The 56,036-nt window shown below is 52.8% G+C and carries 55 protein-coding genes and 3 tRNA genes (2 of these 58 only partly in view); 31 read left to right on the top strand and 27 right to left on the bottom strand.

Going from position 1 to position 56,036, the window contains the following annotated elements; all coding sequences use genetic code 11:
• Both ACFL9S_RS03465 and ACFL9S_RS03460 read left to right on the top strand, forming a co-directional pair.
• Positions 1–187, top strand: partial view of a DUF4224 domain-containing protein gene (locus ACFL9S_RS03465; RefSeq protein ID WP_259149061.1) — the 3' portion only. Its footprint begins 47 nt before the window's first position; the window shows 187 of its 234 coding nt (coding positions 48–234); the start codon falls outside the window, past its left edge; it ends in the stop codon at positions 185–187.
• A complete protein-coding gene (locus ACFL9S_RS03460) occupies positions 187–1,197 on the top strand; it encodes a tyrosine-type recombinase/integrase (RefSeq protein ID WP_405260288.1) in 1,011 nt (336 codons plus the stop codon). The genes ACFL9S_RS03465 and ACFL9S_RS03460 overlap by 1 nt, the downstream gene beginning before the upstream one ends.
• 127 nt (positions 1,198–1,324) lie before the next feature.
• Here the strand turns inward: ACFL9S_RS03460 and ACFL9S_RS03455 are convergent.
• The 6 genes from ACFL9S_RS03455 to uvrY all read right to left on the bottom strand — a co-directional run bounded on the left by ACFL9S_RS03455 (position 1,325) and on the right by uvrY (position 4,895).
• Positions 1,325–1,410 (bottom strand) — tRNA-Leu (locus ACFL9S_RS03455).
• 12 nt (positions 1,411–1,422) lie between these two features.
• A tRNA-Cys gene (locus ACFL9S_RS03450) sits at positions 1,423–1,496 on the bottom strand.
• 45 nt (positions 1,497–1,541) lie between these two features.
• Positions 1,542–1,617: transfer RNA gene (locus tag ACFL9S_RS03445), tRNA-Gly, on the bottom strand.
• 173 nt (positions 1,618–1,790) lie between these two features.
• Complete coding sequence (gene pgsA, locus ACFL9S_RS03440) at positions 1,791–2,339, bottom strand: CDP-diacylglycerol--glycerol-3-phosphate 3-phosphatidyltransferase (RefSeq protein WP_133840959.1); 549 nt, start codon at positions 2,337–2,339, stop codon at positions 1,791–1,793.
• Between the two features lie 71 nt (positions 2,340–2,410).
• The gene (uvrC, locus tag ACFL9S_RS03435) at positions 2,411–4,243 is read right to left on the bottom strand and encodes an excinuclease ABC subunit UvrC (protein ID WP_405260287.1); all 1,833 of its coding nucleotides are present in this window, start codon (positions 4,241–4,243) and stop codon (positions 2,411–2,413) included.
• Complete coding sequence (gene uvrY / locus ACFL9S_RS03430) at positions 4,236–4,895, bottom strand: UvrY/SirA/GacA family response regulator transcription factor (protein WP_159337109.1); 660 nt, start codon at positions 4,893–4,895, stop codon at positions 4,236–4,238. The genes uvrC and uvrY overlap by 8 nt, the downstream gene beginning before the upstream one ends.
• Positions 4,896–5,369: 474 nt before the next feature.
• Here uvrY and ACFL9S_RS03425 point away from each other — a divergent pair, with 474 nt between their 5' ends.
• Both ACFL9S_RS03425 and ACFL9S_RS03420 read left to right on the top strand, forming a co-directional pair.
• Entirely contained in the window at positions 5,370–5,594 is a 225-nt protein-coding gene (locus tag ACFL9S_RS03425; protein WP_133840962.1) for a DUF2594 family protein, read from the top strand.
• A gap of 88 nt (positions 5,595–5,682) precedes the next feature.
• Positions 5,683–6,018, top strand: coding sequence for a GlpM family protein (locus ACFL9S_RS03420; RefSeq protein WP_405260286.1), 336 nt, complete (start codon positions 5,683–5,685; stop codon positions 6,016–6,018).
• An 8-nt stretch (positions 6,019–6,026) separates the two neighbouring features.
• Here ACFL9S_RS03420 and ACFL9S_RS03415 read toward each other — a convergent pair whose 3' ends face one another.
• Both ACFL9S_RS03415 and sdiA read right to left on the bottom strand, forming a co-directional pair.
• Complete coding sequence (locus tag ACFL9S_RS03415; protein WP_405260285.1) at positions 6,027–6,653, bottom strand: autoinducer synthase; 627 nt, start codon at positions 6,651–6,653, stop codon at positions 6,027–6,029.
• 127 nt (positions 6,654–6,780) lie between these two features.
• Positions 6,781–7,503, bottom strand: coding sequence for a transcriptional regulator SdiA (gene sdiA / locus ACFL9S_RS03410; protein ID WP_405260284.1), 723 nt, complete (start codon positions 7,501–7,503; stop codon positions 6,781–6,783).
• Positions 7,504–8,464: 961 nt separating this feature from the next.
• Between sdiA and cycA the strand changes: the two genes are divergently transcribed.
• A complete protein-coding gene (cycA, locus tag ACFL9S_RS03405; protein WP_405260283.1) occupies positions 8,465–9,859 on the top strand; it encodes a D-serine/D-alanine/glycine transporter in 1,395 nt (464 codons plus the stop codon).
• Between the two features lie 34 nt (positions 9,860–9,893).
• On the opposite strand, the gene ACFL9S_RS03400 is transcribed toward cycA, so the two are convergent.
• Both ACFL9S_RS03400 and rutR read right to left on the bottom strand, forming a co-directional pair.
• A complete protein-coding gene (locus ACFL9S_RS03400; protein WP_405260366.1) occupies positions 9,894–10,874 on the bottom strand; it encodes a metal-dependent hydrolase in 981 nt (326 codons plus the stop codon).
• 25 nt (positions 10,875–10,899) lie between these two features.
• Positions 10,900–11,565, bottom strand: coding sequence for an HTH-type transcriptional regulator RutR (gene rutR, locus ACFL9S_RS03395; RefSeq protein ID WP_405260282.1), 666 nt, complete (start codon positions 11,563–11,565; stop codon positions 10,900–10,902).
• A gap of 299 nt (positions 11,566–11,864) precedes the next feature.
• On the opposite strand from rutR, the gene rutA reads away from it, so the two are divergent.
• Genes rutA through rutG form a run of 6 tightly spaced genes read left to right on the top strand, consistent with a single transcriptional unit; the run spans position 11,865 to position 16,852 of the window.
• Complete coding sequence (rutA, locus tag ACFL9S_RS03390) at positions 11,865–12,956, top strand: pyrimidine utilization protein A (RefSeq protein WP_405260281.1); 1,092 nt, start codon at positions 11,865–11,867, stop codon at positions 12,954–12,956.
• Entirely contained in the window at positions 12,956–13,702 is a 747-nt protein-coding gene (gene rutB, locus ACFL9S_RS03385; RefSeq protein WP_405260280.1) for a pyrimidine utilization protein B, read from the top strand. The genes rutA and rutB overlap by 1 nt, the downstream gene beginning before the upstream one ends.
• Before the next feature lie 29 nt (positions 13,703–13,731).
• On the top strand, positions 13,732–14,118 hold the full coding sequence (gene rutC, locus ACFL9S_RS03380) for a pyrimidine utilization protein C (RefSeq protein WP_133840972.1): 387 nt from the start codon (positions 13,732–13,734) through the stop codon (positions 14,116–14,118).
• A 10-nt stretch (positions 14,119–14,128) separates the two neighbouring features.
• Complete coding sequence (rutD, locus tag ACFL9S_RS03375; protein ID WP_405260279.1) at positions 14,129–14,953, top strand: pyrimidine utilization protein D; 825 nt, start codon at positions 14,129–14,131, stop codon at positions 14,951–14,953.
• Complete coding sequence (gene rutF / locus ACFL9S_RS03370; RefSeq protein ID WP_405260278.1) at positions 14,938–15,471, top strand: NADH-dependent FMN reductase RutF; 534 nt, start codon at positions 14,938–14,940, stop codon at positions 15,469–15,471. The genes rutD and rutF overlap by 16 nt, the downstream gene beginning before the upstream one ends.
• A gap of 52 nt (positions 15,472–15,523) precedes the next feature.
• Positions 15,524–16,852 (top strand): pyrimidine utilization transport protein G, encoded by a 1,329-nt coding sequence (gene rutG / locus ACFL9S_RS03365; protein WP_405260277.1) that lies wholly within the window; start codon positions 15,524–15,526, stop codon positions 16,850–16,852.
• Between the two features lie 25 nt (positions 16,853–16,877).
• Here the strand turns inward: rutG and ACFL9S_RS03360 are convergent, their stop codons facing one another.
• Positions 16,878–17,789 carry a DMT family transporter gene (locus ACFL9S_RS03360; protein WP_405260276.1) on the bottom strand — a complete coding sequence of 304 codons (912 nt, stop codon included), beginning with the start codon at positions 17,787–17,789 and terminating at the stop codon, positions 16,878–16,880.
• A gap of 118 nt (positions 17,790–17,907) precedes the next feature.
• Positions 17,908–18,096, bottom strand: a complete 189-nt coding sequence (locus tag ACFL9S_RS03355; RefSeq protein WP_405260275.1) for a general stress protein — start codon at positions 18,094–18,096, stop codon at positions 17,908–17,910.
• Between the two features lie 333 nt (positions 18,097–18,429).
• On the opposite strand from ACFL9S_RS03355, the gene ACFL9S_RS03350 reads away from it, so the two are divergent.
• Both ACFL9S_RS03350 and ACFL9S_RS03345 read left to right on the top strand, forming a co-directional pair.
• Positions 18,430–18,660 carry a YccJ family protein gene (locus ACFL9S_RS03350; protein WP_133840978.1) on the top strand — a complete coding sequence of 77 codons (231 nt, stop codon included), beginning with the start codon at positions 18,430–18,432 and terminating at the stop codon, positions 18,658–18,660.
• A gap of 170 nt (positions 18,661–18,830) precedes the next feature.
• Positions 18,831–20,204: an NAD-dependent succinate-semialdehyde dehydrogenase gene (locus tag ACFL9S_RS03345; RefSeq protein ID WP_405260274.1), complete on the top strand. Its 1,374-nt coding sequence runs from the start codon at positions 18,831–18,833 to the stop codon at positions 20,202–20,204.
• A 136-nt stretch (positions 20,205–20,340) separates the two neighbouring features.
• Here the strand turns inward: ACFL9S_RS03345 and agp are convergent, their stop codons facing one another.
• Positions 20,341–21,945: a bifunctional glucose-1-phosphatase/inositol phosphatase gene (gene agp / locus ACFL9S_RS03340; protein WP_405260273.1), complete on the bottom strand. Its 1,605-nt coding sequence runs from the start codon at positions 21,943–21,945 to the stop codon at positions 20,341–20,343.
• A 683-nt stretch (positions 21,946–22,628) separates the two neighbouring features.
• Between agp and yccA the strand changes: the two genes are divergently transcribed.
• Together yccA and tusE are read left to right on the top strand one after the other, a co-directional pair.
• A complete protein-coding gene (yccA, locus tag ACFL9S_RS03335; RefSeq protein WP_405260272.1) occupies positions 22,629–23,285 on the top strand; it encodes an FtsH protease modulator YccA in 657 nt (218 codons plus the stop codon).
• Between the two features lie 103 nt (positions 23,286–23,388).
• On the top strand, positions 23,389–23,715 hold the full coding sequence (gene tusE / locus ACFL9S_RS03330; RefSeq protein ID WP_200641071.1) for a sulfurtransferase TusE: 327 nt from the start codon (positions 23,389–23,391) through the stop codon (positions 23,713–23,715).
• A gap of 3 nt (positions 23,716–23,718) precedes the next feature.
• Here tusE and yccX read toward each other — a convergent pair whose 3' ends face one another.
• A complete protein-coding gene (gene yccX, locus ACFL9S_RS03325; protein WP_405260271.1) occupies positions 23,719–23,997 on the bottom strand; it encodes an acylphosphatase in 279 nt (92 codons plus the stop codon).
• A gap of 88 nt (positions 23,998–24,085) precedes the next feature.
• Here yccX and rlmI point away from each other — a divergent pair, with 88 nt between their 5' ends.
• Together rlmI and hspQ are read left to right on the top strand one after the other, a co-directional pair.
• Entirely contained in the window at positions 24,086–25,276 is a 1,191-nt protein-coding gene (gene rlmI, locus ACFL9S_RS03320; RefSeq protein WP_405260270.1) for a 23S rRNA (cytosine(1962)-C(5))-methyltransferase RlmI, read from the top strand.
• Between the two features lie 61 nt (positions 25,277–25,337).
• On the top strand, positions 25,338–25,655 hold the full coding sequence (gene hspQ / locus ACFL9S_RS03315) for a heat shock protein HspQ (protein WP_405260269.1): 318 nt from the start codon (positions 25,338–25,340) through the stop codon (positions 25,653–25,655).
• Positions 25,656–25,687: 32 nt separating this feature from the next.
• Here the strand turns inward: hspQ and ACFL9S_RS03310 are convergent, their stop codons facing one another.
• Positions 25,688–26,101, bottom strand: coding sequence for a CoA-binding protein (locus tag ACFL9S_RS03310; protein ID WP_405260268.1), 414 nt, complete (start codon positions 26,099–26,101; stop codon positions 25,688–25,690).
• A gap of 189 nt (positions 26,102–26,290) precedes the next feature.
• Here ACFL9S_RS03310 and ACFL9S_RS03305 point away from each other — a divergent pair, with 189 nt between their 5' ends.
• Together ACFL9S_RS03305 and ACFL9S_RS03300 are read left to right on the top strand one after the other, a co-directional pair.
• Positions 26,291–26,932 (top strand): DUF2057 family protein, encoded by a 642-nt coding sequence (locus ACFL9S_RS03305; RefSeq protein WP_405260267.1) that lies wholly within the window; start codon positions 26,291–26,293, stop codon positions 26,930–26,932.
• A gap of 75 nt (positions 26,933–27,007) precedes the next feature.
• Entirely contained in the window at positions 27,008–27,466 is a 459-nt protein-coding gene (locus ACFL9S_RS03300; protein WP_133840994.1) for a methylglyoxal synthase, read from the top strand.
• Between the two features lie 15 nt (positions 27,467–27,481).
• Here ACFL9S_RS03300 and helD read toward each other — a convergent pair whose 3' ends face one another.
• Positions 27,482–29,536: a DNA helicase IV gene (gene helD / locus ACFL9S_RS03295; RefSeq protein ID WP_405260266.1), complete on the bottom strand. Its 2,055-nt coding sequence runs from the start codon at positions 29,534–29,536 to the stop codon at positions 27,482–27,484.
• 136 nt (positions 29,537–29,672) lie between these two features.
• Between helD and ACFL9S_RS03290 the strand changes: the two genes are divergently transcribed.
• The gene (locus ACFL9S_RS03290; protein WP_405260265.1) at positions 29,673–30,119 is read left to right on the top strand and encodes a YccF domain-containing protein; all 447 of its coding nucleotides are present in this window, start codon (positions 29,673–29,675) and stop codon (positions 30,117–30,119) included.
• Positions 30,120–30,140: 21 nt separating this feature from the next.
• Positions 30,141–32,270, top strand: coding sequence for a YccS family putative transporter (gene yccS / locus ACFL9S_RS03285; RefSeq protein WP_405260264.1), 2,130 nt, complete (start codon positions 30,141–30,143; stop codon positions 32,268–32,270).
• On the opposite strand, the gene ACFL9S_RS03280 is transcribed toward yccS, so the two are convergent.
• The gene (locus ACFL9S_RS03280; RefSeq protein ID WP_405260263.1) at positions 32,267–32,896 is read right to left on the bottom strand and encodes a TfoX/Sxy family DNA transformation protein; all 630 of its coding nucleotides are present in this window, start codon (positions 32,894–32,896) and stop codon (positions 32,267–32,269) included. The genes yccS and ACFL9S_RS03280 overlap by 4 nt on opposite strands.
• Positions 32,897–33,947: 1,051 nt before the next feature.
• On the opposite strand from ACFL9S_RS03280, the gene sulA reads away from it, so the two are divergent.
• Together sulA and ompA are read left to right on the top strand one after the other, a co-directional pair.
• Positions 33,948–34,454 (top strand): SOS-induced cell division inhibitor SulA, encoded by a 507-nt coding sequence (sulA, locus tag ACFL9S_RS03275; RefSeq protein ID WP_405260262.1) that lies wholly within the window; start codon positions 33,948–33,950, stop codon positions 34,452–34,454.
• A 349-nt stretch (positions 34,455–34,803) separates the two neighbouring features.
• Entirely contained in the window at positions 34,804–35,874 is a 1,071-nt protein-coding gene (gene ompA, locus ACFL9S_RS03270; RefSeq protein WP_405260261.1) for a porin OmpA, read from the top strand.
• Between the two features lie 91 nt (positions 35,875–35,965).
• On the opposite strand, the gene matP is transcribed toward ompA, so the two are convergent.
• Positions 35,966–36,421: a macrodomain Ter protein MatP gene (gene matP / locus ACFL9S_RS03265; RefSeq protein ID WP_133841001.1), complete on the bottom strand. Its 456-nt coding sequence runs from the start codon at positions 36,419–36,421 to the stop codon at positions 35,966–35,968.
• Between the two features lie 185 nt (positions 36,422–36,606).
• Here matP and ACFL9S_RS03260 point away from each other — a divergent pair, with 185 nt between their 5' ends.
• Positions 36,607–38,367, top strand: a complete 1,761-nt coding sequence (locus ACFL9S_RS03260) for an AAA family ATPase (protein WP_405260260.1) — start codon at positions 36,607–36,609, stop codon at positions 38,365–38,367.
• 68 nt (positions 38,368–38,435) lie between these two features.
• Positions 38,436–38,954: a bifunctional 3-hydroxydecanoyl-ACP dehydratase/trans-2-decenoyl-ACP isomerase gene (fabA, locus tag ACFL9S_RS03255; RefSeq protein WP_133841003.1), complete on the top strand. Its 519-nt coding sequence runs from the start codon at positions 38,436–38,438 to the stop codon at positions 38,952–38,954.
• A gap of 208 nt (positions 38,955–39,162) precedes the next feature.
• On the opposite strand, the gene rmf is transcribed toward fabA, so the two are convergent.
• From rmf to rlmKL, 6 genes are all read right to left on the bottom strand, one after another.
• Positions 39,163–39,330: a ribosome modulation factor gene (rmf, locus tag ACFL9S_RS03250; RefSeq protein WP_072277417.1), complete on the bottom strand. Its 168-nt coding sequence runs from the start codon at positions 39,328–39,330 to the stop codon at positions 39,163–39,165.
• A gap of 277 nt (positions 39,331–39,607) precedes the next feature.
• Positions 39,608–40,165: a membrane integrity-associated transporter subunit PqiC gene (gene pqiC / locus ACFL9S_RS03245; protein WP_405260259.1), complete on the bottom strand. Its 558-nt coding sequence runs from the start codon at positions 40,163–40,165 to the stop codon at positions 39,608–39,610.
• A complete protein-coding gene (gene pqiB / locus ACFL9S_RS03240; RefSeq protein WP_405260258.1) occupies positions 40,165–41,805 on the bottom strand; it encodes an intermembrane transport protein PqiB in 1,641 nt (546 codons plus the stop codon). The genes pqiC and pqiB overlap by 1 nt, the downstream gene beginning before the upstream one ends.
• Positions 41,792–43,066, bottom strand: a complete 1,275-nt coding sequence (pqiA, locus tag ACFL9S_RS03235) for a membrane integrity-associated transporter subunit PqiA (protein ID WP_405260257.1) — start codon at positions 43,064–43,066, stop codon at positions 41,792–41,794. The genes pqiB and pqiA overlap by 14 nt, the downstream gene beginning before the upstream one ends.
• A gap of 32 nt (positions 43,067–43,098) precedes the next feature.
• Positions 43,099–45,012 carry an ABC transporter ATP-binding protein gene (locus ACFL9S_RS03230; RefSeq protein ID WP_405260256.1) on the bottom strand — a complete coding sequence of 638 codons (1,914 nt, stop codon included), beginning with the start codon at positions 45,010–45,012 and terminating at the stop codon, positions 43,099–43,101.
• A gap of 6 nt (positions 45,013–45,018) precedes the next feature.
• On the bottom strand, positions 45,019–47,136 hold the full coding sequence (gene rlmKL / locus ACFL9S_RS03225; protein ID WP_405260365.1) for a bifunctional 23S rRNA (guanine(2069)-N(7))-methyltransferase RlmK/23S rRNA (guanine(2445)-N(2))-methyltransferase RlmL: 2,118 nt from the start codon (positions 47,134–47,136) through the stop codon (positions 45,019–45,021).
• A gap of 133 nt (positions 47,137–47,269) precedes the next feature.
• On the opposite strand from rlmKL, the gene ACFL9S_RS03220 reads away from it, so the two are divergent.
• Positions 47,270–48,379 (top strand): YcbX family protein, encoded by a 1,110-nt coding sequence (locus ACFL9S_RS03220; RefSeq protein WP_405260255.1) that lies wholly within the window; start codon positions 47,270–47,272, stop codon positions 48,377–48,379.
• A 16-nt stretch (positions 48,380–48,395) separates the two neighbouring features.
• Here the strand turns inward: ACFL9S_RS03220 and ACFL9S_RS03215 are convergent, their stop codons facing one another.
• Both ACFL9S_RS03215 and pyrD read right to left on the bottom strand, forming a co-directional pair.
• The gene (locus tag ACFL9S_RS03215) at positions 48,396–48,941 is read right to left on the bottom strand and encodes a cell division protein ZapC (protein WP_405260254.1); all 546 of its coding nucleotides are present in this window, start codon (positions 48,939–48,941) and stop codon (positions 48,396–48,398) included.
• 184 nt (positions 48,942–49,125) lie between these two features.
• A complete protein-coding gene (gene pyrD, locus ACFL9S_RS03210; RefSeq protein WP_405260253.1) occupies positions 49,126–50,136 on the bottom strand; it encodes a quinone-dependent dihydroorotate dehydrogenase in 1,011 nt (336 codons plus the stop codon).
• 258 nt (positions 50,137–50,394) lie between these two features.
• Here pyrD and ssuE point away from each other — a divergent pair, with 258 nt between their 5' ends.
• The 5 genes from ssuE to ssuB are packed head-to-tail and all read left to right on the top strand — an operon-like array spanning position 50,395 to position 54,667.
• A complete protein-coding gene (ssuE, locus tag ACFL9S_RS03205) occupies positions 50,395–50,946 on the top strand; it encodes an NADPH-dependent FMN reductase (protein ID WP_405260252.1) in 552 nt (183 codons plus the stop codon).
• A 14-nt stretch (positions 50,947–50,960) separates the two neighbouring features.
• Positions 50,961–51,920, top strand: coding sequence for a sulfonate ABC transporter substrate-binding protein (locus tag ACFL9S_RS03200; protein WP_405260251.1), 960 nt, complete (start codon positions 50,961–50,963; stop codon positions 51,918–51,920).
• A 15-nt stretch (positions 51,921–51,935) separates the two neighbouring features.
• Positions 51,936–53,081 (top strand): FMNH2-dependent alkanesulfonate monooxygenase, encoded by a 1,146-nt coding sequence (ssuD, locus tag ACFL9S_RS03195; RefSeq protein ID WP_405260250.1) that lies wholly within the window; start codon positions 51,936–51,938, stop codon positions 53,079–53,081.
• 9 nt (positions 53,082–53,090) lie between these two features.
• Entirely contained in the window at positions 53,091–53,882 is a 792-nt protein-coding gene (ssuC, locus tag ACFL9S_RS03190; protein WP_405260249.1) for an aliphatic sulfonate ABC transporter permease SsuC, read from the top strand.
• Entirely contained in the window at positions 53,879–54,667 is a 789-nt protein-coding gene (gene ssuB, locus ACFL9S_RS03185; RefSeq protein WP_405260248.1) for an aliphatic sulfonates ABC transporter ATP-binding protein, read from the top strand. Before ssuC ends, ssuB begins: the two co-directional genes overlap by 4 nt.
• Before the next feature lie 57 nt (positions 54,668–54,724).
• Here ssuB and pepN read toward each other — a convergent pair whose 3' ends face one another.
• Positions 54,725–56,036 carry the 3' portion of an aminopeptidase N gene (gene pepN, locus ACFL9S_RS03180; RefSeq protein WP_405260247.1) on the bottom strand. 1,304 nt of this gene lie beyond the right edge of the window, so only the last 1,312 of its 2,616 coding nucleotides appear in the window; its start codon lies beyond the right edge, outside the window; it ends in the stop codon at positions 54,725–54,727.

Here is a 56,036-nt window from a genome sequence, read left to right as displayed (position 1 = left end):
AGAGCTGACCGGCTATCAAATGCCATCAAAGCAATGCGAATGCCTGAAAAGCGCGGGTGTGTTTTTCATTATCCGCCGTGACGGCAGGCCAAGAACGACATGGCAGCATTTCAACGATCCTCTTTCGCGGCGTCATGTAGCCCCAGCTGAGGGTTTCGAACCGAACTTTGGAGCATTAGATAATTAATGGCGCGAGTCAGGGTAAATAAAGAAGATCAGTGGATGCCTCCCCGGACTTACCGGGGCAGGTCTGCATTTGAATTCAAACCGAAGAACGGCGGTACCATACGCCTTTGCGACATCACGTCTACTCAGTCACAGGTATGGGCTGCATATGAGTCTCTGATCAATGATCGCAGTGATGAGAACACTTTTTCTGGCCTCGTTGATAACTTTTTCAAATCTGCTGACTTTTTCGAACTCGCTACAGAAACGCAGAAAGATTACAGAAAGTACTCACTGAAGGTGATCTCGGTTTTCGGGAAAATGCCGTCAGACTCTATTAAACCAGAGCATGTACGTAAATATTTGGATAAGCGTGGCATCAAAAGTAGGACGCAGGCCAACAGAGAAAAAGCGTTTATGTCCCGCGTTTTTCGCTGGGGATTTGAGCGTGGAAAGGTGAAAGGAAACCCGTGCAAAGGAGTGAAACAGTTCAGGGAGGTTGCGCGTGATCGATACATCACAAATGCTGAGTATGCTGCCCTCTACTCCATTGCACCGGCAGTGGTTCGGGTCGCAATGGAACTCGCCTATCTTTGCTGCGCTCGCCAGGCTGATGTGTTGGAAATGAAAAAGGGGCAGCTGGTTGAAGAAGGGATCATGATTAAGCAGAGTAAAACGAGTGTCGCGCAGATTAAAGGCTGGAGTCCACGACTTGAAGCCGTGATAAAGGAATGCGCATCCCTCCCATTAAAGAGCGGCATGAGTAGCCTTTATGTCATCCACCAGCCATCAGGCTCCAAATACACTCGTGACGGTTTTAACAGTCGCTGGATGAAAGCAAAGCAGGCAGCCAAGGCAGCTTACCCGGATATGGATTTTGATTTCACATTTCATGACTTGAAAGCTAAAGGCATCTCTGACCTGTCAGGCAACATTTACGATAAACAGGCGATTTCGGGCCATAAAAATGTTGAGCAAACGGCGAGGTACAATAGAAAAATCAGCATCGTTCCGGTCGTAGGTGGGCAGTAATATGGCGGTGAATATTCTGAAGGTATATTCTGAAAGAGTATTTTTAGACGTAAAAAAACCGCCTTTCGGGGCGGTTACGACATTGCTTACTGCTTGTTTTTATTCGTTTTAATCGGTACTGAAAATATGGTGCCCGGGGTGGGACTTGAACCCACACAGCCATAAGCCGAGGGATTTTAAATCCCTTGTGTCTACCGATTTCACCACCCGGGCATGGGTGTTAATTGGAGGCGCGTCCCGGAGTCGAACCGAGGTAGACGGATTTGCAATCCGTAGCATGGCCACTCTGCCAACGCGCCTTTCATTCTTTTTTGTCATCAGAGAGTCATCTCTGGCAACTAATTTGGAGCGGGAAACGAGACTCGAACTCGCGACCCCGACCTTGGCAAGGTCGTGCTCTACCAACTGAGCTATTCCCGCATTGCCACCAGCATTAAGTCGGTTTTAAACAAACCTTCAGAACTTGCTGATTTGCTTTATCTTCTGGCTGCCTGAGCTGCCTTTCGATGCGTTGCATTCTACTGTTCTGGCGCAATGAGTCAACCAAATTATCCTCACAATGCATCCGTTTGCTGCTTTTTAAGTCGCTTCGATCACCGTTCGAGCAAATCACCCCGTGCAGCGCTCAAATACTGGAACATTGACCAGAATGTGAGCACAGCGGCAATGTACAACGCAGCAACGCCGACACCCTCAACAATGCTGTTCGGACGCCATAAAAGCGCAAACAGTGACAACATCTGGGCTGTGGTTTTGACTTTACCTATCCACGATACGGCCACACTGCTGCGTTTGCCAATTTCAGCCATCCACTCACGCAGAGCGGAAATGATGATTTCACGGGCAATCATCGTGGCGGCAGGCAAGGTGATCCACCAGGAGTGGAAATACTCCGCCACCAGCACCAATGCGATTGCCACCATCACTTTATCGGCGACAGGGTCGAGGAACGCCCCAAACTGAGTCGTTTGTTTCCAGCGGCGGGCAAGGTAACCATCGAACCAGTCAGTCACTGCAGCGAAGATGAAAATCAGCGCGCATGCCAGTGGAGCCCATTGAAATGGCAGGTAAAATGCCAGCACAAAGAATGGGATTAATACAACGCGAAACAGAGTAAGTAAGGTCGGGATATTAAATGGCATAATTACGCTAACTGTTTGGACAGAGTAGAATTTGTCCCTATGTTCCTACATTGCTACGGGTGTTGCAATGCTTAGTGTTTCAGCGCATAGAAGATTTTTTCAGCCAGCGCATGGGAAATCCCAGGGATACTGGCGATTTCCTCCATTGAAGCATTTATCAACGGTTGCAGGCCTCCCATGTACTTGAGCAGCATCTGACGCCGTTTTGGACCGATCCCTTCAATGGTCTCCAGCGCACTGGTGTTCTTCACTTTAGCCCGTTTATTACGATGGCCTGTTATTGCATGATTGTGAGAATCATCACGAATATGCTGGATAACATGTAACGCCGGAGAGTCTGGCGGTAATGCGAATCCCTCACCTTCTGGTTCAAGGAACAGCGTTTCCAGCCCCGCTTTACGATCGGTACCTTTTGCCACCCCCAACAGGAGAGGATGATTTTTATCCCAGGCAACATCCAGTTCAGCGAAAACCTCTTTCGCCTGTGAAAGCTGGCCCTTACCACCATCGATCAGAATAACGTCGGGGATTTTGCTCTCTTCAATCGCCTTGCCATAACGTCGACGCAGCACCTGGTTCATTGCCGCATAGTCATCACCGGGCGTGATGCCAGTGATGTTATAACGACGATATTCACTGCGCAGTGGCCCGTTGGCGTCAAATACCACACAGGAAGCGACCGTCTGCTCACCCATCGTGTGGCTGATATCAAAACATTCCATACGACGTATAGCCGGCAGCTTCAGGGTTTCGGCCAGTGCTGCCAGCCGCTGATGTAGGGTGGAATGCTGCGCCAGACGCGTGACCAGCGCCGTAGCGGCATTGGTGCGGGCCAGCTTGAGGTAACGGGCGCGGTCGCCACGTGGTTTGCTCTGGATCGCGATACGCCGTCCGGCAAGCTCTGTCAGTGAATCCGCCAGCAGATCTTTTTCCGGCAACTGGAAATCCAGCAGAATATCAGCGGGCAACGTGCGTGCCTGGCTGCCCTGTAAATAGAACTGCCCCACAAACGTCTGCACGACTTCAGCCAACTCGGTGCCACTGGGTACTTTCGGGAAATAACTGCGGCTGCCCAGGACCTTGCCCTGCCGAATAAACAACACGTGCAGGCAGGCCATTCCTGAGTCAAACGCAACACCGATGACGTCAAGGTCGTCCCCCTGATTGGAGACAAACTGTTTTTCCGTCACACGGCGCACCGCCTGTATCTGATCGCGCAGGCGAGCGGCCTCTTCAAAACGCATTTCCTGGCTGGCATGCTCCATGCGTGCAACCAGTTGGTTGAGGACCTGATCGTCTTTGCCGGAAAGGAACATGCGCACATAGTCGACCTGGCGCGCATACTCATCTTCCGCCACCAGTCCCTTAACACAGGGCCCAAGACAACGACCAATCTGGTATTGCAGGCACGGGCGCGAGCGGTTGCGATAAACACTATTTTCACACTGGCGCACCGGGAAGATTTTTTGCAACAGCGATAACGTCTCTCGCACCGCATAGCCATTAGGGAAAGGACCGAAGTATTCCCCTTTCGCATGCTTGGCACCGCGATGGCTGGCGAGACGCGGATGTGCATCCGCGCTCAGAAAGATGTAGGGGTAGGATTTATCGTCACGCAGCAGCACGTTATAGCGCGGCTGGTAAAGTTTGATGTAGTTATGTTCCAGCAGCAACGCTTCGGTTTCCGTATGGGTCACCGTCACGTCTATCTGGCAAATGAGCGCCACCAGCGCTTCCGTCTTACGACTGGTGAGATTCCCGCGGAAATAGCTGGAGAGACGTTTTTTAAGATCTTTCGCTTTACCAACGTAGATAACAGTACCAGCAGCATCGTACATCCGGTAAACGCCGGGCTGGCTGGTGACGGTTTTCAGGAAATACTGTGCATCAAACTGTTCATTCACTACTGATTAACGGCTCCGCGCTGTAAAGGCCATGACGAATGGCCAGGTGCGTTAACTCCACGTCACCACTGATATTCAGTTTGCTGAACATGCGGTAACGATAGCTGTTAACAGTTTTGGGACTCAGATTCAGCTGTTCGGAAATTTCCGTCACTTTCTGGCCTTTGGTAATCATCAGCATAATCTGCAACTCGCGTTCCGACAAACTGTTGAACGGCGATTCCGCTTTTTGCGGTTCGATCTGGCTAAGTGCCATCTGTTGCGCAATATCGGAGGCAATATAGCGCTGCCCCGAGTTGACTGAGCGAATCGCGCTAATCACTTCCTGCGGCGCCGCCCCTTTGCTGAGATAACCAGAAGCCCCCGCCTGCATCACTTTCGCTGGCAACGGGTTCTCTGTATGAATTGTTAACATGATGATTTTGCAGTCCGGCGTATAACGGATAATCTTGCGGGTTGCTTCCAGTCCGCCAATACCCGGCATATTCATGTCCATCAGCACCACATCGGCACTGTTAGCACGACACCATTTTACCGCATCTTCACCGCAGTTCGCTTCTCCAACAACCTGGATACCTTTGATATCCTCCAGGATGCGACGAATACCTGCGCGTACCAGCTCATGGTCATCAACAAGAAAAACGCTTATCAAACGATGCTCCTTAAGTGGCTAAGGCAGGTGGCGAAAATCACATTGGCAGGCAGATGATGTTACTACTTTTTGACGGCTGTTAGAACAGAAATAATGTCGAACTTTATACCCAATCTAATTTATCAGCAGGCGCTAAATAGCATGTAAATTCGCCATTAATGCAAAGATGTATCATGTAAACGTTAATCTTTTAGGCCGTTAAGAATGCCCCTAACGGGGGTGATAATAAAATTAATTATAAATTACAATAAGTTGTATAAAAATGCTATTTTTCAGTTTACCACAGCCAATATTTTTAAATTTTAGCACTGTCTACAACTTGACATGACACTACGGTACAACCGATTGTTTTATGGTTTATGTTAACCTGCGCAGTGATTTATTCATGCCATTATATGATATAGTTTCGAACACTTTATGTGCCTGGTCTACAAACCGGAAGCACTGTTTTTTCAAAGACTATCGGGAGAGATCATGAGCGAGACTGACTTTTCAACCAGCGAAGAAGTGCAGGCATTGGCTAACGAAGTGACGTGCATGAAAGCACTGGTCACGCTGATGCTGAAAGGTATGGGTCAGGCAGATGCCGGTAAAGTCATCATCAATATGGAGCGCTACATTGCCGCGCTGGAAGACCAGCAGCAGGCAGAAGTGTTCAGCAATACGGTTAAGCAGATCAAACACGCTTATCGCCAGTAATACACCCGCCCTTCCTACCGCGTTAAACGCCCGTTGCTTTTTTATCCGTTTTGTCACAGGGTAGTGTTTTCACTGACAGAACAGAGCAATGGGCTTACTTTTCAAAGCAATACTGGGTGCGGCGGTCGTGGTGTTAATCGGCCTGTTGTCAAGAACCCGCCACTACTATCTCGCCGGACTGATTCCGCTGTTTCCCACCTTCGCACTGATAGCCCACTATATTGTGGCCAGCGATCGTGGCATCGATGCGCTGCGAACCACCATCATCTTTGGCATGTGGGCGATTCTGCCCTACTTCATCTATCTGCTGGCACTTTGGTATTGTATTACTATGATGCGGCTGCCACTGGCACTGCTGGCAGCCGTAGTATGCTGGAGTGTGGCAGCATGGGTGCTGATCACACTGTGGTCAAAATGGCATTAACAATAAACTCAGCGCCCGCGTGGCCCCCAGCTAACCGATACGCCAAGCGTAGGCAGCACTTCTTCTGGCCGGAAGCGACGCGCACCGTGGAACTTTTCAGCCAGGTTCGGCTGACCAATCGGTATTTTGACTGCAAACAGGTTATCTTCTGACTGGATGATCCCCGGCGTGAGCGGATCGTAGTTCACCTGATGCCGTTCAAACATCTGCTCCAGCATCGGCGTTGCCGCGCTGTAGAGATACCGTATGCCTGACTGTTCAGCCAGCTGCACCGCATGCCATAAAATGTTCAGCGGCAGCTCCGCATCAATTTCAAGCCGCGCGGAGAAGCGAGACATCTCCCAAACGATATCACTTTCATTGTTACTATTTTCAGCCCCTGCGGCTGAACGATTGCTGTCTGGATCCTGCCATGCCATTAAACGCGCACAGCCACAGATACCAAACTGCGCAGTCCAGGCGATCAACCAGATCACATCGGAGCGATCAAAACGATCGTACTCCTGGCCCGGGGTACTGAGACGAGACGGAATCGACCAACCTTCACCTCTGGCGAAGACGCTGTAGCGATAACTTCCTAACTCTGCAAGTAAAGATGACGGCATGTCCTTCAGCTTGGTCTGGATAATCTTCATATGATCCCCTGTCGCATTCCCTCGTGAGCGCCGCTCCTGACGGTTCGGGCAGGGTTGTTACCCTGGGCGCAGGGTAGACAACCGGGTGGCAATTCGAAACTACCAAATTTGGTAGTTGCATCCTCTTTCAGATTAAACCGATTGCTGCGGCATAAGAGGCAATTTGCGTTTTGTTTGGTGCATTAAATCGTTTTTGCATGTTTTTCTGGTGAAAATTAACGGTATTCTCTGAAATTGAGAGGATCAGTGATATTTCTGCTGATGTTTTTCCCTCTGCGGTCCATTTGAGAATTTCGAGTTCTCTTTCACTTAATTCCAGTTTGGTTGCTAACATCGAAATATCATCCATTTCGATCAGTGCTGCCATAGAAAGCTCCGAAATATACTGGAGTTTAAGTTCAAGTTCTGTCGTTAACGCTATCATTTTAGAAGAATCAGCAGAAGACAGTGATAATATACCTACGGATCTGTTTTTCGCCATCACGGAACAAGAAATACCTTGATAAATACCATGTTCCCTGGCTGCTTGCAGAACGAACTGCCCCTCGGTGGTCATATCCTCTCCCCACAACCATATTGCACCCGGTGAACGGCATTTCTTCAACACGGGATCGCGCTGAACGAGATCTTTATGCAAATAATACTCAATCCACTTCTGCGGATAATTGCTGTAAAAAAAAGTTTTTGGCCGGGTAAAAGGAACGGGGTGGCGAATATACAGGGCATAAAAATCGAATTCCAACTCCGTCGCCTGTTGCTCAATTACCCTGGTAATATGAGCGATTTTGCTTCCCGTACGAAAAGCCAATTGCATCCTGTTTCGCCAACTGAAATAGCTCTCAGATGTCATTAATGCCTCAGTCTGACGGGAAAAATCCTCGCCCTGATTATAATTGTCATTGTGAATATGGCAGTAAAAAAATGAATAAAATCGAGTAAAATTTTTAATTGTACAGAGTGATATTTCTGGCAGAAACAGTTGCAACGCTCAGGTATTGATCTGTTTGGGCATAAAAAACCACCAGAAAAATAAGCCCAGAAAAAGGACATCAGACCGATAATAACCTGTGAAATCTTTTTTTCTCAGTGTCGCCAACAAGATACATCGATTTAACGCACCTCTCACCACACCGGGTTAGAATAGGATTTTTCCTATAAACATTCAATAATTTTGACCCGTTTGCCATTGAGTTTACACACAATAGTTTTACAGTATTTCAGTGCTTTCATTCAGGGATAAAAATGCACCTGGTTCAGGTTAAAGTCAAAAGATACTGATATTACTATTAATTACCTTACTCCTTTCACCATTTGGCTTTCACGCAATAGATTAATAAATATGTAGAAACAGCAGATAAACCCACAATCCTTACATGGAATTAATGGCGGGATACACAATCTGTGTCGTCATCTTTTCATCTTCAGTTCTGCTGCACATTGTTATGCCAGAATACGTCTCTGCGATTACCCGCATTTTGCAACAAGCAGCATGAGCGTATGCCCGACAAATGCATCGGTTTTATTCATCATTAATTGCATAGGACTATATCAATACTCTTCATCGCGCTTTGCGTCTTTTATTGACGCCAGGAATGGCAAACCGCTTCACCTCCCCTCCTTTTCCCCTACTAACAGAAGTGATGCCGGGTTTTTAAGCATATGACGCTACGTTATCGTCGTTTAGCTGCATTTTTGCTTTATCAGCCGGGATTTTACGTTAAGCTCTTGATCGCTCTAACCTCAACAACATCAGACACACGAAAAGCCATCAGAGCTTTCATAATCAACACCACAGGACAGGAAACCCGTTAATGGTTGATCAATCAAAAGAGGTGGCTACCTCTGAAAAAGGACCGGACCAGCTCCAGCGCAATCTGCACAATCGTCATATTCAGCTGATCGCCATCGGCGGCGCCATCGGCACCGGTCTGTTTATGGGATCAGGAAAAACGATCAGCCTTGCCGGGCCGTCGATCATTTTCGTGTATATGATCATCGGTTTTATGCTGTTCTTCGTTATGCGTGCGATGGGCGAACTGCTGCTCTCTAATCTTGAGTACAAATCTTTTAGCGATTTCGCCGCCGACCTGCTGGGTCCGTGGGCGGGCTATTTCACCGGATGGACTTACTGGTTCTGCTGGGTCGTCACCGGGATTGCCGATGTGGTCGCCATCAGTTCCTATTTCCAGCTCTGGTTCCCGGATTTCTCGATCTGGATGAGCGCCCTGCTGTGCATCGTGGTTTTCCTGTCGCTCAATATCGCGACAGTGAAACTGTTCGGCGAGATGGAATTCTGGTTCGCGATTATTAAAATCGTCGCGATTGTGGCACTGATTGCCACCGGCATTGTGCTGGTCGCGATGCACTATCCATCACCGGGCGGCGGTACTGCGTCCCTGAGTAACATCTGGGATCACGGTGGGATGTTCCCGAAAGGACTGAGCGGTTTCTTCGCCGGCTTCCAGATTGCCGTGTTTGCTTTTGTGGGTATTGAACTGGTTGGTACTGCGGCGGCAGAAACCCATGATCCAAAAACCGTTCTGCCGCGTGCTATCAATGCCATCCCGTTGCGCATCATTATGTTCTATGTGTTGTCGTTGATGGTGATTATGGCAGTGACGCCGTGGGACCAGGTGGTGGCAGACCGTAGCCCGTTTGTTGAAATGTTTATGCTGATTGGTTTACCGGCAGCAGCAAGCATCGTGAACTTTGTGGTGCTGACCTCGGCGGCCTCATCGGCTAACAGCGGCATCTTTTCCACCAGCCGTATGTTGTACGGTCTGGCGCAGCAGGGAGTGGCACACCGTCGCTTTGGGCTGCTGTCACGCCGTTCGGTGCCAACCACAGGCCTGTTCTTCTCCTGCCTGTGCCTGTTAGGCGGCGTGGCGCTGATTTACCTGATCCCCAATGTGATGACGGTGTTTACGCTGGTCACCACGGTTTCTGCCATTCTGTTTATGTTTGTCTGGACGATTATCCTTTGCTCTTACCTTGCCTACCGCAAGAAGCATCCGGAACGCCACGCAGCATCCAGTTATAAAATGCCGCTGGGCACGTTTATGTGCTGGGTGTGTATGGCCTTCTTTGCCTTTGTGCTGGTGCTGTTAACGCTGCAAGAGGATACCCGTCAGGCGCTCATGGTCACGCCGCTGTGGTTTATCATTCTGGCCGTGGGATGGTTCCTGCGTCAGCGTAAAGCGGCTTGATGGACAACGGGTCAGACAAGCCTGACCCGTTACATCAGAATCGTGACCACAGTTTATGCAGCGCCTGCCCCAGCGGCGGGCGCTGAACCGGTAAACGTTCCGGTTTAAACGGCCCGTCGTTTAACGGCTCAGGGCCAAGATCAAAGGTAAAGTTGTAGTTGGGTTCTTCCCCCATTCGCAGGTCAGTGATCATAATGTGATCCCCCACCCGCTTCATCGCATAAAAACCACGACTGAACCAGGCCACGCGCTGCACATACCAGTTACTGCTGAACTGTTGATACAATGCGCTGCCGTTATCATGGGTGCTGAGCGCCAGCGGCTTACCCGGGCTCAATAACGACCAGAATCCTTCCTGATAATGATCGGCTGACATCACCACCACGCGCCACTGTAAGGTGTTAAATGCGGTCGGTGTCACCAGCAGTCGCTCTGCTTCTACCTGCTGCTTGACCAGCTGTTGCTTCACCTCGCTCGTGACCCACGCCTGCGCCACCATGCTCCAGACCAGATACAGGCAGCTCAGACTTAAGCCCAGCGTATTCCAGCGCCGTCCGCGACGGTTTCGCCATGCCAGTGCCACCACCAGCCCGGCCAGCAAAGGCAGAGTGTAGAGCGGATCAATGATAAACATGCTGCCAATGGCAAAAGGACGATCGGTAAAAGGCAACGCTAACTGCGTGCCGTACACGGTGGTCAGGTCAAGTAGAGGATGGGTAATCAGTGCCAGCCACACCGCCGCCCACCAGCGCCCATACGCCTGCGGCTGGCGGCACAGGCGGCTGCATAGCCAGGCGATCAGTGGCGAAGCCAGCGTCAGCCAGAACAGCGCATGGCTCTCGGTGCGGTGCAGGGTCATATTGCGGATGGCATCGCCGTGATCGATAAAGACATCCAGATCGGGCAGCGTACCGCAGACCGCCCCCACGCTGGCAGCTTGCCATACCGGGACTTTGCGCCCCATGACGGCAACCACGACCGATGCACCCAGTACCAGTTGTGAAATGGAATCCATCATCGCTCCCTGTTCATCACGGCTCTTAACGTACGCGGATACCTTCAATCACCATACGCTGCACATTGTCGACCGTCTGATTAAAGAAGCCTTCATCGTTCAGAGTTTGTCCGGTTATCGCCTCCACCTGGGTGGCGAAGTCCGCATAGTGCTGCGTCGTGGCCCATAACATAAAGATCAGATGATGAGGCTGAACGGCGGCCAGTTTACCCTGTAAAACCCAGGTTTCTATTACAGCGGCCTTATCCTCGACCAGGTGACGCAAATCCCCTGCCAGTTCGGCTTTTAGCAGCGGTGCCCCCTGTAGCATCTCCATGCAAAACAGACGTGAAGCCTGAGGATGATCGCGCGAGACCTCCAGCTTAAGACGAATATAGTCACGTATCGCCTCCAGCGGATGCTGGTCGTGGCGCAGCGCGCGCAGCGGTGCCAGCCAGACATCCAGCAGGTCCTTCAGCACGGCAATATAGAGTTCTTCTTTAGAGGGAAAGTAGTACAGCAGATTGGTTTTCGATACATCTGCACGTTCGGCCACCTTGTCCAGGCTGGTGCCATGAATACCGAACTGCGAGAAAAACTCCAGCGCCGCAGAGAGAATAGCGGAACGCTTTGCTGCCACTGCGCGGGAACGACGCGTCGGGGCTTTAGCCGGTAACTTATCAGTAGAATTCACCGTGACTCCATGATCCATGTGGGTTCCGGGGATAATAGCAAAACACCTGGCGCATACCTAATCAGAGCGGATCCGAAAGCATGCACTTTTATTGACCATCCCCGCATGCTTTTTGTGCAACATTTTTTACCAAATGGTCTGAATTGGACCACTTACTCCACCTGAATTTTACAATTAAAAAACAACTCACTGTTTTAAAAAACAATTTTAATACTGGCACAGCCTTTGCAATCTGATTCACAGCGCCGCTTCAAAGGACACTGCAGGATGCACCGCAGCGCCGGGATTCACTCTTTCACGCAAGCAGAGGATGTCACATGAAAATTGGTGTTTTTATCCCGATCGGTAACAACGGCTGGTTGATTTCACAAAACGCGCCGCAGTACATGCCGACCTTTGAACTGAACAAAGCGATTGTGCAGAAAGCAGAGCACTATCATTTCGATTTTGCGCTCTCGATGATCAAACTGCGCGGCTTTGGCGGTAAAACTGAATTCTGGGATCATAACCTTGAGTCCTTTACCCTGATGGCAGGCCTGGCGGCCGTCACCTCACGCATTGAGATCTACGCCACCGCCGCCACCCTGACCTTACCTCCGGCGATTGTTGCCCGCATGGCATCGACCATCGACTCTATCTCTAATGGCCGCTTTGGCGTCAACCTGGTGACCGGCTGGCAGAAACCGGAATACGACCAGATGGGCCTGTGGCCGGGTGATGAATACTTCTCACGCCGCTACGACTATCTGACTGAATATGTCAGCGTCCTGCGCGACCTGTGGGGCAAGGGTAAGTCCGACCTGAAAGGCGAGTTCTTTACCATGAATGACTGCCGCCTCAGCCCGCAACCGCAAAAACCGATGAAGGTCATCTGCGCCGGGCAGAGCGATGCCGGCATGGAGTTTTCAGCCAAACACGCTGACTACAACTTCTGTTTCGGTAAGGGTGTGAATACGCCGACGGCTTTCGCCCCCACGGCGGCACGGATGAAAACCGCAGCCGATGCGCAAGGCCGCGATGTCGGGTCCTATGTGCTGTTTATGATCATCGCCGATGAAACCGATGAGGCCGCACGCGCTAAATGGGAACACTACAAAGCCGGTGCCGATGAAGAAGCGCTGTCGTGGCTGACCACACAAAGCCAGCAGGATAAGCGTTCCGGTAGTGACACCAACGTACGCCAGATGGCCGACCCGACGTCCGCCGTGAATATTAATATGGGTACCCTCGTTGGCTCCTATGCCAACGTGGCGCGGATGCTCGACGACGTTGCCACAGTGGAAGGCACTCATGGCGTGCTGCTGACCTTCGATGACTTCCTGCAAGGGATTGAAAACTTTGGTGAGCGTATCCAGCCGCTGATGCAGTGCCGTATCGACGTCATTGATGCTGCACAGGAGGTCGCATAATGCATAACAAACCTGCCGTTGTTTGCACCACCGCATCAACAAAAAATGCCATTACCCTGCCCGCGCGCCCGGAAGCGATTGTCTTCCCGCCGGAGCAAACTGCGCTGATCGTCGTCGATATGCAGAATGCTTATGCTACCACCGGCGGCTATCTCGACCTCGCCGGGTTTGATGTTTCGGCCACGCGCCCGGTGATCGATCAGATCAATGTGGCGGTCAAGGCTGCCCGCAAGGCCGGTATCCAGGTGATCTGGTTTCAGAACGGCTGGGACGATCAGTACGTTGAAGCCGGTGGACCCGGTTCACCGAACTGGCATAAATCGAATGCGCTGAAAACCATGCGCCAGAACCCGGAGCTGCAGGGCACGCTGCTGGCAAAGGGCGGCTGGGATTATGAGCTGGTCGATCAGCTAACGCCACAGCCGGGCGATATCGTGCTGCCCAAACCGCGCTACAGCGGCTTCTTTAATACCGCACTCGACAGCATGTTACGCAGCCGGGGGATCCGTCATTTAGTGTTTACCGGCATTGCCACCAACGTTTGCGTGGAGTCCACCCTGCGTGATGGTTTCTTCCTTGAATACTTCGGCATCGTCCTTGAAGACGCCACCTATCAGGCAGGCCCGCTGTTTGCCCAGCAGGCCGCGATATTCAATATTGAAACCTTCTTTGGCTGGGTGTCTGACGTCGGCAGTTTCTGCTCGGCATTACAAACGGAACCTGCCACCACGCCCCAGACAGCCTGACACCTGCTTGTTAAACGGAGAAAGAAACGATGCCAAAAACGATTATTACCCCACCGGGCACCAGCGTGCCGATCGCCCCTTTTGTTCCGGGAACGCTGGCCGATGGTGTGGTGTATGTGTCCGGTACACTGCCGTTCGATAAAGACAATAACGTGGTTCACGTGGGAGATGCCGCCGCACAAACCCGCCACGTGCTGGAAACGATTAAGAGTGTGATTGAAACCGCAGGCGGCACGATGGATGACGTGACCTTTAACTCGATTTTTATTACCGACTGGAGCAACTACGCTGCCGTCAACGCGGTGTACGCCGACTATTTCCCCGGTGAAAAGCCCGCCCGCTTCTGTATTCAGTGCGGGTTGGTGAAGCCCGATGCGCTGATTGAAATCGCCAGCGTGGCGCATATCGGAAAATAAGGAGTCATCCATGCATATTGAGCTGTCAGGCCGCGACGATCCCGGGGCCAGAACCGTAGTGTTATCCGCCGGACTGGGCGGGCTGGGGAGTTTCTGGTTGCCGCAAATGAATGCGCTGCGTGCGGCGTTTCGCGTGGTGGTTTACGACCAGCGCGGCACCGGAAAAAGCCCGGATACGCTGCCTGAAGGCTACAGTATGTCGCAGATGGCCAGCGAACTGGCGACGCTGCTGGAACAGCACAATATTATGCAGTTCGATATCGTTGGCCACGCACTCGGTGGCATGGTTGCCCTGCAACTGGCACTCGACTACCCCGAACGCGTCTCGCGACTGGTGCTGGTGAACGGCTGGCTGCGATTAGATGCCCACACCCGCCGCTGTTTCCGCGTGCGCCAGGATCTGCTGCTCAATGTCGGGGTCGAGGCGTATGTTCGCGCCCAGCCGCTGTTTCTTTATCCCGCTGACTGGCTGTCGGAGCATCAGGCACGCATCGAAGCCGAAGACACACTGCATACGGCGCATTTCCAGGGTAGGGATAACTTACTCAAGCGCCTGCATGCGCTGATGGCCTGCGACTTCAGTTCTCATGCCGCGCAGGTTACCCAGCCCGTGCTGTTGCTCTGCTCACGCGACGATCTGCTGGTGCCCTGGACCTGTTCCGAACAGCTGCTGGCCGCGCTACCGAACGCGACCCTGCACCGAATGAACTGGGGCGGCCATGCCATGAGTGTTACCGACGCTTCCACCTTTAATCACCTGCTGACGAGCTGGCTGCAAAATGACAGCCTGGCCGCGAATACCGCTGATATGGAGCCACTATGGCAGAAACCCTGAATACCCTGGCACCCACCCCGCAGATCGCCGGCGTGGAGAAGCAACAGTTCCGTGATGCAATGGCGCGCCTGGGTGCCGCCGTCAATATCATCACCACCGATGGCCCCGCCGGACGTGCCGGATTTACCGCCTCGGCGGTGTGCAGCGTCACCGATACGCCGCCCACTCTGCTGGTGTGCCTGAACCGATCCGCATCGGTGTATGACACCTTCAGAGAAAACAGACAGCTGTGCGTGAATACGCTGGCGTCCGGTCATGAAGCGTTATCTAACCTGTTCGGCGGCAAAACGCCGATGGCCGATCGATTTATCGCCGCTGACTGGTCAACACTGGTCACCGGATCGCCGGTTCTCAGCGGCGCACTGGTGTCGTTTGACTGCCTGGTAACGCAGGTGATGAGCGTCGGCACCCACGATATTTTCGTGTGCGAAGCACAGGCACTGATTTTCAGCGACAGCAGTCATGGCCTGATCTATTTCGATCGTGGCTACCACCCGTTACCACAACGTAGTTTCTGATACCGGGCTTTACTCGCCGGTCAATAGCAGTGCTCACACTCTGGAGATAACGATGGCAGGTTCCTGGTTCCCTCAATGGTCGAAAACGACGGCGGCGACAACCGGTATTGTCGCGCCTGATGAAACGCTGCCCCTCGGGCAAACGGTAGTGATGGGCCTGCAGCACGCGGTCGCCATGTTTGGTGCCACCGTGTTGATGCCTTTGCTGATGGGACTGGACCCGAATCTGTCTATCCTGATGTCGGGCGTGGGGACGCTGCTGTTCTTCCTGATCACCGGAGGCCGCGTACCCAGTTATCTTGGCTCCAGCGCGGCGTTCGTTGGCGTGGTGATCGCCGTGACCGGCTTTAGCGGTCAGGGTCTGAACCCGAATCTCAGTGTGGCGTTGGGTGGCATCATTGCCTGCGGACTGGTCTATACCCTGATCGGCTTTGTGGTGATGAAAGCCGGCACCCGCTGGATAGAAAAATTGATGCCGCCGGTGGTAACGGGAGCCGTCGTCATGGCGATTGGCCTGAACCTGGCACCGATTGCCGTGCGCGGCGTTTCAGCCTCGATGTTCGATAGCTGGATGGCGGTAATGACCGTCTTGTGTATCGGCGTGGTCGCGGTGTTCACGCGGGGCATGGTGCAGCGCCTGCTGATCCTCGTGGGGCTGATTGTCGCCTGGGCGATCTATGCGCTGCTGACCAACGGCTTCGGATTAGGTAAACCCGTGGACTTCAGCCTGCTGGCGAATGCGCCGTGGTTTGGCATGCCGCTGATCACCAGCCCGACGTTCAGTACCCAGGCAATGGTGATGATTGCTCCGGTGGCGGTGATCCTGGTGGCGGAGAACCTCGGGCACATCAAGGCGGTAGCCGGTATGACGGGACGCAATCTTGACCCTTATATGGGCCGGGCATTTGTCGGTGACGGGGTAGCAACCATGTTATCTGGCAGCGTTGGCGGCAGCGGAGTCACCACTTACGCAGAAAATATCGGCGTAATGGCAGTGACCAAAGTTTACTCCACGCTGGTGTTTGTCGCGGCGGCAGTGATTGCCATGGTGCTGGGCTTCTCACCGAAATTTGGGGCACTGATTCACACCATCCCCGGACCGGTTATCGGCGGTGCGTCGATTGTGGTCTTTGGTTTGATCGCGGTAGCCGGTGCGCGTATCTGGGTACAGAATCACGTCGATCTCAGCCAGAACGGCAATCTGATTATGGTTGCTGTGACACTGGTACTGGGTGCGGGAGACTTCGCACTGAAAATCGGCAGCTTCACGCTTGGCGGTATTGGCACGGCAACATTTGGTGCCATTTTACTGAATGCTCTCCTCAGCCATAAACGCGCTGCCACACTCAGCGACAGCAGCGTAGTGCGTCAGGATCTGTAGCGCCTGATGCGACAATAACCTGCCATTACAAAGGCGAAGAGACGCTCTTCGCCTTTTTCTTTCGTTTCACTTTCAGCTCACTGATCAGCACGCCCAGTACGATAAGTGCCCCACCCAGCAGGGCGATACCCGGCAATCGCTCCCCGGCAATACGCCCGACAATCCCTGCCCAAACCGGCTCACCCGCATAAATGACCGTCGCTCGTGTCGGTGACACGCTGCGCTGCGCCCAGTTCATCGTCACCTGGATCAGTGCGCTGGCGATGCCCAACCCGATGGCGCTGTAAAGCAGATAGGGGCTGAACGGCGGTACCGACTCATTATTTGGAACCATCATCACAAAGCCAAAGAGGGAGGCTGCGGCCAGCTGGATCACCGTGACGCGCTGTACATTGACCTTCCCCGCGCTGGCGCTGATCAGGATAATCTCCGCCGCGATGGCCAGTGTACTCAACAACGTCGCGATCTCACCGGCGTTGAACGCCATCTCACCGCCTTCCGGCCCCGCCAGTAGCAGCAGGCCACCAAAAGCCAGCACGATCCCGACCCATGACATCAGTCCAGGCATTCTGCCCAGGAAAACCCACTGCAACAGAGGCACCAGCGGCACATAGAGTGCCGTGATAAACGCCGATTTGCTGCTGGTAATGGTCTGCATGCCGTAGGTTTGTAAACCATATCCGAGGCCAATCGCCAGGCCAATCAGCGCCCCTGCTTTCACCTCATACCAGGTGACACCCCGCAGTACGCGCCATGAGATCAGTCCGAGTAATACCGCCGCCGTAGCAAAACGTACGCCAATAAAAAAGAAGGGTCCGCTGACCGTCATCGCATGATGCACCGCGAGGAAGGTGCCTCCCCAAACCATCGTGATCAGGATAAGCACCCCTTCCTGGGGGTTCACTGAAAATTTGTAACGCGAGAAAAAGCCGGACATTGGCGCACTCTGCTGGAAATTTGGCGTCAGTGTGCTGGGTTAGCTGCAGGGGGTCAAGCGTTGAAAATGGGGTTGTGTTTACACCGCCGGAGAACCCGGCGGCGGGTGGCATTACTGCTTAATCACTGTCGTCGGTTTTACTTTTACTCCCGCGACTATTGCGGCCACCTTTTTCGCCTGCCAGAGAGGCGCGCTGAGGATCATGCTTAAAGTTCCCCCCGCTGACCTTGCCGCCTTTGCGTCCGGCTTCTGATGCTCTTTGACGGTCTTCAGCGAAATTTCCAGATCCACCACGATGTTCTGCCATTTCTTACCTCCGAATAGTTAAGACATCATACTGCATTGTGCCCGTATCCCGTTGGAGCTTACCGGCAACAATGGCCGCAGGCGCTGCTGCCTGCCGCATTGTTAAGCATAGTGTATTCAACTGAGGATGGTTTACTGACTCGCCATTTCCTGTGTCAGATAACCGGGAATACACTGATTTCCCCCCTTAATTTTTATTAATGCATTGTGGCAAAAAATGTGGGGCTGCTGATTTTTTAAGCAAACATTGATCGCACCACGGGCAGGCAACGCGCACTCTTCTATACTGACGAATCAGGCATTGAACGGACAACATCAACCACAGGAGAGCGTTATGGCAACACAACAATCGAAAGCGCATCACGTTGGCGAATGGGCCAGTCTGCGTGGAACGTCACCCGAAATCGCTGAAGCTATCTTTGAGGTGGCGAATTACGATGAACGTTTGGCTGAAGCCATCTGGCAGCAACAGGGCAGTGATGAGGTCCTGCTGCGTGCCTTTGATAAAACCGGTGCAGACGTGCTCACCTGGGATAATAAGGTGGTTGAGCGCAGGAACGTCTGATGCCCCATCGGCGGGTGTCTGCACCCGCCAGTATTAAAGCCTGACATTCTGCGAGTCAGACTCCTCTGAGAACCCACCCTCCTGCCGTCATGTCGTCTACGCTTAATGCTGGGTTGACTTACTGACAGCCAGAACCCGGCTGATTACTGACACTATCCAAAGGAGGCGTAATGCCGTACCAGACGATTAATCCCGCAAGTAATAAGCTGATCAAGTCCTGGCCTGACCACAGCGACAGCCAGATTGAACAGGCACTGGCCACCGCCGATGCGCTGTATCACTCTGACTGGTCCAAAGGCGATCTTCAGCCCCGATTACAGGTGCTGAAAAAACTGGCAGATTTGATTGATAGCCGCGTTGATGAGTTGGCAAAAGCGGCAAGTGTTGAAATGGGGAAACTGATTGCACAAAGTCGGGGTGAAGTTCAGCTCTGCGCGCAGATTGCCCGATATTATGCCGAGAACGCCGGGCGTTTTCTTGCCCCTACGCCTTACCCCAGTGAGCTGGGCGAGGCCTGGGTTGAGAACCATCCGATTGGCGTTCTGGTGGCCGTTGAACCCTGGAACTTTCCGTTTTATCAGCTGATGCGCGTACTGGCGCCCAACCTCGCTGCCGGAAACCCGGTGCTGGCAAAACATGCGCAAAATGTCCCACACTGTGCCACGTTGTTTGAATCTCTGGTGACCGAAGCCGGCGCACCAGCAGGGGCCTGGACCAATATCTTCGCCAGCAACGACCAGGTGGCAACGCTGATCGCTGATGACCGTGTGCAGGGTGCCGCTCTCACTGGTTCCGAACGTGCAGGCAGCGCAGTGGCACAGCAGGCAGGGAAATACCTGAAAAAAACCACGCTCGAACTGGGTGGTAACGATGTGTTTGTGGTGCTGGATGACTGCGACCTGGAGAAAGCCGTGAAGGCCGGTGTCGGTGCCCGCCTCAGTAATTGCGGCCAGGTTTGTACCGCAGCCAAACGCTTCCTGGTGCATGAAAAGGTCGCCGATCGCTTCCTGGAGAAAATGACGGAGGCGTTTAACGCAGTGAAAATTGGCGATCCCCTTGATGCCAGCACCACCCTCGGCCCACTCTCCTCCGCTGACGCGCGCGATCGTCTGCATAAACAGGTTCAGCAGGCAAAAGAGAAAGGCGCAAAAGTGCTGCTCGGCGGTGCGCCAGTCCCGGGTGATGGCTGTTTCTATCAGCCTACCATCCTGACCGGCATCACCCGCGATAATCCGGCTTACTTTGAAGAGTTCTTCGGACCGGTGGCGCAGATCTATGTGGTGAAAAATGATGATGACGTGGTGAAACTGGCCAATGATTCGCACTACGGACTGGGCGGAGCCGTGTTCACCAAAGACATTGCCCGTGGCAAAGCACTGGCTTCACGGATTGAAACCGGGATGGTGTATATCAATTCGTCCAGCGATACCGCGCCGGAACTGCCCTTCGGGGGGGTGAAACGGTCAGGATATGGTCGTGAACTTTCTGACCTCGGCATTAAAGAGTTCATTAACCAGAAACTGGTGGTGATCAGCAAGGAGTAAGGACGTACCGGAAGTCATCTTCTTAAGCCGCTCCCACTCACGAAAAGATCGCCATTAAAAAAGGGGCGACCTGTTAACCAGGTCGCCCCTTTTCATCTCTGAACGCGGGAAGCCGTCAATGCCCCCCCTGCCCGGATCAGTTAGCTGCAGGTTTCGCGTCTGGTGCGGTTTCTGCTTTTGCTTTGTCCGCTTTCGCTTTATCCGCAGCCGTTTTATCGGCAGCCGCTTTGTCTGCGATGACTTTGTCTGCTGCGGCTTTATCTTTTGCAGCCTGTTCAGCAGCAGCCTTATCTGCGGCAGCTTTCTCTTTCGCTGCTTTATCGGCAGCGGCTTTATCAGCAGCCGCTTTCTCTGCAGAGGCTTTATCCGCTGCGGCCTTATCTGCGGCAGCTTTGTCGGCCAGTGTCTTATTGACGACGGCTTTCTCGTCAGCGGGTTTTGCCGCCGGAGTGGCTGGCGCAGCAGCCGGTGCCTGTTCAGCCACCTGTAACGGCGTTCCCTGCAGCGACTTATTCAGTACCTGGGTGAACTGGTCCCATGAACAGAAGCCGTTAGCATCGGTCGGGCAGCCTGCCATTTGCAGCGTGACACGCTTCGGCGGATTATCCAGTGACAGGGCTTCTGCATCACGCAGCTGGCTGGTTGTCTGGTAGACGTATTCCACCTTGACCAGCTCACGGTCATTTTTCTTATCGTGCCAGCGCTGGAACTGCACCATACCGCCAATCGGCGTTTGCTCGTTTTGTCCTGGCAGATCGTAAGGTTTGAAATCCAGGGCGGTCAGCAGTGACGCGATATTCGAATCATGTCCGACCATTAAGGTCACTTTAGGTGCACTGGCTTTATCCTGATCGACCAGCAGGCTACGGATGTAATCCACCAGCGGAGCGGCCACTTCACGCGCGACAACCGGAGAGGTGAACAGCGTGTCCTGGTAGCCATTTTTGATCGCTGCCAGTTCTTTCCACTGCTCAGGCGTTTTGATTTGTCCCCATGCAACCTGCTCCATCGGGAAACCTTCGTAATATTGCAGGGTGAAGGCATCCACCAGGGAGTTCCCCACCTTCAGCGGGCCAGAGACATTCGGTTCTTTGCCGTTATCAGCGCTGAATTTGTTCTGGTTATCGCTGGAAAGATCGCACTGCTTTTTGCCGTTACAGGCAGGCGAATTTTTATAGTCGATAATTTTTTCCAGACGCTGGAAAGCAGGTTTCAACGCCAGCTTCTCGCCTTCGCCGTTAATCGCGGTCAGCGCCTGTTTGTTAAAATCTTCGCTGTCATTGGTGATCACCGGATTAAATACCGGGTCCATCGACCCCATCTCATCCTGATGAGAAACGGCAACGTCACAGCCAGGGAACGCACCCGCCACAAAGAACTGAGCGGTAGCAACGGTGCGTTGCAGGCTGTTTGCATAGGCATAGATGTCATCCGGCGCCGGACACTCACCGTCTTTGACTAATCCCTGCTGTGCCAGCCATTCACGGGTATAGCGGCCCATATACACTTCCAGCACACCACCTTTGGTGGTCAGCTGCCCACCTGGTACATCCCACTTAGGCCAGGCTTTCTTCGTCGCCTGCGCCAGTACGCTGCCATTATCCGCTAACGGAGCACGCAGGTTGTGACGGCTCATCATCAGCACTTGTTCCAGCTGGTAATCACTCTCAGCAGCCCAGGCAGGAACCCCGGAAAGTGCGGAGCAAACGGCTAACGCACAAAGACTATACTTGTTGATCATATGTGTATTCCATTGATTCAAAGGGGTGAACTGGCTGGCAGACATAACATGCAGCGCAGAAAGAAAACAGCGCATCAGCACTGACTCACCACAACCGCTCTCCAGAGTACAAGCCAGACGCTCATAGAAAGATGAATAGTGAGAATATAGCAGACTCTGCACCCGGCGGTTTAGTCGCTTCAGGAGTTTGAAAAGAAACAAGATGTTTTTAGGAATGATCTAGTCGCCCGCCCGTGAAGAAAATAGCAGGAAGCCGGGGAAAACAGAAGATGTTAGCAGCAGCAATGGCGGGATTCTTATTCCCTGAACAGGGGGGATAAATTTGCTCTCTCCGACAATCATCATCCGTAACACCGGCAGCCAGGAGCAGAAAACGAAAAACCCCGCGCTGTTACCAGCACGGGGTCAGAATGGATGGTGGAAGCGTAGAGATTCGAGCCACTCGGCCACGCTTCCACAATGGGGCGCACTATAAACATCCCTGTTCTGCTTGTAAAGTGGGTTTTGTATCAACCGCGTAAAAAAAAGCCTCCGACGGTTTGATTGCCGCTAATATCGCCACCTTGTTTAAAGAATCAGCGGATTAGCGCGTAAAGAAGGGTAAAACGCCTTTCCCCTCCGCCTCCTGCTCCTTATTCTGCATGATATTCTGAGTCTTATTTCGTGACCCTAAGAGGTGATTTATGGATCGCATTGTTTCTTCCACGCGCGACAGCTCGTTATTAAGCACACACACCGTCCTGCGTAATACCTATTTCCTGCTCGGCCTGACGTTAGCGTTCTCGGCGCTGACCGCCACGCTGAGTACGGTTTACGCACTGCCTGGTCCGGGGTTGATCCTGATGCTGGTCGGCTTTTATGGTCTGATGTTCCTGACCCATAAACTGGCTAACAGCCCAGCGGGTATTCTGGCCGCCTTTGCCTTTACCGGTTTCCTGGGTTACTGCCTGGGCCCAATCCTGAACAGCTTCCTGTCTGCGGGAATGGGTGATGTGATCGGTCTGGCGCTGGGCGGTACAGCACTAGTCTTCTTCTGCTGTTCAGCCTATGTGCTGACCACCCGTAAGGACATGTCTTTCCTCTCCGGCATGCTGATGGCAGGTTTTGTTGTGCTGCTGATTGCGGTCGTGGCCAATATCTTCCTTAACATCCCTGCCCTGCATATGGCGATCAGCGTACTGTTTGTGCTGTTCTCTACCGGGGCCATCCTGTGGGAAACCAGCAACATCATTCACGGCGGTGAAACCAACTATATCCGCGCCACTGTCAGTCTGTATGTTTCTATCTACAACATCTTTGTCAGCCTGCTGAGCCTGCTGGGTATGTCACGCAGTAACTAAAGCAACGGATAATGTTAACGAAGCCCCGCACTGCGGGGCTTTATTTTTGCTGAGGCCAAAGTTTGGTAAACTGACCACCGATTTATAGCGTGAGGCAATGACAGTGCAGTTTGACGGCAAAGAAATTGAACGTGATGCGCAGGGATATTTGAAATCCACTGCCGCGTGGAGCGAAGGGCTGGCACCGCTGTTAGCCGCAGAGGAAGGGATTGAGTTAAGTGATGCCCACTGGGAAGTGGTGCACTTTGTGCGCGCCTTCTATCTGGAATTCAACACCTCACCGGCGGTGAGAATGCTGGTGAAAGCGATGGCACAAAAGTACGGTGAAGAGAAAGGTAACAGCCGCTATCTGTTCCGGCTGTTCCCGAAAGGCCCCGCGAAGCAGGCGACAAAAATTGCCGGACTACCCAAACCTGCCAAGTGCCTGTAAGCACTAAATCGTGCTAAACCCGTGCGGAAGGTGTGCGGGATGATGTGGCTCCGCCAGTACTTTCTCCACTCGGGCGCTGCGTGGCCCACCCGCTTTTAACCACGCCAGCAGCGCCTCAACCTGCTCCGCCTCACCGCAGGCCAGCACTTCAACACTGCCGTCATCAAGATTTTTAGCATATCCCTTCACGCCCAGCTCTTTTGCTTCCCGCTGAGTGCTGTAACGAAACCCAACGCCCTGAACCATACCGTGGACCCATACGCGGATGCAGATAATTGCCATTTTTTCTCCTCTGTCCAACACCGATTGCTTTTTCGCGGTCGGCACCGGACAATATCGACTGATTCTCTGAGTGTAAGCATAGCAAAATATGACTGTTCGTTTGATTCTTGCCAAAGGACGTGAAAAGTCCTTACTTCGTCGCCATCCGTGGGTCTTCTCCGGGGCGGTTGCCCGTATGGAAGGCAAAGCCCAGTCGGGTGAAACTATTGATGTCTGTGATAGCCAGGGTAAATGGCTGGCGCGTGCCGCCTGGTCACCGGAATCGCAGATCCGTGCCCGTGTGTGGAGCTGGCAACAGGATGAGTCGATTGATATCGATTTCTTCGTGCGCCGTTTGCAGGCCGCGCAGCAGCTGCGTGACTGGCTGGCGCAGCGCGATAACCTTGACAGTTACCGGCTGATTGCCGGTGAGTCTGATGGTTTACCCGGTATCACTATTGACCGCTTCGGCAACTTCCTGGTGCTGCAGCTGCTTTCTGCCGGAGCTGAATATCAGCGTGCACCGCTGATTACCGCCCTACAGACCTGCTATCCGGATTGTGCTATCTATGACCGTTCTGATGTCAGCGTACGTAAAAAAGAGGGTCTGGAACTGACCCAGGGCGTCGTGCTTGGCGATACTCCGCCTGAGCTGCTGCCGATTACAGAACACGGTATGAAATTGCTGGTCGACATTCAGACCGGACATAAAACCGGTTACTACCTTGATCAACGTGACAGCCGCCTGGCAACCCGTCGCTATGCGGAAGGCCGTCGTGTGCTCAACTGCTTCTCCTATACCGGCGGATTTGCCGTGTCCGCGTTGATGGGTAATTGCACTGAAGTGATCAGTGTGGATACCTCACAGGCTGCGCTGGATGTGGCCCGCCAGAACGTGGAATTGAACGGTCTTGATGTCAGCAAAGCGAAGTTCCAGCGTGACGACGTATTTAAACTGCTGCGTCGCTATCGCGAAGAAGGCGAGAAGTTCGATCTGATCATCATGGATCCGCCGAAATTTGTTGAGAATAAAAACCAGCTGATGGGCGCCTGCCGTGGTTATAAAGACATCAATATGCTGGCGATGCAGTTGCTCAATCCTGGCGGGATGCTGATGACCTTCTCCTGTTCAGGCCTGATGGCAACTGACCTGTTCCAGAAAATCATTGCCGATGCTGCCCTTGATGCACAGCGCGACGTTCAGTTTATTGAGCAGTTCCGTCAGGCAGCCGATCACCCGGTGATCGCCAGCTATCCGGAAGGAATGTATCTGAAAGGGTTTGCCTGCCGCGTGTTGTAACTTGAAAATGCTGTCCTTGCCTCCATATAGAGATAAGGTCAACTTTTCTCAGGAGGTTACGATGATTGCCAGCAAATATGGTATCGGACAACAGGTACGCCACCAGCTACTCGGTTTTCTCGGGGTGATTGTTGATGTCGACCCGGAATACTCTTTAACCGAGCCAGCCATTGACGAGGTTGACGGTGCCGAAACGCTTCGCTCCTCACCCTGGTATCACGTGGTGATGGAAGATGATGATGGTCAGCGGGTGCAAACCTACCTGGCAGAAGCGCAAATCTCATGGGAATCACCCGGTGAGCATCCTGAGCAGTCTTCTCTGGATGAACTGGCTGCATCAATCCGTCAGCAGCTCAAGGCTCCCAGCCTCAGGCACTAAAAAAACCCCGTTTACACGGGGGTTTTTTATTCCTATTTTTCCAGCCCCAGGCGGGGAATTTCAATTTTCGGGCAACGGTCCATGATCACCTTCAACCCGGATTCTCCAGCCAGGACGGCAGCCTGTTCGTTGATCACGCCAATCTGGAACCACAGCGATTTTGCACCAATTGCAATCGCCTCCTGCGCCACACCCCACGCAGCTTCCGCATTGCGAAAGACATCGACCATATCAATGCTGTGGGGAATGTCTTTCAGTTCAGCATAAACGGTTTGCCCCAGCAAAGTGCTACCTGCCAGCTTCGGGCTAACCGGGATGACCTGATACCCTTGTGACAACAGGTAAGCCATCACCGCGTAACTTGGCCGCCCGGGTTTATCACTGGCGCCGACCAGTGCAATGGTTTTTGTCGATGTCAGAACATCAGCGATGGTTTTATCACTCATTGTTGCCTCCATTTGCCTTACTGGCTCTGTTGCCGCTAAGTGTGGCTTATTCACCACATTAAAAAATGCAACTCATGCGATTCTTGATTTATAGCACGATTAAGTATTTTTAAATGTTAATATGCTGCCATACTGAAAGACTTTGATACATTCATACCCACCTATATCCTTTACCCTGCTGGAGAAACAATGAAGCTGCGTATGGTCATCACCGGGCTGATAGCGATGCTGGTTGCCGCAACCGTGCAGGCGACAACGCTGAAGCTCTCAGCCGATATTGACCTGCTGGTACTGGATGGGCACAAAATTTCGGGTTCGCTGCTCAAAGGCGCAGAAGGTCTGGAACTGGAGCGCGGGGAACACCAGTTGCTCTTTCGTGTAGAAAGAAAGGTCACCCGTAACGCACAAGCGCCGGTCAACTGGGTTTCAGCGCCTCAGATTGTCAAATTCACAGCCAGTACTCAGTCAGTCGTGATTCAGTTACCTGCATTGCAAACGCTGCGTGACGGAAAGCACTTCGACAAGAATCCACAGTTTACGCTGGTCAATGAACACGGCGTAGAGATTGACAGCCAGCGAGATGCGCTCCGTTTGCCGACGCAGGACGATCTCGAACAGGCGATGGTGCAGTATAACCTCGATAATAAAGTGGCATCGGTGCCACGCTTTGCCCAGCCAATGCGACGTACCTCTCAGTCGGCTTCTGTTCTGCCCGAACCCCCAACCACCCAGCACCCGGCCGAACGCATGCTGCGTCTTTGGTACTTGCAGGTCGATTCCGCGACCCGTCAGCGTTTTGTTATGTTGATGAAGGCCCTGCATACCAGTTGATATCGGCAGATACCCGGCGCTACACTCAGTCCTCTGTTTGCTTATTCCTCTTGCCCTACCCAACCAGGATACTGAATGGATCAGACAACCCGCACTCTACAGCCCCAGAAACATATCGCGCTGGTGGCCCACGACCACTGTAAAAATGCTTTAATGCAGTGGGTGGATGTCCATAAAGAGCAGTTGCAGCACCATACGCTTTACGCCACCGGAACAACCGGCAATCTGGTACAACGCGCCACCGGATTACCGGTGACGGCGATGCTGAGTGGCCCGATGGGCGGCGATCAGCAGGTCGGCGCGCTGATCTCTGAAGGGAAAATTGATGTGCTGATTTTCTTCTGGGATCCGCTAAATGCAGTACCCCATGATCCCGATGTCAAAGCGCTACTGCGCCTGGCCACCGTCTGGAATATTCCCGTTGCGACTAACCGTGCCACCGCGGACTTCATTATTCAGTCGCCGCTGTTCGCCCGGCAGGTTGAAATTCAGATCCCGGATTACGAACGTTACCTGCAACAACGTCTGAAGTAACTCAGGCGCCGGCCGTCAGGGTTTGCGTAAAATCGGTACACCCTGACGACTGAACTCGGCAACAAACACCGACGGATGATCACGATCATACAGCAGCCACACCTGCTGCTTCGCGCGCGTGATGGCAACATACGCCAGTCTGCGCTCCTCGGCATCAGGGAAGTCTTCCGGGGCGGGTAGCAGCGCATCTTCCATAACGGACTCTCGGGCTGCCGCCGGGAAGCCCTCTTTACCCTCTGCCAGGCCCAGAAGAATCACATAATCTGCCTGCTGTCCTTTGCTGGCATGAATGGTCATAAAATCAATATTAAGCTTCGGCCAGCGCGTTGCGGCTTTATCCAGTATTTCCGGGCGCAGATGGTGATAACGCGCCAGTACCAGAATTCTCTCACCAACAGCGACATAGCCACTCAGTTTATTCATCAGCGCTTCCAACTGCTCTTCAGGCAACAGAGAGATGGCTTTTTTATGGCCTTTGCTGAGGCTGTTAAGCGGTTTTTTTAACTGATGAGGGTTGCTTTGAACAAAGGTGTTAGCGATTTCGCCAATACGCTGATTAAAACGGTAGGTGGTATCCAGTACACAACGGTCGCCCTCACCAAAATGATGATGGAAGGCCGTCGTTAAGCTCATTTCAGCACCACTGAAGCGATAGATAGCCTGCCAGTCATCTCCCACCGCAAACAGCGTGGTCTGTTTATTCTGACGCCGCAGCGCCGCCAGCAATGCTGCACGCTGCGGAGAGATATCCTGAAACTCATCGACGAGAATATGTTTCCAGGGGCTGATAAAGCGCCCTTTATCAAGGATACTCACCGCCTGATGAATCAGCCCGGCGAAATCGACTGCCCCCTCTTCTTTTAGCGCACTCTTCCACGCTTTCATCATTGGGGCCATGAGTTTGACCCGTTTGCTGAACAAGTCGCGGACCTCATCCGGAGCACTCTCGATCATCGCAGCCTGCGCTCCGCCATGCATACGCATCAGCCCAAGCCAACGTTCAAGCCGACTGGCAAGACGCCGCGCCAGACGATCGTCCAGCCAGAAACTGCCCTCTTCCAGCTCCCACTCCAGTTCTTCAGTCAACCACTGCCGCCAGCCGTTCGCGTGCGCTTTTTTCTCATTACACTGCTGTCGCCAGATCTCAATCAGTAGTGCCTGACGCGCACCATGATCGGTTTCCAGTTTGCTGATAGTGGGGGCTTTATTACTGCCCTGCTGAATGATGTGTAAAGCCAGAGAGTGGAAGGTACGTGCCTGAATGTCCTCGGTATGCAGGCGCTCCTGGATACGTTCGTTCATTTCCCTGGCCGCCTGCCGACCAAATGCCAGCAGCAGAATCTGCCCGGCACTGGCCTGTCGACGCATCATAAGCCAACCTGCCCGCGCCACCAGCACGGATGTTTTACCACTGCCTGCCCCCGCGAGCACCAGTACAGCATCCTCCCCGTTAACGACGGAGCGCGCCTGGGAGATATTCAGCGGTGATGTTTCCACCTGGTTAAAAAAATCTGCATGCTGTTCCAGCATACGGCTGGTCCAGTCATTGTTGCGCTGAACGCGGCGGGCATCACTGTTGTGGAGCCATTGCTGGCAGTAAAGGTAGGGCTCGCGACAATTATCAAATTCACCTAATCGTTCAGCTGGCAGCGGTACGGCGTCAAACGCTTTACGGATCGCCTCCTGCCAGGCGCTAATATCGCTGCGGCGCAACCATTTATCCTGCTGTTCTGCCTCACGAATGTGCTGCTGCTGTGCTAGCAGGACGCTGGCTGACACATCGCTCATTTCCGTACTCCACTGCTGCCATTCCTGGTTGAGATAGTGGAAAAAGCGCTGTGTTTCGCTCCATTCAGTGCCGTGAAGACGCACGACCTTCTCGTCAGGCAGCGTAAACTCCAGCTCGCCCCATACCAGCCCACGCTTGCACTTGATTGCCAGTAGCTGATTGAACGGGATCAGATACTCATGTTTTTCACCGCTAACCTCTACACCTGCGGTCAGAAGACGCACCCGGTTATAAGGATGCTGTGCCAGATGTTTACCCAACGCTGTTGCTTTCAGTTCCATTCCGGTGACCCTGGCTGCGGTTATTTTCATCATCAGACAGTTTAACTGGCTGTCGTGTACCTCTCCAGTGCTAAAACACGTTACAATCAAGGTATTGTCGGTTAATCACCGTTATCTGCTGAAGGGAAACTCGTTTATGCGCACCGTATTAAATGTTCTGAATTTTGTGCTGGGTGGATTCCTGACCACGTTTTCCTGGTTAGTCGCCACGGTGATGAGCATTATTTTTATCTTTACTCTGCCACTCACTCGCTCCTGCTGGGAAATCACCAAACTGTCCCTCCTCCCTTATGGTAATGAAGCGGTACATGTTGATGAGCTGAATCCATCAGGTAAAAATGCGCTTCTGAATTCTGGCGGAACCCTGCTGAATATTTTCTGGCTGGTACTGTTTGGCTGGTGGTTATGTGTGATGCATATCCTGGCAGGCATCGCACAATGTGTGACGATTATTGGCATTCCCGTCGGTATCGCTAATTTTAAAATTGCTGCGATTGCCCTTTGGCCAGTGGGCCGCCGCGTGGTTTCCGTTGAAGTTGCTCAGGCCGCTCGTGAAGCCAACGCACGTGCGCGTTTCCGCTAAGTTACGACAATGAACAAAGACATGATCGGCAATTTTCGCCGCTACGCGTTCAACAGCACCTGGCTGTACAATATACGCATCACTCTGGCACTCGCAGGAACCACTGCCGTGCCCTGGTGGCTGCATCAGATCACCTGGACTATCCCGTTAACGCTGGGTGTGGTGGCTGCTGCCCTGGCGGATCTGGACGATCGTCTTGCCGGACGATTACGTAACCTGCTGATCACGCTGGTCTGTTTTTGTATTGCTTCCGTTTCCGTCGAATTGCTCTTCCCGCATCCGTGGCTGTTTGTTGCCGGATTAGCCATATCCAGTTGGGGTTTCATTTTGCTTGGCGCACTGGGCCCCCGCTATGCAACAATCGCCTTTGGCGCACTGCTGATCGCCATCTACACCATGCTCGGTATTCATCTGTTCCCCCAATGGTATTTACAACCGGCGCTGCTACTGCTAGGTGCCGTGTGGTACAACCTGCTGACGTTATCCGGGCATCTGCTGTTCCCTATCCGACCGTTGCAGGAAAACATATCTCGCTGTTTTGCCCAACTGGCGCGCTACCTGGAAGCCAAAGCTAATCTGTTTGATCCCGATATTGAAGGGGATGATCACCAGACGCTGGTCGACGTGGCGATGGCGAACAGTCAGCTGGTCCAACTGCTTAATCAGGCTAAAGCATCAATTCAGTCACGACTGCGCGGTGACCGTGGTCAGCGTGGCACCCGCCGAACGCTGCATTACTACTTTGTTGCCCAGGATATCCATGAACGCGCCAGTTCTTCGCATGTGCAGTATCACGCACTGCGTAAAGCCTGGGGTTCGAGCGATATCCTGTTCCGCTTCCAGCGTCTTCTATCATTACAGGCGCAGGCCTGCCGACGGCTCTCGCGTTCAATCTTGCTACGTGAACCTTATCAGCATGATGCGCGCTTCGAGAGAGTCTTTGTCAACCTGCACACTGCGCTGCATCGCCTTGAAACCGGGCAACCGGACAGCACGGAGGTCAAAGCCATGACCTACCTGTTAAACAACCTCAAAGCGATTGATGCCCAGTTAGCGACCATCGAATCAGAGCAAGTACTGATAGAGGGTGATGCACCGCGTGACCAGACACTTTCCAGCGAAGGACTGACAGGCTGGAGTGATATTCGCCTTCGTCTGAGTCGCCACCTCAGTCCGGAGTCTCCGCTGTTTCGCCATGCAGTACGCATGTCGCTGTTGCTGTGCGTGGGTTATGGCCTTATTCAGGCTACCGGAGTGCAGCACGGTTACTGGATATTGCTGACCAGTCTGTTCGTCTGCCAGCCGAACTACAGTGCAACACGTCGCCGTCTGGCATTACGCATTATCGGCACGTTAGCCGGGATTGCTCTCGGCCTGCCTCTGCTATGGCTGGTCCCTTCCATTGAAGGGCAACTGATGCTGATTGTAGTCACGGGTGTGCTGTTCTTTGCATTCCGCAACGTACAATATGCACACGCCACCATGTTTATCACCCTGCTGGTATTATTGTGTTTCAACCTGCTGGGCGAAGGGTTCGAAGTGGCGCTGCCGCGTATAGTTGATACGTTAGTTGGCTGCGGCATTGCCTGGCTGGCGGTGACATTTATCTGGCCTGACTGGCGTTTTCGCCGGCTTCCTGCCGTTGCTGAACGCACTCTGAATGCGAACTGCCGCTATCTCGATGCCATTCTGGTGCAATATCACCAGGGTAAAGATAACCGACTGGATTATCGCATTGCCCGTCGCGATGCCCATAATGGTGATGCAGAATTGGCATCCGTCGTCTCTAATCTGTCGGTAGAAAATAAATCTGATCTGGCATTACGAGAAGCGGCGTTTCGATTGCTGTGCCTTAACCATTCATTTCTGAGCTACATTTCTGCTTTAGGTGCACATCGCGAGAAGCTGGAAAACGATGCCATGCTGCAGCTCATGGATGATGCCGCTTGCTATGTCGACGATGTACTGCACATCGATATCGTCGATGAAGCGAAAGCACAACGCATGATGGACAGTCTGTCGGTGCGTATACAGCACAGTGAAGCCGATGCTGAAACGAAAGAACCACTGGTCTTGCAACAGGTTGGCCTGCTGGTGGCTCTTTTGCCTGAAATCACGCGCCTTAAAAAACAGATTGCCCTGCGTGGTTAGTCTTCTTCACGCCGTCTTTTTCGCTCACGCTGTGCGTTATAGTCAAACCAAAGGCGCAGCTCTTCTTTCATCTCTTGTGGCAGCGCAGCATAATGCCGCCCGACAATGGCCCCTTGTAAGGCGAAGAGCACCGTTAATCCCAGGTTTTTGTTATTAGTGCGCAATAGCAACCAGCTTCTTTTGGCCCCCTGTTGAACCAGCATTTCGACTGTTGAAATACCCACTTGCCGCAGTAACGTTTCCATTCTTATGCCCATATTAGGCAGATCCTTAAGGCGGCGGTTATTCTGTCGCTCCTTCTGCTGTTGCTTCGCTCCCTGCAGGCAAAGCTGGGAGATGGCTACCAGCTGTTCACCGTCAGACCACAAGGCACCATCAACACGATAGTAATTGAGTTCTACTGGTACACCACGTTTGCTGAGGCTTAACGGTGTCATCTTGCGCTCGACAATATAGGGTTGTACCTCTTCGCAGGCACGAAGATACAGTTCCCCTTTAGCCACCACAGCAAATACCGTTTTTTCCACTGCCAGGCAATAACCACCAAACTGTGTACGGGAATGCACTTCTCCAAGCTGAGCCAGTCGTTGTTTCGCTTCTGCAATTTTACGTTTCGAACGTTCCATATTCTCATCCAAAATTAATTAAGAAATCACTCACAAGGTCTCGATAGAACATATTAGAAAATAGGCAATAGTCATTACAGGTTCAATGACTAATTTGTATTTCATGTGTTTACATTGTAATTTTGCGAGGCGTTACGAAAAAACGCCTTCATGTAAACGGGATTAATCTCGGCATTCTGTACTTTAGAGGGGGAATAACATTAAGAATTACGGCACCCACACCATGTTCAACAACCTATAAAGCCACCCCCCTCATTAAAAATTAGCGTTAAATAGCTTTTCGTCCAGTTGAATAAAAATAATGAAGAAAATTGGCCAACTGAAGGTGTATTCAGACCAAACCAAGGTAAGCCAGAAGATGCAACATAAGCCCGGTTACCCCTCCCCTGCTATCACAGTCCTGCCAACGATTCTAATCCATCAATCCCTTCTGCCACGTGGCTTAGCGGGTTCTCATGAAAAAACAATCACGCCGACATTCTGATGAAATGAAACACAGAATCGATGTATTCAATAACTTTCATTGCGCAGATTTATTCGTGATAGTTTCAAATTGGTATCAACTTCTCACCGAATTACCAGAAAGCACCAAACATCCACTCTATTATTACTGGATAAATTTTAATAAATCAGCCCATCCCCATCAGACTCAAGTTAAGCATCGCTCTTATCTGAACAGGAAAATAGAATATAAAAACATGTGTCGAAAGCGACATTATATTTTATTACTTTCTGATGTAGCCGTTAATCGCGATACAAAGTGCGGATTCTTATGATTGATAACTGAGCGTCATGAATCCTAAATATTTACGTTTATACCGTAAGAACGAGAATGCTTGAAATGCCCGTGAGCGCTGGAAAGAAACCAGTCAGATTTGAAAAAAGTCTTAATACATTCAACCTAAGGGTACTTCAGCCTCTCCTTAAGCTCAGCAAACCCGCATCTGTTTCCCCTGAGTCGACATGTGTCAGGAAGTAAGATTAAAGGTTGATCTTTGTCCACCGCACCTATACTGTATATCCATACAGTAACCTAGTGAGCGAAGACATTATGCGTACTCATTCCCTGAAATCTCAGTCTGTTAGTCGTAACATGCCCGCTTCAGCATCTGAGTCCTCTGCCTCGACTTGTGCTAATGGCCTGATCAGCGAACTGATTTATAGTGAGAATCAACCTGACATGACTCAATTGCTGCTGCTGCCTTTACTGCAGCAATTGGGGACGCAGTCTCGCTGGCAGTTATGGCTGACACCGCAACAAAAGCTCAGCCGTGACTGGTTACAGCGCTCGGGGTTACCACTGGATAAAGTCATGCAGTCTCCCTACTCCGGTACCATCACCACGGTAGAGGCGATGATCAAAGCGTTGCAGACAGGGAATTATAGTGTGGTTTTAGGCTGGTTGGATGAAGAGATATCAGAAGTGGACCGTCAACGGTTGCAGGAAGCGGCAAGTTCAGGGCACGCATTAGGGTTAATTATGCGCTCAGAAAATAGCATTTACTCCTCAGCCAGACCGCTTAATGGCTTAAGAATTCACGCATCTTTGTATCATTAAGTAAAAATAGGATTTTTCTCAGACTTTATCCCTGCCAGACCCATCTTAACAGGCTAATAATGTTATGACGCGGCGCGACAATGGTTTAGCTGGGTTCTCAGACCTGTTTTTGAGCAAAGAATTCACCCTCAAATGTTAAAAAATGTGTATGAAACGCTGTTTTTTTGCTGACCATCGTCACATCATACTTGTAAGTTTGCTGGTACGTTGTAGACTTTAGCTCGCCAGGGTGCTCAATAACCTCCATTTTTTGGAAGAGTCATAATCGAGCTTCTCAACCCGGCGAAGGATTAAATCAAAGAGCTAATTTAAAGCTCATTGCCTATTTGGATGATAACGAGGCGCAAAAATGAAAAAGACAGCTATCGCAATTGCAGTGGCACTGGCTGGCTTCGCTACCGTAGCGCAGGCCGCTCCTAAAGATGACACCTGGTACACCGGTGCTAAACTGGGCTGGTCTCAGTACCATGACAAAGGTTACTACGGTAACGGTTACCAAGATAATGATGGCCCATCTCATGAAAGCCAGCTCGGTGCTGGTGCATTTGGTGGTTATCAGGCAAACCAGTACCTGGGCTTCGAACTGGGTTATGACTGGTTAGGCCGCATGCCTAACAAAGGCGACAAAGTCAACGGCGCTTTCAAAGCTCAGGGCGTTCAGCTGGCAGCAAAATTAAGCTACCCAGTAGCTGACGATCTGGACGTTTATACTCGTCTGGGCGGCATGGTATGGCGTGCAGACTCCACCCAGCAAAATGCTAACGGCCGTATCAGCGACCACGACACCGGCGTTTCTCCGCTGGCTGCTGTTGGTGTTGAATACGCTGTAACCAAAAACTGGGCAACTCGTCTGGACTACCAGTGGGTTAACAACATCGGTGATGCAGGTACCGTTGGTGCGCGTCCTGATAACTCAATGCTGAGTGTTGGTGTTTCTTACCGTTTCGGTCAGGATGATGCCGTTGCCGCTCCAGTTGTTGCTCCGGCACCAGCTCCAGCGCCAGTTGTTGAAACCAAGCGTTTCACTCTGAAATCTGACGTTCTGTTCAACTTCAACAAAGCGACTCTGAAACCAGAAGGCCAGCAGGCCCTGGATCAGCTGTACACTCAGTTGAGCAACCTGGATCCTAAAGACGGCTCTGTCGTCGTACTGGGCTACACTGACCGTATCGGTTCAGAGCAGTACAACCAGAAACTGTCTGAAAAACGCGCTCAGTCTGTTGTAGACTACCTCGTGTCTAAAGGCATCCCTGCTAACAAAGTTTCTGCACGTGGCGAGGGTAAATCTGCCCCTGTTACCGGCAGCACCTGTGACAGCGTGAAAGGCCGTAACGCCCAGATCGACTGCCTGGCGCCAGACCGTCGTGTAGAAATTGAAGTTAAAGGCATCAAAGACGTTGTAACTCAGCCACAGGCTTAAGTTATCTCGTTAAAAAAACCCCGCTCAGGCGGGGTTTTTTATTGGCTGAAATAGATTGGACATGAGGAAGGGATAAGGCACATTGTCGATTTTATTCAGGCTTGCCTAAAATCGCTTTAAGATCCTGCTTCAGCGATGACATCTGGCTGGCATACTGCTCTTTGCGCTCTGCATCTTCAATTAACTGCACTATCGTCTCAGACAGCGTGCTATTCCGACGCTGCGCAAGACCGGCCAAACGCTGCCAAACCAGATATTCCAGATCGATAGACTTCTTACGCGTGTGCTGATGTTCAGCATTAAAATGACGCTTGCGACGCGCACGGATAGTCTGCTTCATGCGGTTTTCAAGCAGCGGGTTAATATGCTGGCTGATCCATTTCAATACCTCCACCGGTCGATTTTCCATAACCAGTAGTTCATCGACGGCAGCCTGCGCTGCGCTTGACTCGATATAACGCGTGATCAATTCACCTTCGCGGTGCTTTTTGACCAGGTATTTCCATTTCCATCCGCTTTCAAGATTTTCCAGTTGCTGATATTTCATCGGAATCTCATGCTGACCACATTACGAATTAAGAATAACAGCTTTTTTTCATCAGGCTGCAAAGAAAACAGGGACATCAGCGTCAATGTTAACGCAAGCGCCGCAGATGTGCATGTGTACTGTGCTTAACAGGCTGAAATATTGTATAATGCTGCTTTTAATCATCTAAGAAAAATACGATAACTTTGACCAACAACCGATTAGAGTGGCGCGCCCTACAGCCCGATACAGAACGCTTCCAGCATCTCCTCTCGCAGACCTATGCTGCCGATACAGAGTGCTTTGCATCCGTGCAGGCACGCCTGTTCAATGGCCTGAGCCTGCTACTGCAAACCCCGGCCAAAGTACCGCTAATGCTGGTCAAAAGCCCTGAGAGCGCTGAATATCTCGCTTTATTGCAGGATATTCTTTCATCCCTGACTGTCGATGATGATGATGTTCCGGCCTTATTTGGTGGTCATTATGACATCAGCGAACACGCGGTAAGCTGGCGCCCGGCGCAAGATGCCACGGATAATTTCGCTAGCGAAGGTGGTGTTCATCAGGCCGAATGGATTGAAACCGAGCAACTCTTTGGCTGCGTACGCATCCATCAGTCGACGATAACGCTGTCACCAGGTCTGGTACATCGTGCCAATGGCGGGGTATTGATCCTGTCAATGCGTGCCCTGATGGCGCAGCCGCTGCTGTGGCTGCGGCTAAAACAGATCATGGTTAATCAGCGGTTCGACTGGTATTCCCAAGATGAAACCCGTCCTCTGCCATTAGCTATCCCGTCGATGCCTATGCAGTTCCGCCTGGTACTGGTTGGGGAACGCGATGTGCTGGCAGATTTTCAGGATATGGAACCTGAACTGGCTGGACTGTCGCTGTACAGCGAGTTCGAAGACAATATTCAGCTGGTAGACGAAGAAGAATTCAACCACTGGTTACAGTGGGTACAAAGTGTTGCCCACAGTCTCGGCTATCCCTGCCCTGCGCCTGATTTCTGGCCTGTGTTGATCCGTGAGTCTGCACGCTATACAGGCGATCAGGATACCCTTCCATTGGATCCTCAGTGGCTGGGTCGACAGCTGCAGGAAGCCGCTCTCTACAGCGAAGATAATCTGCTCACTGCCGAAAATCTTCAGGATGCCCTCAGTACGCGCGAATGGCGTGAAGGTTTCCTGCCTGAACGAATTCGTGACGAGATCCTGCTTGATCAGATTCTGATTGAAACTGAAGGCGAAATGATCGGTCAGATCAACGCCTTGTCGGTCATGGAATTCCCGGGCCACCCGCGTGCATTTGGTGAACCTTCGCGAATTAGCTGCGTCGTTCATGTAGGCGACGGTGAGTTCACCGATGTAGAGCGTAAAGCCGAGCTCGGCGGTAATATCCATGCCAAAGGTATGATGATCATGCAGGCATGGTTGATTGCCGAGCTGGAACTTGAGCAACAGCTACCGTTTTCTGCCTCTATCGTTTTTGAACAATCCTATTCTGAAGTCGATGGTGACAGTGCCTCCCTGGCGGAGTTATGCGCGCTGATCAGTGCGCTCGCCTCACAGCCGATCAATCAACAACTGGCCGTCACGGGTTCCGTCGATCAGTTCGGTCGCGTGCAGCCGGTCGGTGGGCTGAATGAAAAGATTGAAGGCTTCTTCCATATCTGTAATCAACGCACGTTAAGCGGTACTCAGGGAGTTATTATTCCTGCGGCCAATGTGCGTCATCTCTCGCTACAACAGGAGGTGGTGGATGCCGTTCGTGAAGGTAAATTCCATTTGTGGGCCGTCTCCAGCGTTGATGAAGCTCTGCCGCTGTTAACCGGCGTAGAGTGGGACAAAGAGACAGGATCCTGCCTGTTACGTTCGATTCAGGATCGTATCGACCAGATTCTTCACCCTGAACCTCGCCATCGTCCGTGGCCATTGCGTTGGTTAAACTGGTTTACGCCCGGCTGATCGGACTTGTCCGGCGTACACGTGTAAGCTAAACTCCCTGCTTCATTAAAATAAGGCTTATTGAAAACATGGTAGATAAACGCGAATCCTATACAAAAGAAGACCTGATTGCCTCTGGTCGCGGTGAACTGTTTGGCGCGGAAGGCCCGCCATTGCCAGCTGGCAATATGTTGATGATGGACCGCGTGGTTAAAATGACCGAAGACGGCGGTAACTACGGTAAAGGCTTCGTTGAAGCTGAGCTGGATATCAATCCTGATCTATGGTTCTTCGGCTGCCATTTCATTGGTGATCCGGTCATGCCAGGCTGCCTCGGCCTTGATGCTATGTGGCAGCTGGTTGGTTTTTACCTCGGCTGGTTAGGCGCTGAAGGTAAAGGTCGTGCGCTGGGCGTGGGCGAAGTGAAATTTACCGGACAGGTTCTGCCAACCGCGAAGAAAGTGTCTTACCGTATTCATTTCAAACGTGTTATCAACCGTAAACTGGTGATGGGCGTAGCAGATGGTGAAGTGCTGGTCGATGGTAACGTGATTTACACGGCTACAGACCTGAAAGTGGGCTTGTTCAAAGACACCACTGCTTTCTAAAGTTTTAGAGCCGTTAAGACATTAAGTATAACGGCCTATATCCTAAATAGTTCGGGCTGTATCAAGGCGGCAAACGAAGGAATCCCGATGAGCTGACTGAAGTCAGTGATTCGGGTGACTGAGAGCAGACAACGCAGAGACAGTTCGAAATATGACGGATATGAAAACCTCCGCATAAGCGGAGGTTCTTCCCTTTCTCTGACAGGTGTTACGCGGTAACCGACCTGTCCTCCATGGCTTGTCGCCAACCTCCCAACCAGTGTGATCGAGCATCCAGCATTTGGTACGGACACATCTCTTTAGACCGTCCTGTAATGCCTGCGTGATAACCTCGTGATTGTGCCCGATCAAGGCGATCTCGTTTCTGTCTCTTCATGCCGCGTTTCCCTCATTTAGTCTGGTGGAATCTGGTGGAAAGATACAGTGGTTACGTTTCGTGCAACCACTCATAAGTTCTACCGCGACTTTCAATAAAGATCAACGCGCAAATTTCACGCCAATGTCATAAAGCTGTATCAGATCCCTGACGGTCACTCGCCACCAGATGGTGGAAAAAAAGTGCTATCTGACTGAATGCCAATAAAAAAGCCTTTGATGATACAGAAATCAGGTTCTGCAACAATCAAAGGCTTAGTGCGTTAGTTAATTTTTTCTTATTGCTCGCGAATTATCGCATTAGCGACCTGCCCCGCAATTTGCTGCCATCCTTTAGCCAGCGTTCTTACTAACCCATCGTAACCATCTTCACTTTGCGGTAGCACTAGCGTAAACGGCTGTTTTTGCAGTTTGCCATTATGTTCAAGTATCCATTCACCGCTGATCACTGCTTGTCCGTCAAAGCGGCCGTGAAAACCCGTCACGGTAACATTCAGCGTATCGTGTTGCTGTCCCAATGGAGAAGACGAGATCATCGCCCCCGGCAACGCGCTACTGAGATTGGTCACCAGCGTTTGCTGCAACTGTTGATCCAGTGGGCTGGCCCATTGGTTATTCGCCGCTATGACGAACTGTACATCGTTGCTCTGGTAGACCACGCCATTACCAGCGAGATAATCCGGCACCGATACACGTTCTACCCATACTGGCGTTGCCACGCTCCGGTTTACCACAACAGTCGTGCTGCCCGCTGTTGGCAATTGGTAGTACGTCGTTTTTGGGCTGCTGCAGGCACTCAGTGCCAGTACAAGGGCAACGGGGATCCATTTCATCATTATTTCGCCCTCTTCGGTTGTGGGTCCTGACCCGGTTTGGCTTCGAATACCAACGCATTACTCTTGGTATTGAGCGTTTTTAATACAGGCTGCAATTCACGCAGGACCTGATCGAGACGCTGCATGTCCCCCACCATCTTATTATAAGCCGGTGAGCCTGGCTGGAAGCCTTTCATGCTGCGATTCAGTTCACGCAGCGTGCTCTGCATATCCGCCGGTAGCTCTTTCATTGATTGGCTGGAGGTAATCTGGTTGAGGCTGTCGAGCGTTTTCTGCATTTCACGCAGCGTACGCTGGCTCTCTTTCAACGTGCTGGTCGCTTCGTTCAGCAGCGGATTCAGCGGCAGATTGTTAATCTTATCCAGTGACTCCATCAGTTTCTGCTGAATTTGCGCCAGTCCACCGCTCACCGTTGGGATCAGTTCATAATCAGCAAAGGTAGTCGGGCCGCTAACCGGTTTCGCCTTGTTGTAGAAATCAAGGTCGATATACAATGCGCCCGTCAACAAGTTGGCTGACTTCAATGAAGCACGAAGTCCATGAGCCACACCGTCTTTCAGATGCTGCTCAAAGTTGAAATCACTGCCCAACTGCGTCTGAAAACGGTCTGGCTCAATACGGATTAACACCGGAATGCGATAGTCACTATTCAGACGCTGGGCAATGCCCGGCATGGTGAACGGCACTTCGGCTACCGTGCCTAAACGGATACCGCGAAACTCAACCGGCGCACCTTTCTGCAATCCACGAATAGAGTCGCTGAAGAACAGCAGGAAGTCTTTATGTTCGCTGTACAGTGAATCCTGAATGCTGCGCTGATCGTTAAAGAGGCGATATTCCGCTTTATTCTGTGCACGCTGGCCACGCTCCCAGCCTTCCGGTACATCAAAGCTAACGCCACCGCTAAACAGAGTGGTCAGTGACCCCATCTCCACGCGCATCCCCGAAGCCGACATATCCACCGCTATGCCGCTGTCTTTCCAGAAGCGAACGTTATTGGTCACAAGGCGGTCATACGGCGCGGAAATAAACAGCTGATAGGTCATCATGCGTTTATCGGCATCAAAGGCGCCGGTTTCAACAGAACCCACGCGATATCCACGGAACAGCACCGGGTCACCCGCATTAAGCTGGCCAGCTTTTTCACTGTCGAGGGTAATACGGATACCTTTAGCATCCAGCGGCGCCAGTGGTGGTGAATCCAGCAGTTGATACTGCGCCACCTTCTCACCTTTGGCACCCGGCTGAAGCTCAATGTAGGCGCCCGACAGCAGCGTGCCCAGCCCGGTGATACCTTCACGGCCAATCGCCGGTTTCACCACCCAAAAAGCGCTGTCTTCACGCAGCAGTTTTTCCATGCCGGAATTTAGCCGTGCTTTGATTTCCACATGGTGCAGGTCATCGGTCAGGACGGCACTTTCTACCACGCCAACGTTAACGCTGCGGCTCTTGATCAGGGTTTTACCCCCTTCAATACCTTCAGCGTTGGTCGTCATCAACGTGACGACCGGGCCCTGGTGGCTAAAGTGATAAAACAAAATCCATGCTCCGATAAAGACGGTGACGATGGGAATGATCCACACCGGCGACCAGCGCTTTATCTTATCTACCGTGGCTATGCCGTGGTTATTGTCCGTCACTTGCAGGCTCCTCCGTATTCTTTTCTTTTATCCGGTCCCAGGTGAGACGGGGATCAAACGTCATGGCGGCAAACATTGTCAGGATCACCACCAGGGCAAACAGCACCGCACCACTGGCAGGATAAATACTCATCAATTGGCCCATTCGCACCAGTGCCGACAGCACGGCGATCACGAATACGTCAATCATTGACCAGCGCCCGACGAATTCCACAACCTCATATATTTTATGCATTTTATCACTGTCACCCCGGTTGCCGTCGCGCTCATTGGCATGCCAGCACAACCAACCGATAGCCATCATTTTCAGCGTTGGGACCATAATACTGGCGATAAAAATCACCAGGGCCACCGGGTAGGATCCACCACTCCACAAGAGGATCACGCCAGCCATGATTGTCGAGGTCATTTTGTTGCCAAGCGCCTCGGTGATCATGATAGGCATCAGATTGGCCGGGATATAGAGCAAAATCGATGTTATCAATAAGGCGAGTGTCCATTGCAGACTGTGCTTACGTCTGGCATGCCCATGAACCCCACAGCGCGGACATTCCAGCGTATCGCTGGCCAGTACAGCGGTACAGCAGCGGCAAGAACGCAGCCCCTGGCGCAGCCCGCTGACGGCGGGTAACGGCGTGAAAGGAAGTGCAGGCAAGGGGGCGACCCGCAGCCATAATGTCCGGCGGTCAATACACTGAAACGCTCTGAGATGTAACAGGCAGAACAGGCACCAGGGAATAAAACTGGAACCAATGCCGATATCACCATAAGCCATCAGTTTAACAAAACTCACCAGCACACCGGCCAGAAAGATCTCCGCCATACCCCAGGTTTTTAGCTGAAACAACACGCGTGCCAGGGTGCGTTTCAGCCTCTGGGGCAGCGTAATATTATTCACTAAAAGCAGGATCACCAGCATACAGAAAGCCGGAACACCCTGAACAAACAGCAGAAACAGCGTCGCCAGGCTGCTGTAGTCATCGGAAATCATCACCTGAGGGATTTTTGTCAGCGTGATTTCGCTGCTCAGTCCGGCAACATGCATATTGATGAAGGGAAATAAATTTGCCAGCAGCAGCATAAACAGTGCTGCCAGCGCATAGGCTGTTGGCCGCTTTCGCGGCTCAACCCAGTTAGACTGAAGTGTGGTATGACAACGCGGGCAGCTTGCCTTACTGCCCGGCCGGATATCTGGCAACTGTGTCATCAGGTCACACTGTGGGCAAAGCATCCATTGATGCGCGTGGTGCGACGAACACATACCTGATCCTCGATAATTTCAGAACAGTAGTATCAGGCGCCGTTGCTTAACGACTCCAGATATTCCCAACGTTCGAAAGCGACTTCCAGTTCCTGCTCAGCCTGAGCAAGCGAATCCAGCACGGGCTGGGTCACATCATGAGGCTGGTTGAAGAAGTTAGCATCGGCAACCTGCGCCTGGTAGGTTTCCAGACGGGCTTCCAGCTCTTCCATTTTCTTCGGCAGTTGTTCGAGTTCACGCTGCAAATTGTAGCTTAGCTTAGCGGCAGGTTTTTTTGCGGCGTCACTTTTTGCACTTTCCTGACGCGGCTGCGCACTACTGGACTTTGCGCTGGCACGATTTTGTTTATACGCGCTACGCTGCAGCTGCGCATCGTGGTAGCCACCCACAAACGCACCGATTTCACCATTGCCTTCGAAGATCCAACATTCAGTCACGGTGTTATCAACGAACTGACGATCGTGGCTCACCAGCAGGACAGTACCCTGATAACCATCGACCAACTCTTCCAGCAACTCCAGTGTTTCTACATCGAGGTCATTGGTCGGTTCATCGAGGATCAGCAGGTTACTTGGCTTCAGGAACAAACGGGCCAGTAACAGGCGGTTACGCTCACCACCCGATAAAGCGCGCACCGGCGTCATCGCACGCTTAGGGTGGAACAGGAACTCCTGTAGGTAGCCCAGCACGTGGCGCGGCTTACCATTCACCATCACTTCCTGCTTACCTTCCGCCAGGTTGTCCATGACCGTGCGGTCCGGGTCCAGGTCGGCGCGGTGCTGATCAAAGTAGGCAACTTCAAGCTTGGTACCAATGTGCACGCGGCCGCTGTCTGCCTTCAGCTCATCGAGCATCAACTTCAGCATGGTGGTTTTACCACAGCCGTTAGAGCCGATCAGGGCAATTTTGTCACCACGCTGTACCTGGCGAGAGAAATCACGCACCAGTTGTTTACCGCCCACCGCATAGCAGACATTTTCCAGCTCGAAGACAATCTTGCCAGAGCGTGAAGCCTCTTCAACCTGCATATTGGCTTTGCCCATCACTTCACGGCGATCGGAACGTTCGCGGCGCAACGCTTTAAGTGCGCGTACACGCCCTTCGTTACGCGTGCGACGCGCTTTGATGCCCTGACGGATCCACACTTCTTCCTGCGCCAGTTTGCGGTCGAATTCGGCATTTTGCATCTCTTCAACGCGCAGCGCTTCTTCCTTGCTGGTCAGATACAGATCGTAATCGCCCGGCCAGGAAACCAGCTTGCCACGGTCCAGGTCAACAATGCGCGTTGCCATATTGCGAATAAACGAACGGTCATGCGAGATGAAAATGATGCTGCCCTGGAATGTTTTCAGGAACGTTTCTAACCAGTCGATGGTTTCAATATCAAGGTGGTTCGTTGGCTCATCCAGCATCAGCACTTTCGGATTGCTGACCAGCGCACGCCCAAGCGCGGCTTTACGCAACCAGCCACCGGATAATGAGGACAGCTCGGCTTCACCATCCAGACCGATTTGTTGCAACACATCATGAATACGGCTTTCCAGCTGCCACAGATTCTGGTGGTCAAGAATGCCTTGTAAGCGCGCCATCTCATTCAGATTTCTGTCGCTCGGATCTTCCATCACTTTATGCGAGATCGCGTGATAGGCCTTCAGGTGTTCTGCCTGCTCTTCCACACCTTCCGCGACAAAATCATACACCGAACCCTGCACATTACGTGGCGGATCCTGCTGGAGGCGCGCCACCACCAGGTCCTGCTCATAAATAATGCGCCCGTCATCCAGCGGCTGCTCACGGTTAATGATCTTCATCAGGGTGGATTTACCCGCCCCGTTACGGCCAACCAGACAAACACGCTCGTTTTCTTCGATGTGCAGTTCAGTGTTATCCAACAGCGGCGCATCGCTGAATGAGAGGTAAGCGCCATGAATACTGATTAGTGACATAAAAACTTATTCCTTACCGGCGTGAGTGATCAGCCAGCAGTTGTGAATTTGACGATTACGGGCAAAATCCTGCGACTGTGTTTTCGCAGTAATTTCAGTAGCAGCCAGGCCAAGAGCTTCCAGACCGGCAGAATCCATTTTGAAACCGCGTTTATTGTTAGAGAACATCACGGTGCCCCCTTTACGCAGCAGACGCTTCAGATCTTTCATCAGATCAAGATGATCGCGCTGCACGTCAAAGCTCTCTTCCATACGTTTGGAGTTAGAGAATGTCGGCGGATCGATAAAGATCAGATCAAACTGTTCATCCGCATCACGCAGCCAGCTCAGGCAGTCAGCCTGCATCAGACGGTGCTGACGCCCGGACAAACCGTTGAGACGCATATTGCGCTCGGCCCATTCGAGATAGGTACGCGACATATCGATGGTGGTGGTGCTGCGTGCGCCGCCCAGACCAGCATGGACGCTGGCGCTGCCGGTGTAAGCAAACAGGTTGAGGAAATCTTTCCCTTTACTCATCTGCCCCAGCATTTTGCGGGCAACACGGTGGTCGAGGAACAGGCCAGTATCAAGATAGTCCGTCAGATTAACCCATAATTTGGCGTTAAACTCACCGACTTCAAAGAAATCGCCCTTCTCGCCCAGTTTCTGATACTGATTTTTCCCTTTCTGTTTTTCGCGGGTTTTCAGCACCAGTCGGTTAGCTGGCAGTTCGAGCACGCTGAGCGTTGCGGCAATCACATCAAACAGGCGCTGACGTGCTTTGGCTGGCTCGATGGTTTTCGGCGCGGCATATTCCTGCACCACCACCCAGTCGCCATAACGGTCAACCGCCACATTGTAATCGGGCAGATCGGCATCGTAAACGCGGTAGCATTCAATGCCTTCCTGGCGCGCCCATTTATCCAGCTTCTTGGTATTTTTGCGCAGGCGGTTGGCGTAGTCTTCCGCCAGCTGGCCTGCCGCCGCACCGGTTGGATTCTCCGCAAGCTGGTAGTTTTTCTGCACGCAATCCAGCGGGCCATTTTTCGCTTTAAACTGGCGATCGGCACGTAATTGCAGGCAGCTCAGCAGCTCCGGTGAGGCACTGAACAGAGACAGGTTCCAGCCACCAAAATGCGTTTTCATAATACGGCCCAGCTGACCGTGCAACGCAATCAGCGCTGGTTCACTGTCCAGACGCTCGCCGTACGGTGGGTTACTCAGCACCGTACCGGTCACGCCCTGCGCCAGCGGGTTGGTCAACTTCAGCACATCCTGGGTGGTGAACTCAATGAGGTCAGCCAGCCCGGCGTGACGGGCGTTGGCGCGGGCGCGCTCGATGACCCGGGAGTCGTTGTCATAGCCGTAGAAACGTGAAGTGGTTTCCTCCAGCCCTTTGCGGGCGCGTTCGTGTGCTTCACGCGTCACGTCGCTCCACATCGGCTGATTAAACTTGCTCCAGCCAGTAAAGCCCCAGTGTTTACGTTGCAGCCCAGGCGCACGATCGCTGGCGATCATCGCGGCTTCAATCAGCAAGGTCCCGGAACCACACATCGGATCCACCAGCGGCGATCCTGTCTGCCAGCCGGATCGCTGCACGATGGCCGCAGCCAGGGTCTCTTTCAATGGTGCCTGACCGGTCTGCTGGCGATAACCGCGCTGATGCAGGCCGTCTCCGCTCAGATCCAGGGCAATGCTGGCGGTATCTTTATTCAGCCAGACGTTAACGCGAATATCTGCCTGTTCGCGGTCCACATTCGGGCGCGGCAGATTTTTACGGGTGAAGCTGTCAACGATGGCATCTTTGACTTTCAGTGCGCCGTACTGGCTATTACGGATCACTTCATTCAATCCGCTGAAATGCACCACGAAGGTTTGATCGCTGCCAAACATGGCTGGCCAGTCAATCGCCTGCACCCCGAGATAGAGATCGAGGTCGCTATAAACGCCACATTCGGTTAACGGCAGCAGGATACGTGAAGCCAGTCGGCTCCACATCAGACTCTGATACATCAGACGATCATCGCCCTGGAAATGTACGCCGCCCTGGACCACCTGGCAGCCTTCGGCTCCCAGCGCTTCCAGCTCACTTTTTAACAGCTCTTCGAGCCCACGCGCCGTACTGGCAAACAGAGAATTCATAGCTTCACTTATCGTCATCAGAAATTGCTGCGCATTATAGCTAATCATGACGTCATGTCATAAAGTTAGCGTTTATTACTGCAAAAACCCTGTAAATGGCAGGGGGCCGCGGTGGGCGCAATGGAGAATCGCCATGATCAGTCTGTCTCGTTTATTTGTTCATCCCGTTAAATCAATGCGGGGGATGCAGGTTTCCCACGCGCAGGCGCTGAGCAGCGGGCTGGCCTTTGACCGTATTTTTATGCTGACCGAACCCGATGGCACTTTTATTACTGCGCGGCAATATCCAGAAATGGTGCTGTTTACCCCCGCGCTGATTGTCGATGGCCTGCATCTCAGCGCGCCGGATGGCAGCAGTGCGACCGTGCGCTTTGAGGATTTCCTCACAGATCCTGCGCCAACCGAAGTCTGGGGCAGCCAGTTCACCGCGTTGATCGCCCCCGATAATATTAATCAATGGCTGAGTGATTTTTTCCCGCGCCAGGTACAGTTACGCTGGGTCGGCCCGGAGATGACCCGCCGTGTAAAACGTTTCGACACCGTCCCATTGGGATTCGCTGACGGTTACCCGTTTCTGCTGGTCAACGAGGCTTCTCTGCACGATCTGCAACAGCGTTGCCCTGCCGGGGTGAGAATGGAGCAGTTTCGCCCCAACCTGGTGGTCAGCGGTGCCAGCGCATGGGCGGAAGACAGCTGGTCGTCATTACGTATCGGGGACATTATCTTCGATGTACCGAAACCCTGTAGCCGCTGCGTACTAACCACCGTCAGCACGCAATATGGGCGTAAACATCCGGGCGGCGAACCGCTGAATACCTTACAGGGATTTCGCAGTGCGCTGGATGGCAGTGGCGATATAGATTTTGGCCTTAACCTGGTGGCGCGCAGCAGCGGCGTCGTGCGCGTGGGCGATAAACTTGAGGTGCTCACCAGCCATACGCCACGCGCTTACGGTGCCGGGCGCGTAACAGAAACGTTAGAGGTTGCCACCGTTGCAACCCGCGATGTGGCCATGAACTGGCGGGGTCAGCATTTTACTGGCAACAATCAACAAGTCTTGCTGGAACAGCTGGAGCTTCAGGGAATTAAAGTGCCTTATTCCTGCCGCTCGGGTATCTGCGGAAGTTGCAAAGTCACGCTGGTCAGTGGGGAAGTGAGTGCGATGAAAAAAGGTGCGGTACGTCAGGATGGTAGCGTATTAAGCTGTAGCTGTATTCCAGTGGGCGATCTGGTGCTGCGCTAATGGCAAGCGCGGTGACTTACACCGCACTTGCGAAGCGAATACCATCGGCACTCGCATGAGGAAGCAGGCGATCATGCATAATTTTAATCGCTTCACCCAGCACCATTCCACGGCCTGCCACAGTTAACTGCGCCTGCGCCAGCAGGCAAAGTGCGGCACTGTCGCCAGACTCCACCACCAGCAGGCTTGCCGACTCACCGCTGTCGGAAACCTTCACATTGACCAGCTCACCATCAGATGGACGCCAGTTACCCTGGATATAGCTGTCGAAATGCCAGCTTTTGGGCATCAACGGTTTCAGGAAACGGGTGGCCACCAGCGCATTCAGCACCAGCTCTGCTCGCTGATCGGCGTTCAGTTGCGTATCACGGCAGCGTTCGTCAAAGGTGAAAAACAGTGCAGCATCATCAACACAGAAACCGGAAACATCAAAAGCATCAGGCGTTAACATTTTGCGCGGAAAACGGGAACGAAATAACATACCGTCTGCCAGGTCGAGCATCATCCGGTCATGTTCTTCGTCGAAGAACCAACGCCAGTTATCGTCTGGTTTAATCCTCATGATGGTTCCTGTATTAATACTTAGTTACAAGTAGCCGGAGAAATAGTTTATTTTTCCGGAAACCAGAGGCTTCGTTAACGCTCTCAGCTCGCTCTGTAAAATTTGAATATTGTCTAAACAGAACAAAATATAAACGAGACAGCGCCGAAAATAAAGCCTCTGGCATATTTAACGCTAAATTAACCTAAAGATGAGTCACAATTTCTTTTATCAAAGGCGGACCTTTGTAAATAAATCCGGAATATATTTGCACCAGCGATGCACCCGCCGTGATTTTTTCACGCGCCGAAACCAGCGAATCAATACCACCAACGCCAATAATGGGGATGCGCCCCTGTAATTCCTGCGCCAGACGACGGACGATTTCAGTGCTGCGCAACTGTACCGGGCGGCCGCTTAACCCACCGGCTTCTTCCGCATGCTTTAATCCTTTGACCAGCTCACGATCGAGGGTGGTATTGGTCGCAATCACGCCATCAATATTGTGGCGCACTAAACTGTCGGCCACCTGGATCAATTCTTCTTCAGAAAGATCCGGCGCGATCTTCACCGCCACAGGAACATATTTATGATGGATCTGCTGAAGATCGTTTTGACGGATTTTAATCGCCGCCAGCAAGTCATCCAGCGCTTCGCCGTATTGTAAAGATCGTAAACCCGGGGTGTTCGGTGAAGAGATATTGATGGCAATGTAACCAGCGTAAGGATAAATCTTATCCATGCAGGTTAAATAATCATCTTTTCCCTGCTCGACCGGGGTGTCTTTATTCTTGCCAATATTAATGCCGAGGATACCGTCGAAGTGGGCTTTTTTAACATTCTCCACCAGGTTATCCACACCCAGATTATTGAAACCCATGCGGTTGATGATCCCTTCCGCGGCAACAATACGGAACATGCGCGGCTTATCATTGCCCGGCTGCGGGCGCGGCGTCACGGTACCAATTTCAATGGAACCAAATCCCATCGCACCAAATGCATCAATGCATTCACCGTTCTTATCCAGACCCGCGGCCAGACCCAGTGGGTTCTTAAATGTCAGCCCCATACAGGTCACGGGCTTAAAAGGGAGCGACTGACGGATCAGGCCCATCAGCGGGGTGCCGGAGATACGCTTTAACTGCTGCAAAGTCAGGTCATGCGCGCGCTCAGGATCGAGCTGAAACAGCGCCTTACGAACGAAAGGGTAATACATGGTCACTCCTGAGGTCCCGATGGAAAATCGGGGTCGTATTATCCGGGTTTCAAGGGGTAAAGGGAAATGACCTTGCGCAAAAGCGGGCCTGAATCGACGTTTTTTTTACGTCTTCAAGGCCTTTATGCCGCGCTATATGTGCAAACTGGCAAAAATATTCCGGATAAATCATTTAAGCGTCCAAACGCGCTCTGTCAGGATGACCCCATCGGTTCTTGAATGTCGTTTATCAATAACTTTTAGTTATAAGGAGAAGTTATGCGCGTTATTACTCTGGCGGGAAGCCCCCGTTTTCCTTCACGATCCACTGCATTACTGACCATTTGCCAGCATGCACTGGAAAAACGTGGCGTCGAGGTTATCCCGTGGAATCTGCATAACTTCAATCCTGAAGATTTATTGTATGCCCGCTTCGATTCCCCCGCCCTGCTGGCCTTAAAAGAAGACCTCGAATCTGCTGACGGGCTGATCGTCGCGACTCCGGTCTATAAAGCATCGTTCGCCGGTGCGCTGAAAACGCTGCTCGATCTACTGCCCGAACGCGCTCTGGAACATAAAGTGGTGTTACCGCTGGCAACAGGCGGCACCGTTGCCCATCTGCTGGCCGTCGATTACGCACTGAAACCTGTGCTGAATGCACTGAAAGCGCAGGAAGTGCTGCACGGCGTATTCGCTGACGATACGCAGATCAGCAATTACGACCGGACGCCTGAACTCTCTCCGATTCTGGCTGAGCGTCTGGCAGAGTCGATCGATACCTTCTGGCATGCACTTGCCCGCCGCCATCATCCCCTGGCTGCTGCCGTCTGAAAAGGTGACCGTCCATGACATTGTTTGCTCGCGTATTGAGTACCCTGCTGATCACCGGACTGCTGGCCAGCCAGGTGATGGCCGCTGACACCCGCGCGGCCCCCGATCAGGTTCGTATTGGTTACCAGAAAGGTTCGGTCAGTATGGTGCTGGCAAAATCTCACCAGCTGCTGGAGAAGCGCTTTCCGCATACCCAGATTAAATGGGTGGAGTTCCCCGCCGGGCCACAGATGCTGGAAGCACTGAACGTCAACAGCATTGACCTCGGCAGCACCGGCGATATTCCGCCGATCTTCGCTCAGGCCGCTGGTGCGGATCTGCTGTATGTCGGCTCCGAACCCCCAAAACCAAGATCTGAAGTGATTCTGGTGCGTGAAGACAGCCCGCTGAAAACCGTGGCGGACCTGAAAGGCCATAAAGTGGCCTTCCAGAAAGGCTCAAGCTCCCACAATCTGCTGCTGCGCGCATTAAAAGAGGCCGGACTGGGCTTCAACGATATTCAGCCTGCGTTTCTCACGCCTGCGGATGCCCGCGCCGCCTTCCAGCAGGGAGACGTTGACGCCTGGGCCATCTGGGATCCCTATTACTCTGCGGCTATCCAGCAGGGCGGCGTGCGCGTGCTGAAAAATGGCGACACGTTAAACCTGACCGGCTCGTTCTACCTCGCAACACGCCCGTTTACCGAAAAAAATGGCGCGTTCCTGCAACAGGTGCTGGACACCTTCAGCCAGGCCGATGCTCTGACACGCAGCCATCGCGAACAGAGCGTGGATCTGCTTTCAACGGCGATGGGCCTGCCAAAAGCTGTGATCTCAACCTATTTCGATCATCGCCCGCCAACGGCCATCACCCTGGTGAGTGAGAAGACCGCACATGCGCAACAGCAAACGGCCGATCTGTTTTACACCAGCAAGCTGATGCCGGTGAAAGTCGATATTTCCAGCCGCATCTGGCATGGCCCGTCAACCCATTGATTGAGGAATAACACAATGAGTCTTTCCGTATTCTGGTTTCTTCCCACTCACGGTGATGGGAAATATTTAGGCACTAACGAAGGTGCCCGCCCGGTGGATCACGCTTATCTGCAACAGATTGCCCAGGCGGCCGATCGCCTGGGATTTGGCGGCGTGCTGATCCCGACCGGCCGCTCCTGTGAAGATGCCTGGCTGGTTGCCGCCTCGCTGATCCCGGTCACTCAGCGTCTGCGCTTCCTGGTAGCGTTGCGCCCCGGGGTGATCTCACCCACGCAGGCTGCCCGTCAGGCGGCCACGCTTGACCGCCTCTCTAACGGCCGCGCACTGTTTAACCTTGTCACCGGTGGCGATGCCGAAGAGCTGGCGGGAGATGGCGTGTTCCTCGATCATCGTGAACGCTATGCCGAGTCCGCCGAGTTCACCCGCGTCTGGCGCCGTGTACTGGAAGGCGAGACGGTCGATTTCGAAGGGAAACATGTTCATGTGCGTGGCGCGCGCCTGATGTTTAAGCCGGTTCAGCAGCCTCGTCCACCGCTGTGGTTTGGCGGCTCGTCTGATGTCGCGCAGGATCTGGCTGCCGAGCAGGTTGATGTGTATCTGACGTGGGGCGAACCGCCGGCGCAGGTGAAAGAAAAAATTGCTCAGGTACAGGCGAAAGCTGCCGCATTAGGGCGTAAAGTGCGTTTTGGTATTCGTCTGCATGTGATTGTGCGTGAAACCAATGAAGAGGCATGGGAAGCCGCTGACCGTCTGATCTCGCATCTTGATGATGCGACCATTGCCAAAGCGCAGGCCGCGCTGGCGAAAACAGACTCGGTCGGTCAGCAGCGTATGGCCGCTCTGCACGGGGGCAAGCGTGACCAGCTTGAGATCAGCCCGAATCTGTGGGCTGGCGTGGGTCTGGTACGCGGCGGTGCCGGAACCGCCCTGGTGGGCGATGGCCCGACGGTGGCAGCCCGTATGCAGGAATATGCCGATCTCGGCATTGAGACCTTTATTCTTTCCGGCTACCCGCATCTGGAAGAAGCGTATCGCGTGGGCGAACTGCTGTTCCCACATCTGGATCTTAACGTGCCTTCAATCCCGCAGCCGCAGGTCGTTCAGGCTCACGGTGAACATGTTGCCCATGATTTTGCCCCACAAAAAGTATCGCAAAGTTAGAGGTGAAGAATGAGTAAAACCCTTAATCGTATCGGAAATGGCCTGCTGCCCTGGGCGCTGCCAATCCTGCTGGTGGTGGTATGGCAGTTAGCCTCGCAAATGGGCTGGCTTTCAACGCGTATTTTGCCGTCACCTGAATCGATCGTAGTGACGTTCTGGAAACTGTCAGCCAGCGGTGAACTGTTGCAACACCTGGCGATCAGCAGCTGGCGCGCAGCGATTGGTTTCAGCATCGGTGGCTCGATTGGTCTGATACTGGGGTTGATTACCGGTATGTCGCGTCTGGGTGAGCGCCTGCTTGATACCTCCGTGCAGATGCTGCGCAACGTACCGCATCTGGCGCTTATTCCGCTGGTGATCCTGTGGTTCGGCATTGATGAATCGGCCAAGATTTTCCTGGTCGCGCTGGGCACGCTGTTCCCGATTTACCTGAATACCTATCATGGCATCCGTAATATCGATCGCGGGCTGGTGGAGATGGCACGCAGTTACGGCCTGTCAGGCTGGAGCCTGTTTATCCAGGTGGTGTTGCCTGGCGCCCTGCCCTCAATCATGGTCGGCGTGCGTTTTGCGCTGGGCCTGATGTGGCTGACGCTGATCGTGGCAGAAACCATTTCAGCCAACTCCGGCATCGGCTACCTCGCCATGAATGCCCGCGAGTTCCTGCAAACTGATGTGGTGGTGGTGGCAATTATTCTTTATGCCCTGCTGGGCAAACTGGCTGATGTCTGCGCACAGCTGCTGGAGCGTGTCTGGCTGCGCTGGCATCCGGCGTATCAATTAAAAGAGGAAAACGCATGAGCGAGTTAAACACGTCTCCGGCGCGTCTTAATGCCGGTACGCCGCTGGTAATCAATGGCGTCAGCAAGCAATACCACCAGCGCACGGTACTGAATAATATCGACCTGCATATTCCCTCCGGCCAGTTTGTTGCCGTCGTGGGGCGCAGTGGCTGCGGTAAAAGCACCCTGTTACGCCTGCTGGCCGGGCTGGAGAAAGCCAGCAGTGGTGAATTGCTGGCTGGCAGTGCATCGCTGAATGAAGCACGCGAAGATATTCGCCTGATGTTTCAGGATGCGCGCCTGCTGCCGTGGAAAAGCGTGATGGATAACGTTGGCCTTGGCCTGAAAGGCAAAGCCTGGAAAGAGCAGGCGCTGGCGGCGCTGGATGCGGTTGGTCTGGCGGATCGCGCCAAAGAGTGGCCAGCAGCCTTGTCTGGCGGACAAAAACAACGTGTGGCGCTGGCGCGTGCCCTGATCCACCGCCCGGGTTTGCTGCTGCTGGATGAACCTCTCGGCGCACTGGATGCCTTAACCCGCATTGAGATGCAGGACCTGATTGAATCCCTGTGGCAGCAGCATCACTTTACCGTGCTGCTGGTGACCCATGATGTCAGTGAAGCGGTGGCGATGGCTGACCGGGTTCTGCTGATTGAAGAAGGGAATATCGGGCTGGATCTGCTGGTCGACCTGCCGCGTCCACGCCGGAAAGGCTCGGTCAAACTGGCAGAACTGGAAGCGGAAGTGCTGGACCGGGTGATGAAGCGTTCACCCGTCCAGCACGACCGCCATTATGCACATGGCTGAAAAATAAAAATGGGCGAGGATATCGCCCATTTTTTTGTTTATCACTGACCGCTTTTATCAGGCGTTCAGCGCCTTGCTGATCTTCTCGAAAAGATCGCCAGACAGATTATCCAGCCCTTTCAACTGCTCCAGCGCCTTACGCATCAGCGCCTGACGTCCTGCATCGTAGCGCTTCAGACGAATCAACGGCTCAATCATGCGCGCCGCTACCTGCGGGTTACGGGTATTCAGATCGCTGAGGATTTCCACCAGGAACTGATAACCGCTGCCGTCTGCCGCATGGAACGCCGATGGGTTTGCCGAGACAAAAGCACCAATCAGTGAACGAATACGGTTCGGGTTGCTCAGGGTAAAGGAGCGGTGGTTGAGTAGTGCGCGTACCTGAGTCAACACATCTTCAGCCGGGCTGGTCGCCTGCAGGGCAAGCCACTTGTCCATCACCAGGCCATCCTGATGCCAGCGCTCATCGAAATCAGCAAACAGCGCAGAACGGCAAGGGAGCTGTGCCGCCATCGAGGCCGACAGCGCAGCCACAGTATCTGTCATATTGTTGGCGTGATGATACTGAGCGCTAACCAGCTTATCGGCCTGCGCTGCATCAGCAAAGGCCAGATAGCTCAGGCAGACATTCTTCAGCGCACGCTTACCGATATCCGCGTGCTCAACGCGATATTCTGGCGTCTGGCTGGCGTAATACACCGCCAGCAGCTCATCTTCCAGCTCGGTTGCCAGCGTACGAACCAGCGCCTCACGCACCACGGCGTTTGCCTGCGGGTCAATGATGTCGAACAGTTCGGCGATCTCATTCTCCCCCGGCAGAGACAAAATCAACGCCATCAGCGCTGGATCGCTGGATTCCGATAACAGAACGGTACGGAAGGCATCCGCAACATGCAATGGCAGCGACAGCGGCTGTCCCTGCTGCTGGCGGGCCACGTTAATTTTGATGTAGTTCGCCATCAGGCTCTGGGCCGCATCCCAGCGGGCAAAGTCATTGCGCGCATGGCGCATCAGGAAGGTTAACTGCGCATCGCTCCAGTTGTAGTCCAGTTTCACTGGCGCAGAGAATTCACGCAGCAGGGAAGGCACAGGCTGGAAGTAAACCTTATCAAAGACGAAGGTCTGGAAAGACTCGGTGACGTTAAGCACATGATGCACCGGATGACCATTGTACTGTAGCGGAATGACCTTGCCTTCACTATCGTACAGCTCGATATCCAGCGGGATATGCAGCGGCAGTTTCTCTTTCTGATCGGCCGTTGGTGGCGTCATCTGAGTCACATGTAATGTGTACTGTTCCAGCTCAGGATTGTAGTCGTCACGAATGGACAACACCGGCGTACCCGACTGGCTGTACCAGCGGCGGAAC

Source organism: Erwinia sp. AnSW2-5 (genome assembly GCF_045107195.1).
Lineage (GTDB): Bacteria > Pseudomonadota > Gammaproteobacteria > Enterobacterales > Enterobacteriaceae > Erwinia.
This window is presented reverse-complemented; position numbering and strand designations above follow the sequence as displayed.

Excerpts from the sequence above, each read along its gene's own strand:
- yccX (WP_405260271.1), bottom strand. The coding sequence starts at position 23,997 with ATGGCAATTATCTGCATCCGCGTATGGGTCCACGGTATGGTTCAGGGC.
- fabA (WP_133841003.1), top strand. The coding sequence starts at position 38,436 with ATGGTAGATAAACGCGAATCCTATACAAAAGAAGACCTGATTGCCTCT.
- ACFL9S_RS03460 (WP_405260288.1), top strand. The coding sequence starts at position 187 with ATGGCGCGAGTCAGGGTAAATAAAGAAGATCAGTGGATGCCTCCCCGG.
- pqiA (WP_405260257.1), bottom strand. The coding sequence starts at position 43,066 with ATGTGTTCGTCGCACCACGCGCATCAATGGATGCTTTGCCCACAGTGT.
- rutG (WP_405260277.1), top strand. The coding sequence starts at position 15,524 with ATGGCAGGTTCCTGGTTCCCTCAATGGTCGAAAACGACGGCGGCGACA.
- agp (WP_405260273.1), bottom strand. The coding sequence starts at position 21,945 with ATGATCAACAAGTATAGTCTTTGTGCGTTAGCCGTTTGCTCCGCACTT.
- rutD (WP_405260279.1), top strand. The coding sequence starts at position 14,129 with ATGCATATTGAGCTGTCAGGCCGCGACGATCCCGGGGCCAGAACCGTA.
- rlmI (WP_405260270.1), top strand. The coding sequence starts at position 24,086 with ATGACTGTTCGTTTGATTCTTGCCAAAGGACGTGAAAAGTCCTTACTT.
- ACFL9S_RS03420 (WP_405260286.1), top strand. The coding sequence starts at position 5,683 with ATGGGCTTACTTTTCAAAGCAATACTGGGTGCGGCGGTCGTGGTGTTA.
- ACFL9S_RS03350 (WP_133840978.1), top strand. The coding sequence starts at position 18,430 with ATGGCAACACAACAATCGAAAGCGCATCACGTTGGCGAATGGGCCAGT.
- ssuB (WP_405260248.1), top strand. The coding sequence starts at position 53,879 with ATGAGCGAGTTAAACACGTCTCCGGCGCGTCTTAATGCCGGTACGCCG.
- rutC (WP_133840972.1), top strand. The coding sequence starts at position 13,732 with ATGCCAAAAACGATTATTACCCCACCGGGCACCAGCGTGCCGATCGCC.
- rutA (WP_405260281.1), top strand. The coding sequence starts at position 11,865 with ATGAAAATTGGTGTTTTTATCCCGATCGGTAACAACGGCTGGTTGATT.
- ACFL9S_RS03215 (WP_405260254.1), bottom strand. The coding sequence starts at position 48,941 with ATGAGGATTAAACCAGACGATAACTGGCGTTGGTTCTTCGACGAAGAA.
- ACFL9S_RS03305 (WP_405260267.1), top strand. The coding sequence starts at position 26,291 with ATGAAGCTGCGTATGGTCATCACCGGGCTGATAGCGATGCTGGTTGCC.
- helD (WP_405260266.1), bottom strand. The coding sequence starts at position 29,536 with ATGGAACTGAAAGCAACAGCGTTGGGTAAACATCTGGCACAGCATCCT.
- rutR (WP_405260282.1), bottom strand. The coding sequence starts at position 11,565 with ATGGATCATGGAGTCACGGTGAATTCTACTGATAAGTTACCGGCTAAA.
- ACFL9S_RS03345 (WP_405260274.1), top strand. The coding sequence starts at position 18,831 with ATGCCGTACCAGACGATTAATCCCGCAAGTAATAAGCTGATCAAGTCC.
- ACFL9S_RS03355 (WP_405260275.1), bottom strand. The coding sequence starts at position 18,096 with ATGGCAGAACATCGTGGTGGATCTGGAAATTTCGCTGAAGACCGTCAA.
- ACFL9S_RS03220 (WP_405260255.1), top strand. The coding sequence starts at position 47,270 with ATGATCAGTCTGTCTCGTTTATTTGTTCATCCCGTTAAATCAATGCGG.
- ompA (WP_405260261.1), top strand. The coding sequence starts at position 34,804 with ATGAAAAAGACAGCTATCGCAATTGCAGTGGCACTGGCTGGCTTCGCT.
- ssuE (WP_405260252.1), top strand. The coding sequence starts at position 50,395 with ATGCGCGTTATTACTCTGGCGGGAAGCCCCCGTTTTCCTTCACGATCC.
- ACFL9S_RS03290 (WP_405260265.1), top strand. The coding sequence starts at position 29,673 with ATGCGCACCGTATTAAATGTTCTGAATTTTGTGCTGGGTGGATTCCTG.
- ACFL9S_RS03200 (WP_405260251.1), top strand. The coding sequence starts at position 50,961 with ATGACATTGTTTGCTCGCGTATTGAGTACCCTGCTGATCACCGGACTG.
- ssuD (WP_405260250.1), top strand. The coding sequence starts at position 51,936 with ATGAGTCTTTCCGTATTCTGGTTTCTTCCCACTCACGGTGATGGGAAA.
- ssuC (WP_405260249.1), top strand. The coding sequence starts at position 53,091 with ATGAGTAAAACCCTTAATCGTATCGGAAATGGCCTGCTGCCCTGGGCG.
- cycA (WP_405260283.1), top strand. The coding sequence starts at position 8,465 with ATGGTTGATCAATCAAAAGAGGTGGCTACCTCTGAAAAAGGACCGGAC.
- ACFL9S_RS03230 (WP_405260256.1), bottom strand. The coding sequence starts at position 45,012 with ATGTCACTAATCAGTATTCATGGCGCTTACCTCTCATTCAGCGATGCG.
- ACFL9S_RS03415 (WP_405260285.1), bottom strand. The coding sequence starts at position 6,653 with ATGAAGATTATCCAGACCAAGCTGAAGGACATGCCGTCATCTTTACTT.
- pyrD (WP_405260253.1), bottom strand. The coding sequence starts at position 50,136 with ATGTATTACCCTTTCGTTCGTAAGGCGCTGTTTCAGCTCGATCCTGAG.
- ACFL9S_RS03280 (WP_405260263.1), bottom strand. The coding sequence starts at position 32,896 with ATGGAACGTTCGAAACGTAAAATTGCAGAAGCGAAACAACGACTGGCT.
- ACFL9S_RS03310 (WP_405260268.1), bottom strand. The coding sequence starts at position 26,101 with ATGAGTGATAAAACCATCGCTGATGTTCTGACATCGACAAAAACCATT.
- matP (WP_133841001.1), bottom strand. The coding sequence starts at position 36,421 with ATGAAATATCAGCAACTGGAAAATCTTGAAAGCGGATGGAAATGGAAA.
- ACFL9S_RS03300 (WP_133840994.1), top strand. The coding sequence starts at position 27,008 with ATGGATCAGACAACCCGCACTCTACAGCCCCAGAAACATATCGCGCTG.
- pgsA (WP_133840959.1), bottom strand. The coding sequence starts at position 2,339 with ATGCCATTTAATATCCCGACCTTACTTACTCTGTTTCGCGTTGTATTA.
- sulA (WP_405260262.1), top strand. The coding sequence starts at position 33,948 with ATGCGTACTCATTCCCTGAAATCTCAGTCTGTTAGTCGTAACATGCCC.
- rutF (WP_405260278.1), top strand. The coding sequence starts at position 14,938 with ATGGCAGAAACCCTGAATACCCTGGCACCCACCCCGCAGATCGCCGGC.
- pqiC (WP_405260259.1), bottom strand. The coding sequence starts at position 40,165 with ATGATGAAATGGATCCCCGTTGCCCTTGTACTGGCACTGAGTGCCTGC.
- rutB (WP_405260280.1), top strand. The coding sequence starts at position 12,956 with ATGCATAACAAACCTGCCGTTGTTTGCACCACCGCATCAACAAAAAAT.
- ACFL9S_RS03360 (WP_405260276.1), bottom strand. The coding sequence starts at position 17,789 with ATGTCCGGCTTTTTCTCGCGTTACAAATTTTCAGTGAACCCCCAGGAA.
- yccA (WP_405260272.1), top strand. The coding sequence starts at position 22,629 with ATGGATCGCATTGTTTCTTCCACGCGCGACAGCTCGTTATTAAGCACA.
- sdiA (WP_405260284.1), bottom strand. The coding sequence starts at position 7,503 with ATGACATCTGAGAGCTATTTCAGTTGGCGAAACAGGATGCAATTGGCT.
- ACFL9S_RS03425 (WP_133840962.1), top strand. The coding sequence starts at position 5,370 with ATGAGCGAGACTGACTTTTCAACCAGCGAAGAAGTGCAGGCATTGGCT.
- rlmKL (WP_405260365.1), bottom strand. The coding sequence starts at position 47,136 with ATGAATTCTCTGTTTGCCAGTACGGCGCGTGGGCTCGAAGAGCTGTTA.
- yccS (WP_405260264.1), top strand. The coding sequence starts at position 30,141 with ATGATCGGCAATTTTCGCCGCTACGCGTTCAACAGCACCTGGCTGTAC.
- ACFL9S_RS03400 (WP_405260366.1), bottom strand. The coding sequence starts at position 10,874 with ATGGATTCCATTTCACAACTGGTACTGGGTGCATCGGTCGTGGTTGCC.
- hspQ (WP_405260269.1), top strand. The coding sequence starts at position 25,338 with ATGATTGCCAGCAAATATGGTATCGGACAACAGGTACGCCACCAGCTA.
- rmf (WP_072277417.1), bottom strand. The coding sequence starts at position 39,330 with ATGAAGAGACAGAAACGAGATCGCCTTGATCGGGCACAATCACGAGGT.